Genomic DNA, 56223 nt, shown 5'->3' on the forward strand with positions numbered 1-56223 from the left:
CCAAAAAACGCTGGCTCCTATCATCCGGCCCCTACGCTTCGCTCCGGGGTCCCCTCACTCCGGCGCCCTCCGGGCCCGCGCGGCCTACGACTTGCTACGCAAGTCTACATCTCGCGCCTTCGGCTACGCCGAAGGGGTGCTGCGCACCCTGGCCCTCCAGACGCCTGCGTTCGGCCTCCTGAAGTCGCATTCGGCGTTTGCTGAACTACCGCGCGCTTAGAAGCAAAAGCAAGAGCAAGAGCAAAAGCAAGAGCAAAAGCAAGAGCAAAAGCAAGAGCAAAAGCAAGAGCAAGAGCAGAACGATGGGCTTCGTCGACGGGATGGCAACAGTTGACCACCCGCCACCCCCCGCGTAGCCTTGCGACTTCGAGGTTCTTCGGCACTGCCGAAGCTAAGACGGGAACGCGGTACAAGCCGCGGCTGCCCCCGCAACTGTAGGCACCGACAATGGGTCGACACAGCCACTGCGCCAATGCGCGGGAAGGCGTCACCCCGCCAGCTGCTTGATGCACTGGAACGGTGCAAGCCAGGAGACCTGCCTCGAGACGATTTCGACTTTCAACCGGGCGGGGTGATCCGGTGGCGAACGAGCCCGGCCGGCCTGGCCTGCGGCTTTCGTCCCGTGTGCCCGCACCAACCTGCCAAGGGCAACGCGACATGAAAACACTGGCCAAGCTCCCCGTCACCATCGTTACCGGCTTTCTCGGCTCGGGCAAGACCACCTTGCTCCGCCACATGCTCGACAACGCCCAAGGCCGCCGCATCGCGGTCATCGTCAACGAATTCGGCGAGCTTGGCATCGACGGCGAAATCCTCAAGCAATGCAGCATCGGCTGCACCGAGGAAGAAGCCAGCGGCCGCGTCTATGAACTCGCCAACGGCTGCCTGTGCTGCACCGTGCAGGAAGAATTCTTCCCGGTGATGCGCGAACTGGTCGCACGCCGTGGCGACCTCGATCACATCCTCATCGAAACCAGCGGCCTGGCACTGCCCAAGCCCCTGGTGCAAGCCTTCCAGTGGCCGGAAATCCGCAACGCCTGCACCGTCGATGCTGTCATTACCGTGGTCGACAGCCCGGCCGTGGCCGCCGGCACCTTCGCCGCCTACCCGGAGCAGGTCGACGCGCAACGCAAGCTTGATCCCAACCTTGATCACGAATCGCCACTGCACGAACTGTTCGCCGACCAGCTGGCCAGTGCCGACCTGGTGGTGTTGAACAAGGCTGACCTGATCGACGCCGAAGGCCTGGCCAAGGTGCGTGCCGAAGTGGCCGAGGAGCTGCCGCCAGCCGTCAAGGTAATCGAAGCCAGCAGCGGCCGACTGCCGCTGGAAGTGCTGTTGGGCGTGGGCGCGGAGTCCGAGGCGCACATCGATGGCCGTCGCACCCACCACGATGCCCACCATGACGGCGACGATCATGACGATCACGACCACGATGCCTTCGACTCGATCTCCATCGACCTGCCCGAAGCTGACGAAAGCCTGCTGCTCGATGCCCTGACCCAGCTGGTGGTGGAATTCGGCATCCTGCGCGCCAAAGGCTTCGCGGCCATCCCCGGCAAGCCGATGCGCCTGTTGGTACAGGGCGTGGGCACCCGTTTCGACAAGCACTTCGACCGCGCCTGGCGCGCCGACGAGCCCCGCATCACCCGCCTGGTGCTGATTGGCCAGGACCTCGATGCCCCACAGCTGGAAGCGCGCCTGCGCCAGGCCCTGGGCGCCTGACCCATGCACCTGCTGCGGACCCAGCCCGGCGGCTTCGTGCCAGACGACAGCATCGCCGACCTCGGCCAGACGCCCGCCGACCTGGTGATCCTCTGCAGCGGCGACTCGCACCTGGCACTGCTTGCCGAAACCGCCGAGCAGCTGCCAGACGATTTCCCCAGCCTGCGCCTGGCCAACCCGATGCAGGTGCAGAACCATGCCTCGGTCGACTTGTATGTCGACGAGGTCCTGCGCCATGCCAAGGTAATCCTGGTGTCGCTGCACGGTGGCGTCGGCTATTGGCGCTACGGCGTCGAGCAGCTGGTCGAACTGGCAACGCGGGGCGTGCAGCTGATCCTGGTCCCCGGCGATGATCGCCCGGACCCGGAGCTGACCGGCCTCGGCACGGTCATCGGCGAGCCGGCCGAGCGGCTCTGGCACTACTTGCGCCAGGGCGGCAAGCGCAATGCCATCAACCTGTTCAACTGCCTGGCCAATCAGTGGCTGGGGCGTGACTACCCTTGGGACGAACCGCAGCCTTTGCCGCGCACTTCGGTGTATCACCCGCGCATACCTGGCGCACAGCTCGAAGACTGGTACAGCCACTGGAACAGTGAGTATCCGGTGGCACCGTTGCTGTTCTATCGTTCTCACCTGCAGGCTGCCAACACCACATTCATTGACGTGTTCTGCGAGCGCTTGCAGGCCGCCGGCCTCAACCCGCTGCCCATCGCGGTGGCCAGCCTCAAGGAAAGTGCCTGCCTGGAGCAGGTCGAAGCCTGGCTGGACGAAGTAGAGGCCGAGGTGTTGATCAACACCACCGGTTTTGCCCTCTCCAGCCCGGAACGGCCCAACCTGCGCCCGTTCCGTCGTGATATCCCGGTGTTGCAGGCCATCTGTGCGCAGGACAACCAGCCCGGCTGGGAGGCCAGCGAGCAGGGCCTGGGTGCCCGCGACCTGGCCATGCACATCGCCTTGCCCGAACTGGACGGGCGCATCATCACCCGACCGGTCAGTTTCAAGGACATGGCCTGGCGCAGCGAGCGCAGCCAGTCCGATGTGGTCTGTTACCGTGCTCACCCCGAGCGCATGGACTTTGTCGCCGAGCTGGCACGGCGTTGGGTCGAACTGGCGCGCCTGCCCAATGGGCAAAAGCGCGTGGCCCTGGTGCTGGCCAACTACCCGACCCGCGATGGCCGTATCGGCAATGGCGTCGGCCTGGATACCCCGGCTGCCGCCCTCAACATCCTCAAGGCACTGCAGGCCGAGGGCTATCCGCTCGCGCAGCTGCCAGGCAGCGGCACGCAACTGATTCACCAGCTGCTGGGCGGGGTGACCAACGACCTCGAACAGCTCGACCAACGCCCGTGCGCCCAGAGCCTGAGCCTGGCGGACTACCACGCGGCCTTCGCACGCCTGCCAGAGGCCAATCGGCAGGCCGTGCTGGAGCGCTGGGGGCCGCCCGAGCAAGACCCGATGTACCGCGCTGGCCGCCTGATGGTCGCCGGCCTGCGCTTTGGCCTGACCTTCGTCGGTATCCAGCCAGCGCGCGGTTACCAGGTCGACCCCAGCGCGGTGTACCACGACCCGGACCTGGTGCCACCGCATGGTTACCTGGCGTTTCACTTCTGGTTGCGTCATGCCTTTGCTGCCGATGCCGTGATCCACGTCGGCAAGCACGGCAACCTGGAGTGGCTGCCCGGCAAGGGCGTCGGCCTGTCCGCACATTGCTGGCCGGACGCGCTGCTCGGCCCGCTGCCCAATATCTACCCGTTCATCGTCAACGACCCGGGCGAAGGCGCCCAGGCCAAGCGCCGGACCCAGGCGGTGATCATCGATCACCTGATGCCGCCGCTGACCCGCGCCGAAACCTACGGCCCGCTGCGTCATCTGGAGCAACTGGCGGACGAATTCTACGAAGCCCAACTGCTCGACCCACGGCGTGCACGAGAGCTGCAACGTGACATTCTCGAGCTGGTCAAGGCCAACCATATCGACCGTGAGTTGCAGCTGGAGGGCCAGCTGGACGATGCCGCAGTGTGGTTGCCGCGCCTGGATACCTACCTGTGCGACCTCAAGGAATCGCAGATCCGCGATGGCCTGCATGTATTCGGGCAGTCGCCGCAGGCGCGCCTGCGCCTCGATACCTTGCTGGCCTTGCTGCGCGTGGAGCGGGGCGATGGTCGCGGTGGCAATGCCAGCCTGCTGCGGACCCTGGCCAAGGCACTGACGCCGGGCTTCGATCCTCTCGACTGCGACCTTGGCGAGGCCTGGTCAGGGCCACGCCCGGCGATGCTGCAGGCCGTGCAAGCGGGCGCTTGGCGCACTGCTGGCGATACCCGCGAGCGCCTTGAGTTGCTTGCGCTGCGCATCATCGAGCAGGCGCTGGAAGGGCCGGCGCAGCTGCCCGAGCAACCGCAGTGGCAGCCGGTGCACGAGGTGCTGGACTCTCTGCGCGAGCAGGTCGCTCCTGACCTGGATGCGTGCGGCGCTGCGGAGATCAATGGGCTGCTGGCCGCGCTGTGCGGGCGGTTCGTACCGGCCGGTCCCAGCGGTGCACCCAGCCGCGGCCGCCTGGATGTACTGCCCACCGGGCGTAACTTCTACACCGTCGATGTGCGCAACCTGCCCACCACCACCGCCTGGCGCCTGGGGTTCGCCTCGGCCAACCTGATCCTCGAACGGCACCTGCAAGACCATGGCGACCATCTGCGCCAGCTGGGTTTGTCGGTGTGGGGCACGGCGACCATGCGCACCGGTGGCGACGACATTGCCCAGGCCATGGCGTTGATGGGGGTGCGCCCGGTGTGGGCTACCGGCAGCCAGCGCGTCGACGACTTCGAGATCCTGCCACTGAGCCTGCTCGACCGCCCACGGGTGGACGTGACGCTGCGCGTCTCGGGCTTCTTCCGCGATGCCTTCGGCAACCTGATCCGCCTGTTCGATGCGGCGGTGCAGGCAGTGGCGGCACTGGACGAGCCGGACGACCTCAACCCGCTGGCCGCGCGGGTGCGCAACGAACGCGCCAGCCTGCAGGCGCAGGGCGTGGAGGCCGAACAGGCGGCGCGCCAGGCGGGATGGCGGGTGTTCGGGGCCAAACCAGGCGCCTACGGTGCCGGCGTGCAGAACGCCATCGACGGCCGCCTGTGGCACAGCCGTGAAGACCTCGCCGAGGTTTACCTCAATCATGGTGGCTATGCCTACGGTGGCCGCGATGAAGGCACCCCGGCGCGCGCCCAGTTCGCCCGGCGCCTGAGCCAGGTGCAGGCGGTGTTGCAGAACCAGGACAACCACGAGCACGACTTGCTGGATTCCAACGATTACTATCAGTTCCAGGGCGGCATGCTGGCCGCGTCGGAGACCTTGTCCGGTGGGGCAGTGGCCAGTTATCACGGCGATCACAGCCAGGTCGACCGGCCGCGGATCCGTACCTTGAAGGAAGAGCTGAACCGCGTGATCCGTGCCCGTGCCTTGAACCCGAAGTGGATCGACGGGGCGAAACGCCATGGCTACAAGGGTGCGTTCGAGCTGGCCGCGACCGTCGACAACCTGTTCGCCTTCGACGCCACCACGCACCTGATCGATGACCATCATTACCAGTCGCTGGCCGATGCCTACGTGCTCGACCCGGCGACCCGCGACTTCATGCGAGAGCATAACCCCGAGGCGCTGCGCGACCTCACCGAGCGCTTGCTGGAAGCCCAGCAACGCGGGCTTTGGGAAGCCCCCGGTGACTATCGCGAGGCCCTTGAGGAACAGTTGCTCGACGGCGAGGAACAGCCTTGAAATGAGTGAACCCGTGCAATTCCCACTGGCGGCCGTGGTCGGCGCCGAGGACCTCAAACTGGCCCTGTGCCTCACCGCCATCGACCCGAAGATCGGCGGCGTGCTCATCGAAGGCCCGCGCGGCATGGCCAAGAGTACCTTGGCTCGGGGCCTGGCCGATCTGCTGGGCGAGGGCCCGTTCGTGACCTTGCCGTTGGGCGCAAGTGAAGAGCGTTTGATCGGGACGCTGGACCTGGATGCTGCGCTTGGCCAGGGCAAGGCGCAGTTTAGCCCCGGTGTGCTGGCCCAGGCCGATGGTGGCGTGTTGTATGTCGATGAAGTCAACCTGCTGCCGGATACCCTGGTCGACCTGCTGCTGGATGTGGCTGCCAGTGGTACCAACCGCATCGAACGCGATGGTATTTCACATCGGCACAGTGCCCGTTTCGTGCTGATCGGCACCATGAACCCCGAGGAAGGCGAGTTGCGCCCGCAATTGCTCGACCGCTTCGGCCTCAATGTGGCGCTCGATGGCCTGCCGGCTCCCGAGGCACGCCAACAGATCATCCGTCGGCGGCTGGCCTTCGACAGCGACCCGCAAGCATTCTGCGAGCAGTGGGCCAGTGCCCAGGCGCAACTGCGCGAGCGCTGCCAGGCGGCGCGCCAGGGGCTGGCGGCGATTGCCCTGGACGATCAGGCGCTGGCCTGGATCACCGAGCGTTGTTTCGCCGCTGGTGTTGATGGCCTGCGTGCCGATCTGGTGTGGCTGCGCGCTGCCCGTGCGCATTGTGCCTGGCGCGGTGGGCAGGCGATCGAGGAAGGGGATGTCGACGCCGTGGCCGAATTCGCCTTGCGCCATCGCCGGCGCACGCCGGCCGAGGTGCCAGCCTCTGCGCCGCCCGGTGCAGCGGATGGCCGCGACAGGCAGGGTGAGGGTGGCCAGGGCGATTGGGGCGCACTGCCGGCGCAACCGGTGAGCAGCGGCGCACGGCGAGAGGTGCCGAACTGGGCAAAAAAGCCCTGAGCATCCGCCAACCAGGTTTGAAGGGGGCGGATGCCATGCCCCGTGCCGGAAAACTGCCAGGTGCCAGCCGAGGCCGCAGCCGTGCAGCCTCCGCTGGCCGGGTGGCCTGGCTGCCGACCTTGCTCAAGGGCCGCCCGAGGTTGCGCCAGGACCTTTGCTGGCAGCAGCGCCAGGCGCAGGCCAATGAACTGTGGCTGGTGATCGTCGATGCATCGGCTTCCACCCGGCGCCACCAGGCGCTGGCGCAGTGCAAAGGCCTGCTCGCCGAGCTGTTCGACCAGGCCTATCGGCAACGCGCCCGCCTTGCGCTGCTCACGGCCAGCGGTGGCGCGCCGCAGTGGCAGCGTCATGGCCTGAAGGCCTCGGCAAGCCTGCAGCCTTGGCTGCAGGCCCTCGGGGCTGGCGGCGGCACGCCTTTGATTGCAGCGCTCGACCAGGCCAGGCGCTGGTTGCAGGCCCGGCACAAAGCCCATCCCCACGAGTTGCAGCGCTGCCTGGTATTCACCGATGGGCGCCTGCAGCGCTGCAATGGCGTGCAGCCCATGCCTTGCGCAACGGTGCTGGTTGACATGGAATTGGCGCCAGTTCGCCTTGGCCGGGCGCACCAGTTGGCCACGCAATTACATGCCGTCTATCAGCATCTTGAGCAATTCAAGGAAAAGCAGTGAATAAGGCGGGACGGGATGGGCGCGACACTATGTCGCAATATGAAAGTTGCCTGGCAAGCCATCGCTAAGTTGCTCAAGTGCGTGCCGTGCACGCACTTGCAGAGTGCGCAACGCGATTATTTCGGCATTGACCAAGGTTGCAGGTCGTAACCTTTCTGCGACAGTTCGGCGCGGACTTCCTCGATCAGGCTGGCCCACTGTGCAGGGTCCGAATAGATACGCGACGATACTTGTTTGCTGCCGATACGGGTGCTGGTCCGGTCGATCACCGCAAGGCTCAGTTCGCCTGTACCGTTGGGCGCATCCCAGGCAACGCACTGGAAGGGTTCGAATGCGTGGTCGGCAATCAGCAGTGCCTCGTTGACACGGAGCGGTGCATTCATGGTTCGGTCTCTCTATGGTCCCAAACAGCGAAATGAGGTCCGCGTAACTGCTACGTCGCTTCAAGTGTTATCGCGATCCGCAGCGCGGGGTTACTCGTACTGATGCTCCAAGTTAGGGGTGGAGTCACACAGCGCATGTAAATTTTTTGCCGGTTACAGATTTTTTGTTTCCCGGCGCCGCTGTGACGCCAATGCATATGAAAAATTCCCGAGCCGGTTTGGTTCGTCAGACTCCGGCAGACAAACGGTCGTGGGCAGCGTCAAGTTCGTTGCTACTGTTAATTCGGCGCCGCAACTTACTGTTTTAGCGAAAAAAACCAACAATTGGCGCCAAGGAACGGTCATGCACGAGACTGCCGCCCTGCGTCGCTTGCTTATCGTCGACCCCTGCGACGATTGTCACCGTCTGCTACCCGGCTTGGAGAGTGCCGGCTGGGAGGTTCACAGTTGTGGCCTGGATCAGGCCCTGGAGCACCGTTGTGATATCGGGGTGTTGCGCCTGCAGGCCTCTCACTTGCGGCATCCGGACGCGGTCAAGGACATGATCAAGCGCAGCAACACCGAGTGGATAGCCGTGCTCAACGCCGAGCAGTTGCGCATGCAGAACGTCGGTGACTTTGTCTGCGAATGGTTCTTCGATTTTCACACCTTGCCGTTCGATTACTCCCGCGTGCTGGTGACATTGGGGCGAGCATTCGGCATGGCCCGCCTGCGCGGCAAGGGCACGGTGAGGGTGGATGGGCTGGAGCATGAACTGCTCGGCGACAGCCGGCCGATCCTGGAGTTGCGCAAATTGCTCGGCAAGTTGGCGCCTACCGAATCGCCTGTGTTGATCCGCGGCGAGAGCGGCACCGGCAAGGAGCTGGTGGCGCGCACACTGCATCGGCAATCCCAGCGCAGCGAAATGCCGTTCATCGCCATCAACTGCGGGGCGATCCCTGAAAACCTGATCCAGTCCGAGTTGTTCGGGCACGAGAAAGGGGCCTTTACCGGTGCCCATCAACGCAAGGTGGGGCGGATCGAGGCGGCCCATGGTGGCACCTTGTTCCTCGATGAAATCGGCGACCTGCCCCTGGAACTGCAGGCCAACTTGCTGCGTTTTCTGCAGGAAAAACACATCGAGCGGGTAGGTGGAAGCCAGCCGATACCGGTCGACGTGCGGGTATTGGCGGCAACCCACGTTGACCTGGAAAAGGCCATCGAACAAGGGCGCTTTCGGGAAGACCTCTACTACCGGCTCAACGTGTTGCAAGTGGTGACAGCGCCGCTGCGTGACCGGCATGGCGACCTGTCGATGCTGGCCAATCATTTTTCGCACTTCTACAGCCTGGAAACAGGCCGCAGGCCCCGCTCATTCAGCGACCATGCGCTGGCAGCGATGGGGCGCCACAACTGGCCGGGCAATGTCCGTGAACTGGCCAACCGGGTCAGGCGCGGGCTGGTGCTCGCCGAAGGGCGCCAGATCGAGGCCCAGGACCTTGGCCTGCAGGGCCTGGAGCAGGAGGAGCAGCCGCTGGGCACGCTGGAAGACTACAAGCACCGGGCCGAGCGCCAGGCGCTGTGCGATGTGCTGGACCGGCACAGCAATAACATGAGCATTGCCGCGAAGGTGCTTGGTGTATCACGGCCGACGTTCTACCGGCTGCTGCACAAGCACCAGATTCGTTGATCAGCTGGATTGGGCGATATGCCCGTCAGACAAGTCTTCCAGCGGCTCTTCCTCGCCAGGTAGCGCGGTGATCACGCTGAAATCACTGACCTCGACCTCGCCGCCGCCGTAGCCGAGCAGGTGGAAGGAAAACGCCTTGCGCATCGTCGGGTTATCGAACCCGAACTCGATTTCCAGGGGTTCGTCGGCCGTCACCCGGATCTCTTCGGGCAACCCCAGCGGCACATCCTGTTCCAACTCCTTGGCCTTGAGCTGAATATAGGCCGCGTGCTGCCGGTCCAGCGAACGCACCTTGACCCGCACCCGGGTGTGCGAGCCTTCGGGCATTTCCAGGTACTGCGCGCCGATCAGGTTGTCAGCCCAGTCGTCGCGTATGCGCGCCTGCAACTGAATGGCGGACGGGCCGCCGAACTGATAACGCAGGTTGAGCGGCGTCTGCAAAAGCGACTGGTCGAGCACGCCGGCCAGCGCGCCAATCTGCATACCCAGGGTGCTGTCGCCAGGGCCGAGGTAGCGGGCCTTGTCCGCGATGAAGCCTGGGCTGTCGTAGCGGCGGCAACGCTGCTGGAAATCGCACTCGGTGAAAACGCCCTTGCCGTCGTGGTAGCGCAGCATGCCGTTGGTGTAGGAAATCATCTCCCGGCCGCTGTCGTAATCGCGGAACAGCGAGCGCCCGCCAAGGGCGACCGGGATCGGCAGGGCAAAGTAGTCGAGCAGGGACGTGGCCAGGTCAACGTGGCCGTAGGTCCCGCGCTTGATGCGCGGCAATTGTGCTTGCTCGGGTGCCAGGGTCAGATTGAAGCCCCAGGACGAGGCCAGGCGTACGCCATCGATACCGTGGGACTCGTCCGAGGTGATCACCACCAGGGTGTCGTCGAGCACGCCCTGGCGTTCGAGGTTGTCGAGGAAGGCGCCGATCGCGTCATCGAGGTAGGCGACCGCCGCTTGCTTGGCGGTGTCGAAGCGCTGCAGGTAGTCATCGGGGGCGGAGTAGGGCTGGTGGGTCCCTACGGTCAGCAGGGTGAGCATCCATGGGCGGTCTTGCTGTCGCAGCTGGCCAACATAGTCCAGGGCGCCTTCAAAGAAGGCATGATCATCCTTGCCCCAAGGGAATTCCAGGTAATTGTCGTTGCTGAACCACTCCAGGCCGTGCACCGAGTCGAAGCCGACATGCGGCATGATCCGGTCCTTGGCCATGAAGCGCAGGCCCGCGCCTTGCAGGTAGTGGGTGGTGAAGCCGGCCTGGCGCAGCTGTGCTGGCAGGCAGGCCTGGTTGCGCTGCTGCTGGGTGAGCAGTTCGACCCCCTTTGGTGTGCCGTTGGCCAGCTTGTCATAGTCGCCACACAGCATCGCGTACAAGCCGCGGATGGTCTGGTGCGTGTGCAACACGTAGTCCGGGGTGTTCATGCCTCGTTCCGCCCAGTGGCTGAGCTTGGGCATCAGGTCTTCATCGAAGCGGCTGTGCAGGGCCTGGCGGTTGGGGCGCACATAAGCGCCAGGGATGCCTTCGAGGGTGATCACCAAGAGGTTGCGGGCACGACCCGGGGCGGCCAGCAGCTTTTGCCCGCTCAGGTCATGCTGGGTCAGGCCGGCACTTGGCAACGGCGTGACGGCGGGCGCCCGACCGGCCCAGTGCAGGGCGTGGCGCTCCAGGTCGCCGACGGCCGCAGACAGCAGTTGATGAGCAAGCGTGTACTGGCGCCACTGGTCAGCGTCGCTGGGCGCCAGGTGCTGGCTGCCCCAGTGTGCAGCAAACAACAGCGCCGGAATGGCCCAGGCCTTGCGCGGGAACTTCGCACCCGGCTGCCTGCGGCTGCGCCAGGCGCTCCCCAGCCAGACCAGCAGGCCGCCCGCGAGCAACAGGGGCAGCCAGGCATGGGCCAGACCGCCGCCGGTGGAGTTTTCCATGAATTGCGGGTCGAACAGATAGCTCAGGTCGGCACTGGTCGGCAGCCTGCCCACGGCGCTGACCAGCTCGGCCGAAGCCACCCACAGCGCGGCCCAGGCCAGCAGAACCGGCAACGCCAGCCACCATGCGCGGCGCTGTAACAGCAGCACCAGCAGACTCCCAAGCGCCAAATCCGACAGATAGCCATACGGGCTGGACCAGCCCAGCAGGGCGCGCACGACCAGGGGGATCACCAGCACCAGAGTTGCCAGGGCGAGCAGCCGGGTGCGTGGTGGGCCTTGCAGGTTTTTCACGAAACTTTCCTTTTTGCCATGAAATCGTCACACATTTGTGCGCGATGATAACAGGCCGATTCCCGGAAAGCCGTTGGCTACAAGGTTGGTAACCAATTGGGGCGCGATGCGCCCCGCATGTCAGAAGTAATACGGGAACTTCAGACTAAAGGAAAAATCCGGTGCATCGTCTGTCAGACCAATCGACAAGTTCGGCACGATCGTCAGGTTGTTGGAGGCAGCAAAGGTCAGGCCGACGTTGAAGTTGGCGGCGTTATAGTCGCTGTTGGTGATCGATTGCCAATCACCGCCATCGGGCTTGATCTTGCTCTTGCGGGCGAACTGATCGGTGACCGAGAACGACATACTCATCTTCTCGTTGAGGGCAAAGGCAATACCCCCACCGATCTGCCAGGAATCGCCGAGTTTCACATCGCCCGGCACCTTGGTGTTTACCTGCGGACTGATGTCGCTGAACGAGTCCTGCATGTTGTAGGTGTACGACAGGCTGCCGAACAGCACGGCAGGGTCGAAGGTCTTCACCAGCGACACGCCCGGGGTAATGGCCCACACCCCGTTGCCGGTCGGCAGGTCCTCTGGCACCGCCAGGTTATCGTTGCCCGCCACCTGTTGCAGCTTGATGCCGTACGGGTCTTTGCCGGTTGGCGCCTTCACGCGCAAGGTGGCAACGGCATCCGGCCAGGTATCCGACTCGTCGAGGAATTTGTAGGCGATACCGAAGTTGACGTCGCCGAGGGTCGGGTCACGGGTGACCGATGCGTCGGAGGTGGTGCCGGCGGCGCCGCCTGCCCCCCCGGAGGAATAGGTGGAGTCGCGGTAGACGATGGGCACGTTGATGTCGAACTGCCAACGCTGGTCGACGTTGTAGCGCGCGGTCAGGTCCAGGGTCCAGTTGTCCGCCTTGATGCGGTCGATGTTGATGTTGCCGAGGAAGATCGAGTCCAGTGCCAGAAACCCGTTGAGCACCAGGGCGCGGGTATCGTAGTGGGTGTAGGTGAGCCCGGTTTCGACGCTGAACTTGCCGCCACCGAAGAAGCCGCTGGCCTCGTCATACAGGTTGGACACGCTTTGCGCCGGTTCCGAATTGTCCTGCAGCGACTGCCCATACGAGGCGCCACTGCTGCCTGGCGTACCCGTGGCCACGGTCTGGCCGCCTTTCACGCCCTCTGCGGGGGACCTGGTCAGGCGCTTTGGTTGCGGCTGGGCGGGAGCTTCCTCGACCTGCTTGAGCCGCTGTTCCAGCACCATCAATGCGTTCTGTTGGGCTTCGTAGCGCTGTTTCAGCGCTATCAGTTCCTGTTTGAGTGCTTCGACCTGAGGGTCGGTTGCCGCCTGTAGCAGAGTGGCCGGGGCCATTGTGGTAAAGCAAACGAGAGCTCTGAACGTCGACAAACGATGCATGGATTAGCCGTCCCTTCTGACTGCATACGATGAGACTTGAGCGTAGATCAGTATCCGAGATTGCGAATGCCTTTAAGCTGCTCAAGATTGGCGCCCACGGAACCGGCCATCGGTGCACTGTCGCGGAGCACGACATTGAGTGAAGTCAGGTTGCTGACCCGGTTGCTGGCCCCGAGCAGGGTGGTGTTCTGCATCAGCCCACCTTGGCCCAGGCTTTGTACCGAGTTGCCCTGGTTGCCGTTGGCGACGATATTCATCTGCACGCCAGCTCCCGTGGACGACACGCTCAAGGTGCCAGCGCCATTGCTGCCGACCAGCGTGGCGCCTGCAGCCAGGGCCTGGCCTTGCGGTTGACTGGCCGGCGCTTGGTTGCCTTTGGTGACATTGATGTCGACATTGTTGTTGGCTGCGTTGAAGTCACCGGCAGCACGTACCACCTGGGTCACCCCTTGGGTCGTGTTGAGGCCGCTGCCACCGCTGACGGTACCGGTGCCGGTGCTGGTGTGCGCGCTGCCAGTGCCTTTTTCATCGATCATCGAGACGTAGAACTGTGGCTTGAGGGTCGACTGCTGCACCTGCATCGCCGAGGTTGCGCCAATCACTTCGCCATTGGCGTTCTGCCAGGTGCTGGTCATGACGATGCCAAAGCTCACGATCCGCCCTGGCATCACATAGCGGCCACGCAGGTTGGCCAGCTCCTGGTCCTTCAATTCGATCGGTTTGAACGTTTCTGCATGGGTTGGCAGGCTGGCAGCCAGGCAAACCACTGCCAGCCAGAGGGAAGTCTTCATGGGTTCTCCCTGAGCGTCTTGCCCTGCGTCATTGAAAAGGTCGTTAGAAGAAGTCGCTTTGAATGAAACCAAAGTCCATCAACTCTGCATCCGGCACCGGGGTGAAATTGCTGATGCGGTTCTTGGCGCTCAGCGGCAGCGGTGGGTCGAGCAGGATGTTGTTCTTGTCATAGCCCTTGCCGATCACGGCGAAGATGATGCCGTTCCAGCCTTTGACGAAGTCGTCGAGCTTGAAGCGCTTGTGCCCCAGCACCGGGTCACCGATATACACCCAGCCTCTGTCGACCTTCTGCATCACCACGAAGTGCTTGTAACCGCGGATATCCATCAGCACCACCACCGGGATGCGGATGCTGTTCAGGGTGTCGGGGGCTACCTTGTAGCCGCGTGCCCGCATGCCCAGGCTTTCCACGTAGTGCTTCATGTCGAGCATCGAGAAGCCTTGGGTTCGGACCAGGTCTTCATTGGCATGGGCCAACATACCCTCGATCACCTGGTTTTCATCCACGTCCAGCCAGTAGGCCTGGCGCAGGATGGTCGCCAGCGAGGCCGCGCCACAGCTGAAGTCGGTTTTTTGCTGGACCAGGTCGGCGAACTTGCGCTCGCGGATGCTCTGGACCGGCTTGTAGATCACCGCACCACCCGGCAGCACGGACAACGGCATCTGGGAGGCTTCGCCGACGCTGGCGATGCACAGCACAAATGCCAAGGCGAAAATGCGCATGTTCGACGCCCCCTGCCTTTTTCTTGTTGGAAAGAGGCTCCCCGAAGGGAGCCTCCAGACCGCAGTGGTTACATCGAGGTGTTGGAGATGGCCAGCGAGTTGCTCTGCTGGTTGCCTACACCCGCTGCCACGTTCACGCCCAGGTTGCCGCTGCCACCGTTCACCGAACCACTCAGGGTGGCGGTGTTGGTCACAGGGTTGGCCCAGCCGGTCGGGGTCAGCACCTGGAACGACACGGTGTTGCTCAGGGCATACTCGCTAGACTCGCTGAAGCTCTTCGAGATGCTGTCCGACGATTGCGACGCTTTCTCGCCAGCTTTCTCGTAGGCCGAGGCACTGGCTTTTTCCCATGCCGATGCGTTGGCCTTCTCGTAGGAGGTATCGCGAGACTTGTCGTAGGACGAGTCATGGCTGCGGTCATACGAAGAGTCGTAGGCTCTGTCGAAAGAGGAGCTCAGCGACTTGTCGAACGACGAGTTGCTGGACGACTCATGCGACTTGTCGACCGATGCATCGAGTGATGCACTGAGCGATGTGTCGAAGTCAGAGCTGCGCGAGCGCGTGAAGTTGCCGAAGGTTTGCGACGACGAAGCGCTGCCATTGGCGCTGGCATCGAGCGATGCGCTGACCGTGGTGTTGGAAGAAGAGCTGTGGTCGCGGCTGGAAGAGCCGTTTGCAGCCCAGTTGTTGGAGCCGCTGGCGGTCGAACTGTTGCTGCCGCTGGCGCTGCTGCTGTTGGAGCCGCTGGCGGTCATGCTGGTCGAACCGCTGGAGCTGCTGCTCTTCGAACCGCTGGCGCTGGCGCTCTGGCTACCCGACGCGCTGTAGCTGGAGCTGGAGCTCTTGTCGACGCTGGCATCGAAGGAGCCGCTACGCGAGGCCGAACCACTCGAAGACGTGGTGAACGACAGCGTATCAATGGTGTAGGTCCGGTCGGCACGGTTGTTCACGGTCAAGCCAGGGCCGTTCTGATCGGCCGAAGCAGTCGCGCTGGAGTTACCGATAGGCGCTGCGTTGTTGGCGATGGCCATGGTATTTTTCTGCTGGTTCAGGTCGCCGCCAGCAATGTTGATACCAATGTTGCCGCTGCTGCCGTCGGCCGAGCCACTCATGACGGCGGAGCTTCGGGTCGACCAGTTATTGACGGTGTTGTTGTTGCTGCGCTGCGTCACTTCAGCGTTCGCAGTAGCGGTGCCGAAGACAAAGCTGTTGTCGATGTCGGCATTGTCGGAGGAAGTATTGGCGATGGCTGCGGCATTGTCTTGCTGGTTGCCGTTACCTGCCGCCACGTTGACACCCACGTTGCCGCTGGCGCCAGCACCTGAACTGCTCATCTCGGCTTCGTTGATGGTGCCTTCGTTGTGGATGGTGTTGCCAGTGCTTCGCTGGGAATCAGTGGCTTCAGCAGAAGCACTGGTGAACACAGCCCTGTCCATTTGCCGGTGGTGGTTATTGTGATTGTCGTGTCCGCGACGATTGTTCTGATCCGCTTGTGCAGCAACAGCCATGACCGCAGCAATTGCGAAAACCAGAGGCTTGATTGCCATCGAGGGTTTCATGGTGTTTCTCCGTCTTTAGGTTAAGTGTTGTTCTTACCTGTACCTTCCGGGTCAGTTCGCGACCCTTACGCTCAGGGTGTTTGCCGTCTGGTTGCCCACCCCGGCGCTCTGATTCAGCTGGATGACCCCGCGGCTACCGGTGAATGCCTGGTCACCGGTGGTGACATGGCGATAGCCGGGTGAGGTATCAGCTGGATCGGAGCTGTTGATCAGCGCCACGTTCTGTTGCAGCAGGACGCTGTCATCGATGCTTTGCGGTTGTGTACTGATGCTGATGCGCAGGGCATTGGCCTGCTGGGTCGCAGCCCCCGCGCTCTGGTTGACGCCCAGTGCGCCGCTGCCATGACTGAAGGCATTGCCCTGAATGCTGGCACTGGCGCCCATGTTAGGGTCGACGATGGACGACTGGCGCTGGCGGATCTGGGTGCTCGCATTGGCCTCGTGGCCGGTGGCTATTGCCCGTGCGTTGGCTTGTTGCTGGCCATCGCCGGCGGCCTGGTTGACGCTGAAGTTGCCTTGGTACTGTGCGCCGGAATTGTCGATGTTGGCGTCGTTGAGCACCGGAACCGGCGAAGGCATGGGGGCTTGCGCCAGCGCCGAGGTACTGCTCAACAGGGCCAGGAGAAACAGCGTCTGCCTCATCTCATTTACCTCCCGTGAGGATCTGCAGTGGGGCAAGACCGCGCTGTACGCTTGAGTTGACCATGTTGGATATGCCGTTGCCCGAACCCGTCCCGCGGCCAGCAGCCTGGTTCGTCAACTGCGTCTGGTTGCCGATGTGGCCGCCAAGGTTGCCGGTCGGTTGGGTGATCAAGGAGGAAATGCCCGTGCCGCTGGTGATGCTGGCGAAGTCACCATCGCTCAGTTCGTTGGTCTGCTTGAGCACTTGCGCGGAGGGGTTGGCGTTGGCGGTGGTGGGGTAGGGGTCGGGGGCCAAAGGGGCGCGAATGGCCATGCGCGGCTGCACATCGCGGGTGATCACGATGATGCCGTTATCAGCGCGCACGCAGAGCGCCGAACCCAGTGCACAGCCGACCAGCAACAGGCGAAAAATGCCTTTATCCAGTTTCCCCATGACGGCGACTCCTTCTTCGAGCGCTGGTCTTGTTCAGCGGTGCGAAGGAGGAGAGCGAAAGCCGTGCCGGTTTTGGATTTCCGATAAGAATCAGTGTGTTGAGCGCATTGCCTGAACAAACTGTGAATTTGCTGTATCAACGCTGAGACAGATTTTCAGTGAAAGCGCGTTTGGCCCAGCATTTGCGTTACCCGAGGGGCCTTTTTCACGAATGTTTCACAGCCTTGACACTGCCCCCATAAATGGCGTTGAGCCCGCAGAAACAGGGGCTTGGCCTCAGCCGGGTGTGTCATGGGATTAACACTCGGTGGGGCAGAGCGGGGTTTTCCCCTGCAGCAGGCGCTGAACCGCCAGCAGGGCCGCGGCGCTGCGTTGCTGCCAGTCGCCTTCAATGATCTGCAGCGGTTGCCCGTGGCGCTCCAGCCAGCGACGGCTGTCGTCGAAAAACGCCTGGCGGTCGGCAAGGGCTGGCTGGCTGCGCTGGCCATCGTCGACCCAGCCTACGCCTTGCGGGCTGAGCAGCAGATGCAGGTCGTAGCGGCGGGCAAGCAACGCCTGCTCCAGCCAGGGCGGGCACGCGGCGAACAGGGCCTGGCTCCACAGCATGTTGCTGAGCAGGTGGGTATCGAGGATCAGCAGTTCAGGCGCCTGCTGGCGGGCCTGGTCTTCCCAGGCCAGCTGGCCGCGGGCGATGGTGGGGATATCGGCATAGCAGGTGTCGCGGCATTCCTGGTCGATGAAGTGGCGAACGTATTCGGCCACCACGATGCCGCCGAAATGCGCCTGGATTTCACCGCTGAGCCAGCTTTTGCCGCTGGATTCGGGGCCGCACAGCACCAAGACCTTCATGCGTGCCCCACGGCCGGGTCACGGCGCCATTCCAGCCAGCCGCGTACCGCGATCAGGGTCAGTACGGCAAACAAACCCGCCGTGAAGTACAGCTGCTGGTGCAGGTACTGGCCGACATAGACCACGTCCACCACGATCCACAGCGGCCAGCACTGCAGGCGCTTCTGTGCCATCCACAGTTGCGCAACCAGGCTGAAGCCGGTCAGCGTGGCATCCAGCCAGGGCAGGGCGGCATCGGTCCAGCTGGCCATCGCCGCACCGAGGGCCACGCTCAGCAGCAGCCCTGCCAGCAACCCGCCGAACAACGCCCGGGTTGGCAGGCGCGAGACCTGGCGAGCGTCCTCGACCCGGTCCGGGCGCTTCCATTGCCACCAGCCATACAGCTGCAGCACGGCGTAGGCCAGCTGCAGCAGCATGCCCGAGTACAGCTTCACTTCGTAGAACAACCCGCCATAGATCAGCACCATGACCAGGCCGATCGGCCAGCACCAGGCATTCTGTTTGACGGTGAGCCACACGGCGGTGACGCCGAGCACGGCGGCGAGGAGTTCGAGGCCGGACATCGGCGATCCCAGGTTGGCAAAGGGCGCCGATTGTAGCGTGTGCAGGGCAGGAGGTGTAGCGCACAACCCGCGGCGGCCCGCCTGGCGGGCCGGTGATCACGCCCGGTTCAGACGCGGAATTGGCGCAATAGTTGTTCAAGCTCCTCGCTCAGCTGCCCAAGAGCCATGCCGGCGTCGCTGGACTGGCGCGCGGCATCGGCGGTCTGCTGGGACAAGCTGGCGGTGTCCAGCACATTGCGGTTGATCTCCTCGACCACCTGCGACTGCTGCAAGGTGGCACTGGCGATCGACGCATTGAGTGCCGTGAGGTTATGCAGCGCCTGGCTGATGGCAACGAGGCTGGTGCCGGCCTCGCGGGCCTGGTGCACGGTCTGGCGCGAGGCCTCGCTGCTGGTATCGATGGCTTTGACCGCGGCATCGGATTGGCCTTGCAAGTGCTCGATCATGGTGTGGATTTCGGCCGTCGATTGCGCGGTACGTTGCGCCAGCAGGCGGACCTCGTCGGCAACCACGGCAAAGCCACGGCCCTGCTCGCCAGCGCGAGCGGCTTCGATGGCAGCATTGAGGGCCAGCAGGTTGGTCTGTTCGGCGATAGCGCGGATCACTTCCAGCACCCCGCCGATCTTCGTGCTGTGCCCGGCCAGCTCCCGGATCACCTGCACGGCCTGTTCGATGGTCACCGAGAGGCGGTCGATCTGCTGCAGGCTGCCGTGAATGGCCTGCTGGCCGTGTTCCACCTGCTGCTGCGCGGCGCGCATCTCAGCGGCGGCCTGTTCGGCGGTCTTGGCCACGTCCTGCACGGCATAGGTGACTTCGTTGACCGCCGTCGCCACCTGGTCCATCTGCAGGGACTGCTGGGCGCTGTGCTGCTGAGCAGCGCCAGCGTTGTCGCCCACATGCCCGGCCGACTGCGCCAGGGCATGGGCGGCACCCTGAAGCTGGCCGACGACCCCTTGCAGTTTGCCGTTGAACTGGTTGAAGTGCTGGCCCAGGTGGGTGATCTCGTCGTGGCCGTGGGTGTCCAGGCGGCGGGTCAGGTCGCTTTCGCCGCTGGCGATGTTGCCCATCGCCTGCACCGCTTCCTGGAGGGGGCGGGCAATGCTGCGGGCAATCAGCATGACCACCAGGGCCATCAGCACGGCGATGGCCAGGCCGACCAATGAGGCATCACGCAACTGGCGGGCGAATTCGGCTTGCACATCGTCGACGTAGACGCCGGAACCGATGATCCAGCCCCAAGGCTCGAACAGCTGGATATAGGAGGTCTTGGCCACCGGCTCGCTGGCGCCCGGCTTGGGCCAGCGATAGTCGACCGGGCCGGCGCCCTGGCTGCGGGCGAGGGCCACCATCTCGTTGAACACGGCGAAGCCGTCCGGGTCGCGAATGGCGGAGAGGTCCTGGCCATCGAGCTTGGGGTTGGCAGGATGCATGATCATCTTCGGCCCCAGGTCGTTGATCCAGAAATAGTCGTTCTGGTCGTAGCGCAGCGCCCGCACCACTTGCAGGGCTTGCTGCTGCGCCGCCTCGCGGCTGAGCGTCCCGGCGGCTTCCAGGCCCTGGTAATAGGCCAGTACGCCAGCGGCGGTCTGCACCACGTGGCGGGTTTTTTCCGCCTTGGCCTGGTACAGATCGCCATGGATCTGGCGCAGCATCAGCAGGCCGAGCATCACCAGCATGCCCACCGCAACCACCAGAATCAGCCATAACCGACGGCTGATCGACATCGACCGCAATGCCTTCATCGAATCCTCTCCTGCATTGTTCTTTTTATTCAGGTGCATCCAAGCATGCTTTGCAGATGGCAGGCACTCGACTAATGGCTAAGTGCTACTTATTGGCTACTCTGCCACAGGCCGAGCGCGCGTTTGCCTTGCCGCTTTGATAGGATCTCGGCCGGGCAAGATGAAACCTTTAGCCAAGGTGAACTTTTCCACTGGCGTAGGTCCCAGAAGGCGCTGTAAAAAGGCCGCGCCGCGTGCGGCAATCACAAGCAAATCAAAAATAAGGGGCCTGCAAGCAGCAGTGCTTCATCGGGGGAATGATGGATTTTTGGACTGCCTTCCAGGCAATCATCTTAGGCGTGGTCGAGGGGCTCACGGAGTTTCTGCCGATTTCCAGCACCGGTCACCAGATCATCGTCGCCGACCTGATCGGGTTTGGTGGCGAACGGGCCATGGCGTTCAACATCATTATTCAGTTGGCAGCGATCCTGGCGGTCGTGTGGGAGTTCCGCAGCAAGATTCTCGAAGTGGTGTTCGGCCTGGCCAACCAGCCGAAGGCTCGGCGCTTCACCGGTAACCTGCTGCTGGCGTTCATGCCGGCGGTGGTGTTGGGCGTACTGTTCGCCGACCTGATTCATGAATACCTGTTCAACCCGATCACCGTGGCGACGGCGCTGGTGATCGGTGGCGTGATCATGCTCTGGGCCGAGCGTCGCCAGCACACCGTAGCGGTCGACCATGTTGACGACATGCGCTGGACCCACGCCTTGAAGATTGGCTTCGTGCAGTGCCTGGCGATGATCCCGGGTACCTCGCGCTCGGGTTCCACCATCATCGGCGGCCTGTTGTTTGGCCTGTCGCGCAAGGCAGCCACCGAATTCTCGTTCTTCCTGGCAATGCCGACCATGGTCGGCGCAGCGGTGTATTCGGGCTACAAGTACCGCCACCTGTTCGAACCCAGCGACCTGCCGGTTTTCGCCATCGGTTTCGTGACCTCGTTCATCTTCGCCATGATTGCTGTGCGGGCGCTGCTGAAGTTCATCGCCAACCACAGCTACGCGGCCTTTGCCTGGTACCGCATCGTCTTTGGCCTGCTGATCCTGGCGACCTGGCAGTTCGGCTGGGTCGACTGGGCGACGGCGCACAGCTGACATGGCGCGGGCACCGCACACGGCGCCACGCGGCGCTGGACACACGCAGAGCGTGCGCAATGCGCGCATCAAGGGGTTGCTGCTGGCCGTGCTGTGCCTGCTGCCAGGGCTTGGCGCGGCGAAGATGGGCTGGAACGGGCAGAACTGGGTACCCCTGGCGATGTACCCGCTGGTCAGCCTGATCAGCCTGCTGTTGTACTGGCAGGACAAGCGCCAGGCCCAGGGCGATGCCTGGCGCACACCAGAAAAGGTCCTGCATGCCAGCGAATTGCTGGGGGGCTGGCCCGGCGCACTGGTCGCTCAGCAACTGTTCCGACACAAGACGCGCAAATGGTCCTACCAGCTGGTGTGCTGGGGCATCGTGCTGCTGCACCAGGTGTTCTGGCTCGACTACCTGTTCCTCGGCAGCCGTTTCCTGCCTTTCAACTGATCAGCCCAGCAGGCCTGCCTGCAAACGTCTTGGCAGCCGACGCACCACCAGTTGGTGCGAGCGCTGGAGCAAGTCGCACAGTTCTTCACGGCCCATCGGGTAGGGTGGTGCCATGCTGATCCATTTCGCCCGTGCCAGATAGGGTGCGGGCCGCACACCCGGCCGGTCGCAATAGCCCAGGAACAACTCATCGGCCACCTTGAACGACAACCCGGCGCCAGCCAGGTCGAGCACCGCGAACATCTTGTTGCCGGCTACGGAAAACACCCGGACGCCGCCCCATTTGTAGTCTTCCCGCGCACCCGGCAGGCTCAGGCAGAACGCCGCCACCTGGTCTTCGCTGATCGTCTGCCTAGACATAACGCTCCCCACACGCCTCGAACGACGCCGCCAGGTGGTCTATCCATGCCCGCACGGCCGGTAACAAGCCACGCCGATGAGGGTAGACCGCCTGCAGGTAGCCGCCAGGCAAAGACCAGTCCGGCAGCAGCTTCACCAACTCGCCACGTTCCAGCTCCTCTTCGCAGAACATGCTGGGCAGAGCGGTAAAGCCCAGCCCGGCGCGCACGGCAGCGTTACGCACGACAAAATCGTCAATCGCCAGGCGTGGCTCCAGGGCGATTTCCTGTTGCCGGCCATTGGGCCCGAACAAGCGAAAGTGCACCAGCCGATCGGCTTCGGCGGCTCCCAGCACGGGCAAGGTGGCCAACTCGGCGGGCTCGCGCAGGTGCTCGGCAAAGCCCGGCGCTGCCACCAGTTGCATTTGCGCCTGGCGCAGCCGGCGAGTGACCAGGGCCGGGTCCTCGTCGCCCAGGTCGCGCACGCGCAGGGCCACGTCGATGCCTTCGGAAATCAGGTCGACCCGGCGGTTGAGCAAGACCATGTCCAGTTGCACCTGTGGATACTGCTCGAGAAAGCGGCTGATGATGTCCGGCAGAAAGGCATGGGCCAAGGCCACCGGGCACGACACACGCAGCCGCCCGCGCGGCTCGCTGCTCATGCTCGCCACCACCTCTTCGGCAGCCTCGGCCTCCAGCAGCATGGCCTGGCAGTGGTGCAAGTAGCGTTCACCCACGGCAGTGAGTTTGAGCTGGCGCGTGGTGCGCTGCAGCAAGCGGGTGCCGAGGCGTTCCTCCAGTTCGGCGATGCGCCGCGACAGGCGCGACTTGGGGATGCCCAGCTGGCGACCGGCGGCAGCAAAACCACCGGCTTCGACCACCTGGGCAAAATAGAAGAGGTCATTGAGGTCTTGCATGGTACCGGCTCACTGTTCTACCTGTGGGACAAACTAACGCATTTTTAGCGACTTTTCAGCTATTCGTCGTCCCGGTAGGATTCTTTCCATCGTGATCGCCCACCGCTGCGGTCTTCACTCACAGGAGAGTCCCATGAAACTGTTGCATATCGATTCGAGCATCCTGGGCGACAATTCCGCCTCTCGCCAACTGAGCCGCGAAGTTGTCGAAGCCTGGAAAGCTGCAGACCCAAGCATCGAAGTGGTCTACCGTGACCTGGCCGCCGACGCCATCGCCCATTTCTCGTCCGCCACCCTGATGGCGGCCGGTACCCCGGAAGAAGCCCGTGACGCCGCGCAGGCCTTCGAGGCCAAGCTGAGCGCCGAAACCCTGGAAGAATTCCTTGCGGCCGACGCCGTGGTAATTGGCGCGCCGATGTACAACTTCAGTGTGCCGACCCAGCTCAAGGCCTGGATCGACCGTGTGGCCGTAGCGGGCAAGACCTTCCGTTACACCGAAGCCGGCCCGGAAGGCCTGTGCGGCAACAAGAAAGTGGTGCTGGTCTCCACCGCGGGTGGCCTGCACGCTGGCCAGCCGACCGGCGTCGGCCATGAAGATTTCCTGAAGGTGTTCCTCGGCTTCATCGGCATCACCGACCTCGAAGTCGTCCGCGCCCACGGCCTGGCCTATGGCCCGGAGCACCGTACCCAGGCCATCGACGCCGCCCAGGCGCAGATTGCCAACGAGCTGTTCGCCGCAGCCTGATCCTCTGGCGACAGACAAGCCGGCTGGCGCTCCATGCGCCAGTCGGCTTTTTTTCATCCAGTTTTCATGTGCCGCTGGCCGTGCCGGTTCTATGCTGACGCTATCCTGGTGCCTGCTGCGCGATAGCCGACCGATGAACACTCCCCGCTGTTTGCTGGCATTGCTGCTCGGTGGCCTGTTGAGCCAAGCCGAGGCCTCCCCTTGGGTTGCCGGTTTGCACCACATGACCCTGGATGACCCGGTCGATGCCCGGCCGATGCAGGCCTTGGCGTTCTATCCATCCCAGGGAACGCCGCGTAACATCCGCATCGACGGTTACCCCATCGACGTCGCTGAAGAGGCCCCGGTCGCCCTTGGGCAGTTTCCGTTGCTGGTGCTGTCCCACGGCAACACTGGCAGCCCGCTGGCACTGCATTACCTGGCCACGTCCCTGGCCCGGCAGGGCTTCGTTGTGGTGGCGGTCGTACACCCGGGCGACAACGCCCGCGACCACAGCCGCCTCGGCACGCTGAGCAATCTTTATGGTCGGCCCCTGCAGATCAGCGAGGCCATCACCTCGGCCCGTGAAGACGCGTTGCTCGGCCCTTACCTCAATGATGGCAAGGTCGGCGTTATCGGCTACTCGGCTGGCGGTGAAACCGCGTTGATCCTGTCTGGCGCCCAGCCCGACCTGGATCGCCTGCGCCGCTATTGCCTGGAGCGCCCCGGTGATGCCGATGCCTGCAAGACCCATGGCGTGCTGATTGCCGACCGCAGCGAGCTGGCGCCCAAGGCCGACCCCCGGGTAGGTGCGGTGATGCTGATGGCACCGCTGAGCCTGCTGTTCGGCCGCCATGCCCTGGCTGCTGTGAAGGTGCCTGCGCTGATCTACAGCGGCGACAGCGACCAGTTGGTGGCGGTGGACCGCAATGCCGAAGAACTGGCGCGCAAACTACCGATCACCCCTGATTACCGTTTGCTGGAGGGGGCCGGGCACTTCGTGTTCATGGCCCGCTGCGACGAGGAGCAGCATGCGCGCATGCCGGTGCTGTGCAAGGACGCCGAGGGTGTCGACCGGCGCCACATCCACCATTCACTGCAGCGCGACACGGCCGCGTTCTTCACCCAGGCCCTGGGTGCACCGGAGCCGGCCGAGCGTTCAGCCGCGGCGGCTGCGCCGCGCCAGTAGCAGTGTCAGGCCGACGCCGGCCAAGGCCAGCAGGGCTGCGACGCAGAAGATCCAGGCATACCCCAGGTGCACGGCCACCGCGCCCATCAACGGGCCGGCGATGGCCAGTGCCATGTCGAAGAACACAGCATAGGCCCCCAGCCCGGCGCCCCGGCTGCTGCTTGGCACGTGCTTGATGGCTTCGACGCCCAGTGCCGGATACACCAGCGACAGACCGAAGCCGGTCAGGCCGGCACCGACCATTGCCCAGGGCGGCGAGGGGGCCAGCCACAGCAGGCTCAGGCCGATCACTTCGGTGGCCATGCAGGCCATGGCCACGTTGTAGCCGCCGAAGCGGTTGACTGCATTGACGAACAACAGCCGAGAAATGATGAAGCACACGCCGAAGGCGCTCAGGCACCAGGCGGCGCCAACCCAGCCGCGTTCCAGGTAATAAAGGGTGACGAAGGTGGTCAGTGTGCCATAGCCGATCGACGCCAGGGTCAGCCCCAGGCCGCAGGGCGCGACACGGCCAAAGGCCGACCAGAAGGGCAACCGTTCACCGCGCGTCACCACCACGTCGGGGCGTTTGCGCAGCACCAGCAACGCCAGCAGCGCCAGTACCAGCAGGGCAGGCCCAAGCAGGCTGAAACCCAGGCCAGCGACTGCCAGCACACCGACCGGCGCGCCGATGGCGATAGCCCCGTACGAGGCGATGCCATTCCACGAGATCACTCGCGCCGTGTGTTCCGGGCCGACGTGGCTGATGCCCCAACTCAAGGTCGCGACGCCGATCAGCCCCTGGGCCAGCCCTAGCAGCACCCGGCCACCGAGCAGCAGGGCCAGGCTCAGTAGCGGCGCCTTCAACGACCAGGCCGAAAGCAGCGTCAGCACCCCGCAACCAGCGATGCCCAGCAAGCCATAGCCAATGGCCTTCTTACCCCCCAGGGTATCGGCCACGCGACCGGCAAAAGGGCGGCTGAGCAGGGTCGAGAGGTACTGCAGGCCGATGGTCACCCCGGCAACCACCGCGCCGAAGCCCAGCTGGTCGTGCACATAGCCGGGCAGCACCGCAATTGGCAGGCCGATGCAGAGGAAGGCAATGAAGGTATAGAAGACGATCGACAGGATCTGCAGGGTAATGCTGAAGGTACTGCTGGCGGGGGCGGGTTGTTGCGCGGTCATGGGCACGTTCGCGGGCGGGCGGTTGGGCGTGCCCTAATCATGGCCGCTGCGCGAAGTAAATGAAAGCATGCTAACGAAATATTCGTCGGGGAGTGTCATCCAGTGACGTGGACAGCGGCCTCTTCGCGGGTAACCCCGCGAAGAGGCCGGCCCAGCCACTACAAGGTGATCAGGCCAGCCCAGCTACCTCAGACCACAACACCCTGGCTACGCAGGTAGTCGTCATAAGTCCCGCTGAAGTCCACTACACCATCCGGGCTCAGCTCGATGATACGCGTCGCCAGGGACGACACGAATTCGCGGTCATGGCTGACGAACAGCAGGGTGCCCGGGTAGTTTTCCAGCGCCAGGTTCAGCGCTTCGATCGATTCCATGTCCAGGTGGTTGGTCGGTTCGTCCATCACCAGCACGTTCGGCTTCTGCAGGATCAGCTTGCCGAACAGCATGCGGCCTTGTTCACCACCTGAAATCACTTTCACCGACTTGAGGATTTCGTCGTTGGAGAACAGCATGCGCCCCAGGGTGCCGCGGATCACCTGCTCGCCGCTGGTCCACTGGCCCATCCAGTCGAACAGGGTCATGTCCTCTTCGAAATCGTGGGCATGGTCTTGGGCGTAATAGCCCACCTCGGCGCTGTCGGTCCACTTGACCGAACCTGCATCCGGGGTCATCTCGCCGACCAGGGTGCGCAGCAGGGTGGTCTTGCCGATACCGTTGGGGCCAATGATCGCCACGCGCTCGCCCGCTTCGACGGTGATGTCGAAGTTCTTGAACAGCACCTTGTCATCGAAGGCTTTGGCCATCTTCTCGACGACTACCGCCTGGCGGTGCAGTTTCTTGTTCTGTTCGAAACGAATGAACGGGCTGACACGGCTCGAAGGCTTGACCTCGGCCAGCTGGATCTTGTCGATCTGCTTGGCACGCGAAGTCGCCTGCTTGGCTTTGGAGGCGTTGGCCGAGAAGCGACTGACGAAGGTCTGCAGTTCGGCGATCTGGGCTTTCTTCTTGGCGTTGTCCGCAAGCAACTGTTCGCGCGACTGGGTGGCGGCGGTCATGTACTCGTCGTAGTTGCCCGGGAACAGGCGCAGCTCACCGTAGTCCAGGTCGGCCATGTGCGTGCACACGCTGTTGAGGAAGTGCCGGTCGTGGGAAATGATGATCATGGTGCTGTTACGCGCCGTGAGAATGTTTTCCAGCCAGCGGATGGTGTTGATATCCAGGTGGTTGGTCGGTTCGTCCAGCAGCAGCACGTCCGGGTCCGAGAACAGTGCCTGGGCCAGCAGTACCCGCAGCTTCCAGCCCGGTGCCACTTCGCTCATCGGGCCAAAGTGCTGTTCCAGGGGAATACCCAGGCCGAGCAGCAGTTCACCGGCGCGGGATTCGGCGGTGTAGCCGTCCATTTCGGCGAATTCGGTTTCCAGCTCGGCGACGGCCATGCCGTCTTCCTCGGTCATTTCCGGCAGCGAGTAGATACGGTCGCGCTCGGCCTTGACCTTCCACAGCTGGCCGTGGCCCATGATCACGGTGTCGATCACGGTGAATTCTTCGTAGGCGAACTGGTCCTGGCGCAGTTTGCCCAGGCGGGTGTTCGGCTCGAGCATGACCTGGCCGCCGGACGGCTCCAGGTCGCCGCCGAGGATCTTCATGAAGGTGGACTTGCCGCAACCGTTGGCACCAATCAGGCCATAGCGGTTGCCGTTGTTGAATTTGACCGAAACGTTTTCGAACAGCGGCTTGGAGCCGAACTGCATGGTGATATTAGCGGTGGAGATCAAGGAGCTTACCTATCAATAACTTACGTGGCTTCGTCGCAGCTACGGACCCATTCCGGACCACTCTGGAGCTTTGCAAGCTCCTGCCAGTCGTTGGACGAGTTGATCCAGCGCGCATGAGTCGACAAGAGCATCTGCACGCCATGCCCGAGCTGTTGGGCGATAAATGCGGGGTTGGGACCAGACATTGAGCGCATTGTCGCATAGGTGCGGCGGCAGTTATACGGGGGGGCGCTATCCGACGCCCCAAACCGTTGAGAATCGGGTGCCGCGGCGTGAGCAGGTCCTATGGCTGCTCGACGTGCATTCCATCCTGCCCCGGCAGGAAGCCGAACGGCGACTCGCTGAATTGCCCTTTGCTCCTGAACGAGCGCTGCATGGAAATGCTTGAGTCATGGCTTCGCCTCGCCGCCATTCGGCGGAACGGTTAGCATTGATGGAAAGAAGGCAGGCCATGAAGGTCTACCAGGCAGAAGCCTCGGACAGGCTCAAACCTTGCTGTGCATTGTGGGGGGCAGGACCATGCCGGAACGTGAAAGAAGGTACCGCGCATACACGTTGCTTCGCGAACTCGATTCGCTTGTTTCATCAACGATGAACCAGGTGGCCTATGGCCGTCTTGGTGGGCCGGACTGGCAAGCCATGTGCGAGGCGCACCGGGCTGCATTTAAACAGTGGATTGAATTTGCCGAGTCGCTACCGAGCGGAAGCGAAGCTGGCGAGGGTCGCGAAGTTTCACAAATGCCCACAATAACTTATACAAAATTATAGCTTTGTATCAGTTTCGGAGCCGCCTGTCGTTCAAATGTTATTTCCGGTAAAGGGCACTTGAAAGTTACTTGATGCGCCTTACTTTGATCTCCCTATGGATCTTAAATACAAGATTAAAGGAGGGTCACATGCGAGTTCGTGGAAATGTGTTCTGGGGTTGGGCAGACCCGACGCTGCACCACCGGACCCATGACGAAACGCTCGACGACGGCACGCACATTGATGTTCAGGTAAGGCTTTCAAGGACCGGTCAAACGCAGATGTTCATAGGCGTTTATGCACCTCAAGGCATGGCGGTTCACGAGGAGTCGTTCGCTGCCCGTCCAGGCGAATCGATGACCCGTGCGATGGCATGGGGTGTAGCAAGGGCACGAAAAATCGCAGTCGAGGGCGTGCATGCAGTGAGACCGACGGTGGCTGCGGGCTAAATGGCGTTAAGGGTTGGTCCGGACCTCGGATCAACCCACCTCGTCCTCCAGCGCTTTCAATATCCGTACCGCCGCTGCGCTTCCTTCGGGTAGCTCCTCCCTGTGGGCGGGAAACGGAACGCTTCTGCAAAGGCACCTGTCGTATCTCCATCAGAGGCGCATTCGAGGCGCCCAGTTGGAGAACGTGATGAGCCTTCAGTCCACCAGTCATGACCTTTACGTCCATTCCTACCTGGGTTACCAGGCATCCATATACGTGCTGTGGGAGTCGAGTATCGAGTTCCCCACCGGAATGTTGGTCGAAGTAGGGAAACCAGGTGCAACGGCACGAACGCTACGGGTGAGTCGGCCTTTTTCCTCTTCGACTGAAGCCATTCTGGAGGGGAAGGTCATGGCTGAACAGTACGTTCAAAGCCAAAGCGGCTGAACCCCTCTGGCGCGCCCTCTTGGCAGAAAGAGGTCACAAGCATTACAGCCCAGGGCGTGCCGACGGTGATATCTGCTGTAGCCGCCGATGAGATCAGGGGTTTATATTTCGAGTCTCGCCGCGCCAAGGCTGGCAAATGAGTGAGTGCTCAATGACTAATAATTCAACAAACATGAGACCCTCCCACCCACCTGTAGAGGACATCCTCGGCGCCCCCGGAAAATGGGTGGAACCCCCCAATATCCGCAGAGGCGGGGAGAGTGGTGTACTTCGCGTCGAGCTGGAGGGCCTGACTTTCTACAAGAAACAGCAAGTCGGGCATGTCTATCGAAGCTTGTTGCACCCGTTGGGCTACCCGACAGTTGCGCGTGAAGCGAAGGCCCTGCGTGCGGCTGCATCATTAGGTGTATCAACGCCATCGCTTGTCCACGCCCATGTCCGTAAACAGGGCGGAGAGTGGCATGCCGTGATGGTGACGGCAGCGCTGGACGGTTACCTGTCGCTGGAGGACTTCTACGCCAACCACCTCGACCAATCACTCGGGTCCAGGCGCCACCACGAAATCCTGGAGGCGTATGGCCGAGTACTCGCCAGGTTGAACGTTGGCCGTTGGCAGCACGGTTGCCTGTATCTGAAGCATGTCTTTGTCGATTTCAGCGAGCCGAGCATCAAGGTGGCCTTGCTGGATCTTGAGAAGGCCAGGCAACGTCTTACCGCGAAGCGGGCCGCCCGGCACGACTTGAGGCAGGTCAAACGCAGGTCCGGCTGGTCGGGCGATGAATGGGATGCGTTCTGTAGAGGCTATCGGTATTCGTTCGGCCATAACGTTGAGCGGCTTCTTTGACGGTTGAACGTCAGCCGTCTTCCGTCCGAGCGTTTGCCGTGGGCATGATGTAATGGTCACCCTTCAGGTGGGGTTATACCGCAGACGAATTCATCCGAACCGAGTCGGTGCGAGCCAAATTCGACGACATAGCCATCGCCACGGCGCTGCGCCTCGGCCCTGGCGGTTTTCTGGTCGGCATAGACGTCGACAAAGTGCCAAGGGTGCAAGGCTCGCAGCACGCCCCAGCCAAGCACCCAGCCTTCTTTATCTGGGTCTGCAGGAAGATGTCTGGCAAGGCTGCGAATGCTCATGTTTATCTCCTCGACACGGGGCAGCAGGATACCGTCACTACTGATACAAGGTAGCCTGCCTGCCAGTCACGCTTCATCCAGCAACCGCCCCGGGTCGAAGAAGAACGACGCAATGATGACGGCACTGATCACACCCATCGCGTCAGCCACCAGCAACAGGAAATCGCTGCCATTCCCCAGCAGCGTTTGCTGGTTGACGGCAAAGCTCGCACCATGCGGAAAGGCCGCAATGCCCAGCAGTGCCACCGCCAGTACGGCAGACATCAGTTTGCTGTAAGTCCGGCCAAACAGCAGCGTACAGGCCCAGAAAACGAAAATGCTGAACACGGCAAGGCCTGCGGAAGCCATGAACTGAGCGAGTATCTCCAGCCACCACAGCATGGGTTTCTCCTGAACGATGCGCCGGGTCGATACGCATGAGAATCAGGGCTGCTTGAATCGTTCCGTTGGCCTAAAGAAATAACTCGAAAGTCCTAAGGGTAATTGGCCATTACCTCTATAGCCAACAAGCATATCGTGCTGTCCGTATTGCGCAGTACCATTGGGCAATGAAAACCAAAAAAGGGCGGTGTGCTTGGCCACTTTTCAAGTTCTAGAAGGGGCAGCAGGAGCGTGTCGCGTGAAGAGCTCAAGATCGGTTGCAGGCGCAGTACTGTTATCCACATCCGCTACGCTGTTCATGGCCGGGTGCGCACAGAACCCGGACGTGCGAAGTGGCCATGATTATACGTCTGGCACCACCGAGAGAAGCACACCAGCCTATCTGGGGTGCGTCAAAGGCGAACTTCCGGTCAATGTCAAAACTTATGAAGTCGACACTGACAACTCGGTCAAGCTGTACGTTGAAAGTACCGACCCCAACAAGGCCGATGGCCTGGTGGAGCTGCACGGTACGGGAACCGACCGCCAGTTCACTGCTTACCAGCGCGACGCCTGGTACGACCATGGCAGGCTGCTCGATGCGGCGTTGATGTGCAAAAAAGCTTGAAGTGATGATTTGCAGTAGAACAAAGCCCGCACACAAGCGGGCTTTTTGCATTGGCTCGATACCGGATAGAATGGCACACGTTTCCGCCTGGTTAATTGCAAATGCCAACCTTTCGTATTTTGTTCAGTTTCGCAGTCATTGTCAGCCTTGCCGCTTGCGCAAACCCAGGCAAGCCTACCGCCAGTAAGCTGACCTCGAAATCCCCGGAAGATTATGCCGCCTGCGTCCTGCCAAAGTGGCAGGCGCTGTCCCCTCATACCACGCAAAAATCGATCAATCACGGTTATCGGCTGACCGCGCCCAGCGCCGTGACGTCAGACGAAGTGCTGGAAGTCGTTGAGTACCGGGAAGGTAGCCGCGCAACGTTCTACAAAGGCAGTTTCCTGTCGAGTGACAAGTTGCGCCTGGCCGCAAGAGAATGCCTGGATTGACCGGCTGCCATAGGCGTCGATAGCCTGAATGGCCCAGCCGGCCATCATCGAACAGCATCAATCCAGCCGGTTAGCCATCATGCGCTTGTATTGCTTTACCCGGCGCAGGGTGCACCACTGTTCCAGCAGCAGGGCTCCCAGGGGAGAGGCCTTGGCCTTGGGTTTGCTGCCCTTGGCCAGCCGGCGCATCTGCAGCTTGACCAGCGCCATGTAGGCCAGGGCGGCGAATGCCTTGCGCTTCCAGCGGATCGGCGGCAGTTCGGCCAGGGCCTTGGTCTCGCCGGCTTGCCAGCGTCGAGGCAGGTTGGGGTCGACCGCCAGTGCGGTGGCGATACCGGCCATGGCCACGCCACTGGCAAGCACGTGTTCGACCACCGGCAGGCGGCGGATGCCACCGGTGACCATCACCGGCATCCGGGCGATCGCGGCGATTTCGCGGGCGAACTCGAGGAAGTAGGCCTCCCGTGCCAGGGTGCGCCCGTCGCGGGCGTCGCCTTGCATGGCCGGTGCTTCGTAGCTGCCGCCGGACAGTTCCACCAGGTCCACCTGCAGTTCGTTCAGCCACAGCACGACCTGGCGCGCGTCGGCAGGCTCGAAGCCGCCGCGCTGGAAGTCGGCCGAGTTGAGTTTGACCGCCACGCTGAAGCCGGGAGATACCACCTCGCGCACTGCCTTGACCACCTCCAGCAGCAGCCGCGCGCGGTTTTCCAGGCTGCCACCCCAGCGGTCCTGGCGCCGGTTGGTCAGTGGCGAGAGAAACTGGCTGAGCAGGTAGCCATGGGCGGCGTGGATCTGCACCCCGCTGAAGCCGGCTTGTTCGGCCAGTGCCGCAGTGCGGGCGAAGCGCTGAATCAGCGCGGCAATTTCGCCTTCGTCCAGGGCCTTGGGCTGCGGGAACAGCTTCGACAAGCCGCCCATGTCCAGCGCCACCGCCGAGGGTGCCACGGTGGGCTGGCCGAGGTTGGCCTGCATCTGCCGCCCGGGGTGGTTGATCTGCATCCAGAACTGCGCGCCCTTGGCGCGACCGGCCTCGGCCCATTGGCGGAAACGTTGCAACGATTGGCTGTCATCGAGCATCACGCCGCCCGGGCCGGTCATGGCGGCGGGGTCAACCATGACGTTACCGGTCAGCAGCAAGCCGGCGCCGCCTTCAGCCCAGGCCTGATACAGGCGCAGCAAGCGATCGGAAGGGGTCTGGTCCTGATTGGCGAGGTTTTCTTCCATGGCCGCCTTGGCCAAGCGGTTGGGGATGACACTGCCATTGGGCAGTTGCAGGGGCTGGAAGGGGGACATGCGGTGTTCTCCAAGGTAGCGCCGGGCGTCGGGCGGGTTGGGTTTTGGAGAAGGCTAAGGTTAAAGTAAACCTTAAGGTCAACAGAGAATTTCAGCCCCCCATGAAAATTGGCGAACTGGCCCGACGCACGGGCCTCAGCGCATCACGCATCCGTTTCTATGAAGCCAGCGGCCTGATCGAGGCTCGACGCCTGGGCAACGGTTATCGGGACTACCCGGAGCAGGCGGTGAGGTCGCTGGAGATCATCACCTGCGGGCAGCAGGCAGGCTTCAGCCTGGAGGAAATGCGCAAGCTGACCAGCGCAGCGGGTGACGGCACAGCACGGCATGATCTGCTGCTGGCAAGCCTCAAGCGCAAGGTGGCTGAAATCGAAGCCATGCAGTTACGCCTGGCGCAGAACCGCGCACAATTGCTGGCGGTGATCGCCGGCATGCAGAGCAAGCCACAGGGCATGGATTGCGATGCCAATGCCCAGCGCCTGATTGCCGGGTGGCAGGACGGCGAGGCTGGCAAGGCTGATGACGATGCAGTTCGCTGAGAGCCGGCTTGCCGGCCCTCACGCATGACGGTCAGGGTAACTGACTACCTGGTTTGCTTGGCCATGTTCATGTTTCGGCACTGTACCTCGGCATCCGTCCTGCTCGGGTAACTGGGTTTGAGCCGCTCCTTTTCCTGATTGTCATAGATATCGAAACCGCCGCATTCGGTCGCCGCGTAGTAACGCGTGCCGATGCGGAACGACTGCTTTTCGATGGGCACCGCCGGAACGATAACGAATCTTGGTTGCATGTTTCGTGCCTCCCCAGGCAGAGATTTAAGTATTAGTCGGGCCTTTGCTAGCCATCAAGGTGGCTCATGAAGAAAAGATTGCAGCCCCAGCCCCGGCGCTCTGTCATCAAATGAAAACCCGCTGTCGCCCGATGCGAAGCACCCCATACCCCAAGCGCTTACATTCCAGTTACCCAGAACTGACGCCCCGCGTTCAGATCGATGATTGGAGAGACAAGCATGTCCAAAGTCGTACGTTTCCATCAGACCGGTGGCCCCGAAGTGCTGCGTTACGAGGACGCCGAGGTCGGTGAACCCGGCCCGGGCCAGGTGCGCCTGCGTCAGGTGGCGGTGGGCCTGAACTATGCCGACACCTATTTTCGCAACGGCACCTACCCGATCCCGCTGCCCAATGGCATTGGCGTGGAAGCCTCCGGCGTGGTGCAGGCGGTAGGCGAGGGCGTGACCCAGGTGGCGGTGGGTGACCGGGTGACCTACACCGGCTTCCTCAACACCCTCGGCGCCTATTGCAGCGAGCGCCTGATCCCCGCCGCAGCGCTGATCAAGCTGCCGGAAACCATTGCCTTCGAGACCGCCGCCGCCATGACCATGCGCGGCCTGACGGCGGCCTACCTGATGCGCCGGCTGTACGCCTTCAAGCCCGGCGACACCGTGCTGCTGCACGCGGCGGCGGGTGGAGTCGGCCTGATTGTCGCGCAGTGGGCGCGCCTGCTGGGGCTGAATGTGATTGGCACGGTGTCTACCGAGGCCAAGGCCGAGATCGCCCGCGCCCATGGTTGCGACCAGATCATCAACTACAGCGTCGAGGACGTGGCCAGCCGAGTGCGAGCACTCACCGATGGCGTCGGCGTCAACGTGGTGTTCGATAGCGTCGGCAGGAACACGTTCATGGGCTCGCTCGATTCGCTCAAGCGCCGTGGCCTGATGGTCTGCGTCGGTACCGCCTCCGGCACCATCCCGCCGTTCGAGCCACAGCTGCTGGCGATCAAGGGCTCGCTGCAGCTGACCCGCCCGGCACTGGCCGACTTCATTGCCGACCCTGGCGAAAAGGCCGACCTGGCCGGCGAGCTGTTCGACCACGTCAGCAGCGGCCGCATCCGCATCGAAATCAACCAGCACTACGCCCTGCAGGACGCCGTCCAGGCCCATCGTGACCTGGAAGCGCGCAGGACCACCGGCTCGTCGATCTTCGTCATCTGAAGAGGGCAACAGCATGCACATCGAACAACTGACCTGTGCGATCGGCGCCGAAATAACCGGGGTCAACCTGGCTGACGCGATCCATGACGACGACCTGTTCGAGCTACTGCGCGGGCAGTTGCTCAAGCACCGTGTGCTGTTTCTGCGTGACCAGCATTTCAGCCGTGCCGAGCATGTGGCCTTCGCCCGGCGCTTTGGCGAGCTGGAAGACCACCCGGTAGCCGGCAGCGACCCGGAGCACCCAGGCCTGGTGCAGATCTACAAGCGCCCTGACCAGCCCAATGACCGCTATGAAAACGCCTGGCACACCGACGCCACCTGGCGCGAGGCACCGCCCATGGGCTGCGTGCTGCGCTGCGTCGAGTGCCCACCGGTGGGCGGCGACACGATGTGGGCGAACATGGTGCTGGCCTATGAAAACCTGCCAAGTGACGTGAAGGCGAAGATCGAAGGCCTGCGCGCACGCCACAGCATCGAAGCCAGCTTCGGCGCCGCCATGCCGATCGAAAAACGCCTGGCACTCAAGGCGCAGTTCCCGGATGCCGAACACCCGGTAGTTCGCACGCACCCGGACACCGGCGAGCAGGTGCTGTTCGTCAATGCCTTCACCACCCATTTCAGCAATTACCACACGCCCCAGCGCGTGCGCTTCGGCCAGGACGCCAACCCCGGCGCCGCCGACCTGCTGCGCTACCTGGTCAGCCAGGCCTACCTGCCCGAATACCAGGTGCGCTGGCGCTGGAAGCCCAACAGCGTGGCCATCTGGGACAACCGCAGCACCCAGCATTATGCGGTCATGGACTACCCAGCGTGCCATCGCAAGATGGAGCGTGCGGGGATCAAGGGCAGCCGCACCTACTGAGTCAACCGCCGCGCACGCTCGCGGCGCACAGCACAATAACAATAGCGAGGACTACTGCATGCAATTCTTCGACGATTCGTTGCACCCGGAAAACATGGAAAAGGTGGTCATCACCGTCGCCCCGTATGGCCCGGAGTGGATGCCCGAGGACTTCCCCGAAGATATCCCGCTGACCATGGACGAGCAGGTGCAGAAGGCAGTCGATTGCTATGAAGCCGGCGCCACCGTGCTGCACCTGCATGTGCGCGAACTGGACGGCAAGGGCTCCAAGCGCCTGTCCAAGTTCAACGAGCTGATCGCCGGGGTGCGCGAAGCGGTGCCCGACATGATCATCCAGGTCGGAGGTTCGATTTCCTTCGCCCCCGAGGGCGAAGGCGAGGCCGCCAAGTGGCTGTCCGACGACACCCGGCACATGCTCGCCGAGCTGACCCCGCGCCCTGACCAGGTGACCGTGGCGATCAACACCACGCAAATGAACATCATGGAGCTGCTGTATCCGGAGTATCTGCAAGGCACCTCCCTGGCCCACCCGGCCATTCACGCTGCCTACAGCGAGATGACCGTGCCTGCCGGGCCGGCCTGGGTCCGCGAACACCTGCGCCGCTTGCAGGCCAGTGGTATCCAGCCGCACTTCCAGCTGACCGGCATGCATGCCCTGGAAACCCTCGAGCGCATCGTTCGCCGGGGTGATTACATGGGCCCGCTGAACCTGACCTGGATCGGGATCGGTGGCGGTTTCGACGGCCCCAACCCGTTCAACTTCTTCAACTTCATCCACCGCGCACCGGATGGCTGCACGCTGACTGCTGAATCGTTACTGAAGAACGTGCTGCCGTTCAACACCATGGCCCTGGCCATGGGCCTGCATCCCCGTTGCGGCAACGAAGACACCATCATCGACCAGCATGGCAAGCGCTTCGGCTCGGTGCAGCAGATCCAGCAGACCGTGCGCGTGGCCCATGAACTGGGCCGCGAAGTGGCCAACGGCAAAGAGGCCCGGGCCATTTACCGCATTGGCGAGCAGTACGCCAGCATCGAGCAGACCCTCAAGGCCAACGGCATGGCACCGAATCGCCAGCCGGGGCAGAAGGGGGTGCCGCAGCGGGCCTGACAGGCAGGACCGGCCTCTTCGCGGCCACGTCGGGGCCCCGTAGAGGCCAGCCCAAGCGGTAAAGATTTTGGCTGTAACCCATAACAACAAGAACACCACCCACGCCAGATACCCCGAGGAGGCAGCATGGCCACCTATCTCGCCAGTGCCGAGGCACCCGGCAGCGACACTGCGCACAGCGTACCCAGGCGCTATGCCTGGGTCGTCTTCGCCCTGACCTTCGGCCTGTTGATCTCCGACTACATGTCGCGCCAGGTGCTCAACGCGGTATTCCCGCTGCTCAAGGGCGAGTGGGCCCTGACCGACAGCCAGCTCGGCCTGCTCAGCGGCATCGTCGCACTGATGGTCGGCCTGCTGACCTTCCCGTTGTCATTGCTGGCCGACCGCTTTGGCCGGGTCCGTAGCCTGGTCTTGATGGCCGTGCTGTGGAGCCTGGCGACCTTGGGCTGCGCCGTGGCAGAAAACTACCCGCAGATGTTCATCGCCCGCTTCCTGGTGGGTGTCGGCGAGGCCGCCTATGGCAGCGTCGGCATTGCCGTGGTGGTGGCGGTGTTCCCCCGCGACATGCGCTCGACCCTGGCCGGCGCCTTCATGGCCGGTGGCATGTTCGGCTCGGTACTGGGCATGGCCCTGGGCGGCGTGCTGGCCCAGCACCTGGGGTGGCGTTGGGCATTCGCCGGCATGGCCCTGTTCGGCCTGGTGCTGGCACTGCTGTACCCACTGATCGTCAAGGAGGCCTGCATCACCGCCAGAGGCGCCGAACCGGCCGAGGTCAAGGCGAGCCACCCGCTGCGCAGCCTGTACGGCTCGCGCTCGGTGATCGCTGCGTACATCGGCAGCGGCTTGCAACTGTTTGTCGGCGGCACGGTGATCGTGTGGATGCCCAGCTACCTGAACCGTTACTACGCCATGGGCACCGACCGCGCTGGAGCGATCGCCGCGGTGATCGTGCTGTGCAGCGGCATCGGTACCATCCTCTGCGCGATGCTCTGTGACCGCCTGGGCCGTCAGCGGCCTGACCGCAAGATCAGCTTGGCCATCGGCTACTGCCTGGGCGGCTGCCTGCTGCTGTCGGTGGCCTTTGCGCTACCGGCAGGCACCGCGCAGCTGGTACTGATCGGCCTGGGCATGATGATCGCCGTCGGCACCAACGGCCCGTCCAGTGCCATGGTCGCCAACCTGACCCACGCCGCCGTGCACGGCACTGCATTCGCCACCCTGACCCTGGCCAACAACCTGCTGGGCCTGGCGACCGGGCCACTGATTGCCGGCCGTGTTTCCGACCTGATCGGTCTGCACGCTGCGTTCCAGCTGGTGCCGTTGATGAGCATCGCCGCCGCCGCCGTATTCTTCATCGCCAAACGCCATTACCACTGCGACATGGAGCGTCTGCAAGCATCGGTCAGCCGTACCGGGGAGTTGAGTTCGTGAAACAGACGTTGTCCGTCGAAGTGTTCTTCGATTTCATTTGCCCGTGGTGCCTGATCGGCCAACGGCAACTGCAGGCCGCCCTGTTGATGCTGCAGCGCGAGCAGCCACAGGTGCAGGTGGCCTTGCAGTGGCGCGGCGTCCAGCTGCTGCCTGGGTTGCCTGCCAATGGCCTGCCATTCCACGCCTTCTATGTAGAACGACTGGGCAGCGAGCAGGCCGTTCGCGAGCGCCAGGCCCAGGTGCGAGCAGCGGCCAGCGTAGTGGGTGAAGACATTGACTTCGCGCGTATCCGCCGCATGCCCAACACTGCCAATGCCCACCGCTTGCTGCAGCGTGCGTCCGGCCTGCTCAGCGCCAGGCGGCTTGAAACCCTGCTGACTCAGCTGTTCATTGCCTACTTCCATCAGGGCCGCGACCTGGGCGACAGCCGGGTATTGCTCGCCGTTGCCCGGTCTTGTGGGCTGGAGGCGGCGCAAGTGGTCGATTGCCTGCGTGAAGATGGCAGCCCGTTCCTCGACGGTGCCGGGCGCGCCGGCAGTGCGGTGCCCTGTTTCCGCTTCAATGAGGGCCGCCTGATTCCTGGGGCACAACCTGCTGATGTGCTGTTCGCGGCCATGCTTGAAGCCCTGCAAGTACAGGTGCCGGCATGAGTCGGCGTATCGCCCTGGCGGCGAACCAGGTGCCTGAGCGCAACGAGCGTGTGCTGGTGGAGAGCCACGGCAAGAGCCTGGCCGTGTTCAATGTGGCCGATACCCTCTACGTGATCGACGACCGTTGCCCGCACCAAGGTGCCTCGCTGTGCGGCGGGCGCCTGGAGGGCCGGGTCATCCAGTGCTGCGCCCATGGCCTGCGCTTCGACCTGGCCAGCGGCTACCTGCTCAACTCCACGGCGCTGAAGGTCAACAGCTACCCGGTCGAATGCCAGGGCCAGCAGGTGTACATCGTGCTGAGCGACGAGGAGAGCGGGCGATGAGGGCAGTATCGATGCCTTGTCACGTAGCGGCCTGACGCTGACCCAGGTGCACTCGGGTGTTCAGGCCCCCTGCACGGCATGCTGTGCCCGCCAGGTGGCGGGTGGCATGCCGAACTGGGCAATGAACCAGCGGGTGAACGAACTGGGCATCGAATAACCGAGCATGTCGGCGATGCGCCCCAGCGAATAGGTGGGGTTTTCCAGATAACGCATCACCAGGTCGCGGCGCACGTTGTTGATCATGTCCTTGAACGTCAGCCCGTCTTCCTCCAGGCGCCGTTGCAGGGTGCGCACATTCATGCCCTGGGTCTGCGCCACCTGCTCGATGGTGGCGCGGCCCATGGGCAGCAGCAGGTAGATGGTCTTGCGCAGCTCCAGCTCCAGTGACGGCGTGCCGCCGGCAGGCAGGGTGTCCAGATAGCGCCGTGCCAGGCGTGCCATGGCCTCGTTGGCCTGGGGGCTGGCGCAGTCGAGGTCGGCGGCGGGGCAGACGATGCCGTTGAACTCGCTGCCGAACACCAGCGTGCAGCCGAAGATACGCCGATGGATGGCCAGGTCGGCCGGCGCGGCATGGGTGAAGTTGGCGCTGATCGGGTGCCACTGGCTACCCAGCAGCGCCGCACACAGGCGCAGCATCACGCCGATGGCAAGCTCGGTGGCCTGGCGGCTGCACGGCGCCCGCTCGTTGATCACTTCTTCGCGAATGATGACCGTCTTGCCGGCTTCCTCGACATGGATGGCCAGGGCATCGTTGAGCAGGTGACGATACTGGACGATCACTTCCAGGGCATCGCGCAGGTTGCGCTGATGGCTGAGCAGCAGGCTGATCTCGCCGAAATCCGAGAGTTGACGCGATTCGGCCATGCGCAGGCCGAAGGTTTCACAACCACTGACACGGGCCGACTCTTCCAGCAGGGCAATCACGTTGGCCGCCGGAATACGCCGGTTGGGGTCCTCCAGCAGGGCAGCGCTGAGGCCCACCTGGGCGAGCAAGGGGGTGGGGTTCAGGCCCACATGGCGGGACACTTCGAGGTAGTTGGTCAGGCTGGCGGCACGGACGAGGGCGGGCATTTTTATTGTTTTCCGTCAAACGGTCTGTGATTTATAGCCTGCGTGTCATCCAATGAGAAGCACAAGCCAGTAAACGCCGCTTGTCACCAAATGAAAAGTCACTGACGCGCAATGTGAAGCACCCGCCGAGCCCCCTCTTTACTGTGAACCTCGTACCCGATCCAAGCCCCGATGCAAGACGAGGTTCTGACGTGGAAAAACTGCAAACCACCGCCACCGTGCTGATCATCCCTGGCCTGCGCGAGCATGTCAGCGAGCATTGGCAGACCTTGCTCCAGGCGCGCCTGGCCAAGGCCCGCAGCGTACCGCCGCTGCGGGTCGACAGGCTCAGCTGCGATGCCCGGGTCGAAGCCATCCAGCGCGAGCTTGAGCAGATCGACGGTGAGGTGGTGCTGGTGGCGCACAGCGCTGGCGTGCTCATGGTGGCCCACTGGGCCGCTCGCTATCAGCGGCCGATCAAAGGCGCCTTGCTGGCAGCACCGCCCGATCTGCACGCCCAGTGGCCGGCCCACTACCCCAGCCCGCAAAGCCTGGCCGAGCAGGGCTGGTCGCCGTTGCCGAGGGCGCCGCTGCGGTTCCCCAGCATCGTCGCCGCCAGCAGCAATGACCCGCTGGCCAGTTTCGACGCCGCTGGCGTCATGGCCCAGGCCTGGGGCAGCGAACTGGTTGCCCTTGGGCCGGTCGGCCACCTCAACCCGGCAGCCGGCTTTGGCCCCTGGCCGCTGGCCGAGAACCTGATTCGTCGCCTGGACCACTGACCTGCCAACCCCGCACGGATGCCCAAGCCAAGCCCGCAGATGACGGGCGGCCATGAACAACAAGAACAATAAGTGGAGTCATCGCCATGCCACAACACCGCATCCACCGTGCTGTGAAACCACAGCGCTGCCTGCTCGCCTGCGCCATCGGCCTGCTCAGCCTGCCCGGCGCGCAAGCCTTCGAAGTGACTACCGGCAGCGAAGACTGGGCCGTACGCTTCGACAATACCGTCAAGTACAACTATGGCGTGCGCACTGAAAGCGCCGATAAACGTATGCTGGGCACGCCCAACAGCAATGACGGTGACTACAACTTCCGCAAGGCCGGCACCAACATCACCAACCGCGTCGACCTGCTGACCGAACTGGACGTGGTCTACCAGGGCAACACCGGCTTTCGCGTCAGTACCGCCAGCTGGTACGACAAGGCTTATGACAATACCGGCTCCAACAGCAACCGGCTGGTCAACGGCAACGGTGACCAGTCTGGCATCAATCCCAGCCTCAATGGCCTGCCGGGCACCGGTGTGCCGCTGGGTAGCCCGCACCTGAGCCACTATGCACAGCGCTACTACAGCGGCCCTTCGGGCGAGGTGCTGGATGCCTTCGTGTTCTTCAGCCGCGAGGTGGGCGAGCAATCGCAAATCAGCGCCAAAGTCGGCCAGCACAACCTGTTCTGGGGGGAAACCCTGCTCAACCCGGTGCACTCGCTGAGCTACGGCCAGTCCGGGCTGGACCTGGCCAAGCTGGCTGCCTCGCCGGGTACCGAAGCCAAGGAGCTGTTCGTCCCCCGCAACCAGTTGTCCACCTCGTTCATGGTCAACCCTGAGCTGACCTTGGGCGCCCAGTATTTCTTCGATTGGGATGCTGCGCGCCTGCCGGAAGCCGGTACCTACTACGGTGGCTCCGACGTGGTGGGCGAGGGCGCCCAGAGCTTCCTGCTCGGCCACACTGGCACCCCGGGGCTGATCCCGGTGCGCGGTGCGCTCACCAGCATCCGCCGTGGCGATGACCTGACCCCGCGCAACAGCGGCGACTGGGGTGTCATGGCCAAGTGGTCGCCCGAGTGGCTCGGCGGCACGTTGGGCTTCTACTACCGCAAGACCTCCGAGATCCTGCCGCAGGCCTGGCTCGACGCACGCGGCATGACCGTGGCCCGCGGCCCGTTCGGCGCGCCCCCGGCCAGCCGCCAGGGTGCGGTCGGCAACCTGTACAACTCGTTGCAGAGCACCACCTACCAGTTCGCCTATTCCGACGACATCGACATCTATGGCCTGAGCCTGTCCAAGGACATCGGCGGCATCAGCGTCGGCAGCGACCTGAACATTCGCCACCACATGCCCCTGGCGAGCATCCCGGCGATCGTCAGTGCCCCCGGCACGGCTGGCCTGGGCGGCGGCTTCGGTCTGCTGCCGCCACGCCTGGCCAGCAGCGGGGTGGTCTACGACGTGCCCAAGGACGGCGACAGCCTGAGTGCCACCGGTGAGACCCTGCACTGGACCCTCAACGGCCTGATGACCCTCGGCAACACGCCGCTGTTCGATTCGGCGACGCTGCTGGGCGAGCTGTTCTACAGCAACCTGCTCAAGCTCGATGGCCACAACGAGGCCTTGTACAAGGGCAAGAGTAGATACCGCGGCATCGACCAGCCGACCCGTGACAACTGGGGAATTGCCGTCAACTTCACGCCCACCTGGTTCCAGGTGATGCCAGGTATCGACCTGAGCATGCCGCTTTCGGTCAACGTCGGCATCGACGGTGTGTCGCCAGTGCAGGGTGGCGGTGCCAAGGACACCGGCAACTATGCGGTGGGCGTCAGCGCCGCCATCTACAACCAGTACTTCGTCGACCTCAAATACGTCGACAGCTTCGGCAAGACCCAGTCCTGCAAGGATGGCCAGACCGACGGCAGCACACCGAACGCCCTCGATGGCGAGCAGGACTACACCTGCTACGGCGGCGGCTACGCCTCCTTCTCCGGCGGTGGTGCCACCACCGAAGACCGTGGCGCCCTGTACCTGACCCTCAAGACCACGTTCTGAGACCTGTCCTCCACAGACTTCACAGGAAAACAACAATCATGAACCACGTGAAAACCCTGTTGGCCACCTGCCTGTCCCTGGCCGCCCTCAACGCGGCCCACGCTGCGGTATCGCCTGACCAGGCGGCCAAGCTGGGCAAGAGCCTGACCACCCTGGGCGCGGAACAGGCCGCCAGTGCCGATGGCTCGATCCCGGCTTACCAGGGCGGCTTGCTGACGCCACCGGCCAGCTACCAGAGCGGCGCCAGCATGCGCCCCGACCCGTATGCCAACGAAAAGCCGCTGCTGGTCATCGATGGCAAGAACGCCGAACAGTACAAAGCCCAGCTGACGGCCACCACCCTGGAACTGCTCAAGCGCTTCCCGACCATGCGCGTCGATGTCTACCCGACCCATCGCAGCGTGGCGCTGCCCCAGGCGGTGCTGGACAACACCCTGAAGAACGCCACCGGCGCCAAGAGCCAGGAGGGCGGCACTGCAGTGGACAACGTGCTACCGGGCATTCCGTTCCCGATCCCGCAGAACGGTGCCGAGGCGATGTGGAACTTCCTGCTGCGCTATCAGGGCGTGAGCATGACCGCCAAGTACGATTCGTGGAACGTCGACGCCGCCGGCAAGCCGTCGCTGTCGACCACCGGCCAGGCCAACATCAGCTACCCGATCTACGAAGACATGAACAAGCCGATCGGTGCCAAGGACACCTACTACCAGATGAAACTAGTGTATACCGGCCCCGCCCGTCGTGCCGGTGAAGCGATGATGCTGCGCGATGCCGCCAACCCGCTGGTGCAGCCGCGCAGCGCCTGGCAGTACCTGCCGGGGCAGCGTCGGGTCAAGCTGGCGCCGAACCTGGCCTACGACACACCCAACCCGGGGACTTCAGGGTCTGGCACCTACGACGACGTGTTCGTCTTCAACGGCGCCCTTGACCGCTACGACTGGACCCTGGTCGGCAAGCAGGAAATGTACGTGCCGTACAACACCTACCAGCTGACCTACAACACCGACGTCAAGCAGTTGATCACCCCCAACCATCTTGCCCCGCAGTTCGTGCGCTGGGAAAAACACCGCGTGTGGGTGGTCGAAGGCAAGCTCAAGGACGGTGCACGGCACATCTACCACAAGCGCCGCTTCTACTTGGACGAGGACAGCTGGGTGGCCTTGGCCTCGGACCAGTATGACGCCCGCGGCCAGCTGTACCGTGGCTCATTCGCCTTCCTCACCCAGAGCTACGACAAACAGACCCCGGATGCCACGCCGTTCATGATCTACGACCTGGTCGGCGGCACCTACAACCTCAACGGCGTGGTCGGTGCCTACGGCGGTATCCGCTACATCGACCCGTTGTCCAAGGCGCAGTGGTCGCCTGAATCGCTGGCCGGCAACGGCATTCGCTGAGCGCATGGCGCAGAGGTGGGCAATGGCTGTCTTCAAACGATGCAGCGTGGCGATGCTGCTCTGGGGCGCGCTACAAGGCGCGCTCCAGGCAGCCCCTTTTACCGACGTGCTGGACCTGCCGGCCATGCCCAGTGCATTGGCCGCAGGCAGTGCGCTGCGTGATGTGACCCGGGCCGGTGGGCGCCTGGTGGCGGTGGGCCCGCGCGGGCACATCCTGTATTCCGACGACCAGGGTGCGCACTGGCAGCAGGCCCAGGTGCCGGTCAGCGCCGATCTCAATGCCGTCAGCTTCCCCACTGCCGAGCAAGGTTGGGCGGTGGGCAACGACGGCGTGGTGCTGCACAGCCGCGACCGCGGCCAGCACTGGGAAAAGCAGCTCGATGGCCGTGAATTGGCCGAGGGTACCGACAGCACCTTGCTCGATGTCTGGTTCAGCGATGACCAGCACGGCTATGCCGTGGGCCTGTTCAACCTGTTGCTGCGCACCGAGGACGGCGGCCAGCACTGGTTGCCCTGGCAGGACCACAGCGACAACCCGCAGGGCCTGCACCTGACCAGCCTGGCGCCGGTCGGTGACGCGCTGTACATCACCGGCGAGCAGGGCCTGTTGCTCAAGCTGGATGCCGCAGGTGAACGCTTCGACCAGGTGCCGACGCCGTATGCCGGCACCTTGTTCGGCGCCGTGGGCAAACCCGGGCTGCTGCTGATCTACGGCCTGCGCGGCAATGCCTACCGCAGCACCGATGGCGGCCAGCAATGGCAACCGGTCAGCAGCGGGGTGAAGACCAGCCTCACGGCGGCCAGCCTTGGCACAGGCGGCGATGTCTGGCTGGCCAGCCAGGCCGGCGACCTGCTGCTCAGCCGCGACGGTGGCGCCAGCTTCAGACTGCAGCCACAAGCCACACGTGGCCCGGTGACCGCGCTCACCGACGACGCCGGTACCGGCCTGGTACTGGTGGGCGAGCGGGGCGCGCGTACCTTCGACGAGAGAAGACCCTGATGGCCGATATCCGCCAAGACCCACTGCCGGTGATCCACGACCTTGCCGACTTCGACCCCCGTTCGGGCAATCGCCTGGAGCGCCTGGTATTCAACCACCGCCTGGCCTTCGTGCTGGGCATGCTGTTGACCACCCTGGTGCTCGGCTACCTGGCACTGACCCGCCTGGAACTGCGCCCCAGCTTCGAAAAAATGCTGCCGCAGAGCCACCCCTACATCCAGAACTACCTGGCAAACCGCCAATCGCTGCGCGGCCTGGGCAACTCGGTGCGGGTGGTGGTGGAGAATACCCGCGGCGACATCTTCGACCCCGACTACCTGCAGACCTTGCGCCAGATCAACGACGAGCTGTTTCTCAGCGATGGCGTCGACCGCGCCTGGATGAAATCGTTGTGGAGCCCGGCAGTGCGCTGGACCGAGGTCACCGAGGAGGGCTTCCAGGGTGGCCCGGTGATGCCCGACGGCTACCAGGGTACGGCTGCCGATATCGAACAGCTGCGGCAGAACATCGAACGCGCCAGTATCGTCGGCAGCCTGGTGGCCCGCGACTTCAAGTCGAGCATGCTCATCGTGCCGCTGCTGGACCAGGATTCGGCCACCGGCAAAGGCATTGACTACCGGGGCTTTTCGCAAAAGCTCGAACACCTGCGCAGCCGCTATCAGGCCAGCGGCCAGTACCAGATCCACGTGATCGGCTTTGCCAAACTGATGGGGGACCTGATCGATGGGCTGATCCAGGTCATGGCGTTCTTTGCCCTGGCCGTGGTCACCAGCCTGGTGATCATCTACCTGTACACCCGCTGCGTGCGCAGCACCCTGCTGGTGGTGCTGTGCTCGCTGACCGCAGTGGTCTGGCAGCTGGGCATCGTCGCCTGGCTGGGCTATGCCATCGACCCGTACTCGATTCTGGTGCCATTCCTGATCTTCGCCATCGGTGTGTCCCACGCTGCGCAGAAGATGAACGGCATCCTCCAGGACATCGGCCGCGGCACTCACCGGCAGATCGCCGCACGCTACACCTTCCGCCGCCTGTTCGTGGCCGGGGTCACCGCGCTGCTGGCGGACGCGGTGGGCTTTGCCGTGTTGATGCTGATCGATATCCCGGTGATCCAGGACCTGGCCATCACCGCCAGCATCGGCGTGGCGGTGCTGATCTTCACCTCGCTGCTGCTGATGCCGGTGGCATTGTCGTACGTCGGTGTCGGCCGCAAGGCCGCCGTGCGCGCCTTGTACATCGATGCCCGCGCGGCGCAGCACCGGGGCTTTGGCCGCGTGTGGGACGTGCTTGACCGTTTCACCGAGCGCAAGTGGGCCAGCGGCGCACTGCTGGTAGCCATGGTGCTGGCCGCCATCGGTGCATGGGGCAGCCTGCAGCTGAAGATCGGCGACCTCGACAGCGGTGCCCCGGAGTTGCGCGCCGATTCGCGTTACAACCGCGACAACGCCTTCATCACCCGTCACTACGCGCTCAGCAGTGACACCTTTGCGGTGATGGTCAAGACACCGCCGGAAGGCTGCCTGCGCTACCAGACGCTGGTGCTGGCCGACCGCCTGGCCTGGGAGCTGCAACAGTTGCCCGGGGTGCAGACCACGCTGTCGCTGGCCAACGCGGTGCGCCAGATCACCGCCGGCACCTACGAAGGCAACCCGCGCCTGAACAGCCTGCAGCGCAACCAGGACGTGCTCAACTACGCCGCCCAGCAGGCCTCGGTCAACACCCCGGAGCTGTTCAACAACGACTGCTCGCTGATGCCGGTGATCGCCTACCTCAAGGACCACCGTGCCGACACCCTGGCGCAGGTCGCCGTCGCCGCCGAGCGTTTCGCCCAGGCCAACGGTAGCGAGGATCATCAGTTCCTGTTGGCCGCCGGCAGTGCCGGTATCGAGGCCGCCACCAATAGCGTCGTGCGCGAGGCCAACCATCGCATGCTGCTGCTGGTGTACCTGGCCGTTACCCTGTTCTGCCTGTTCACCTTCCGCAGCTGGCGCGCCACCGTGGTGGCCGTCCTGCCCTTGATGCTCACCTCGCTGCTGTGCGAAGCGCTGATGGTGGCCCTGGGCATCGGCGTCAAGGTTGCCACCTTGCCGGTGATCGCCCTCGGCGTAGGCATTGGCGTCGACTACGCGTTGTACCTGCTCAGCGTGCAGCTGCACCACCAGCGTGCCGGCCTGCCACTGGCCCAGGCCTATAAGAAGGCCGTGGCCTTCACTGGGCGCGTGGTCGGCCTGGTGGGCATCACCCTGGCCGCTGGCGTAGTCGGTTGGGCTTGGTCGCCCATCAAGTTCCAGGCCGACATGGGCCTGCTGCTGACCTTCATGTTCCTCTGGAACATGCTCGGCGCGCTGGTGCTGATCCCGGCGCTGTCGCACTTCCTCCTGCGTGGCCATGGCGCCCCGGCGGCAAGCCGGGCCCGCGCCGCGTCACGTTCGTCAACCCCAGAAACCGAGTGTTCGCCTCATGTCTGATTACCTTCCGCCACTGCGCGACATGGATTTCCTGTTAAACGAAGTGTTCGATATCCCGGCCTGGTGGGCGCAGACCCCGGCGCTGGCCGAGCAGGTCGATGCTGACACTGCCCGGGCTGTGCTCGAACAGGCCGGCAGGCTGATTGCCGACGTGGTGGCGCCGCTCAACCGCACGGGTGACGAACAGGGTTGCCGTTGGGAAAACGGCCGCGTGATCACCCCAGATGGCTTTGCCGACGCCTATCGGGCCTTCGCCGAAGATGGCTGGGTGGGGGTCGCCGGCGCGCCGGAGTATGGCGGCATGGGCATGCCGAAAGTGATCGGCGCCCAGCTCGAAGAGATGCTCAACGCCGCCAACCTGTCGTTCGGCCTTTACCCGATGCTGACCGCAGGTGCTTGCCTGTCACTGCTCAACCACGCCAGCGAGCCGCTCAAGGCCCGTTACCTGCCACCGATGTACGAAGGCCGCTGGACGGGCACGATGTGCCTCACCGAGCCGCACTGCGGCACCGACCTGGGCCTGCTGCGCACCCGTGCCGAACCGTCGGCCGATGGCTGCTACCGGATCAGCGGCAGCAAGATCTTCATTACCGGGGGTGAGCAGGACCTGACCGAGAACATCATTCATCTGGTGCTGGCCCGCCTGCCTGATGCACCTGCAGGTGCAAAGGGTATTTCCCTGTTCCTGGTGCCGAAAGTGCGGGTCGGGGACGATGGCACGCTGGGTGAGGCCAACGCGGTCAGTTGTGCTTCGATCGAGCACAAGATGGGCATCAAAGCCTCGGCCACCTGCGTGATGAACTTCGACGGCGCCATCGGTTACCTGGTCGGCGAGCCGAACAAGGGCCTCAACGCCATGTTCACCATGATGAACTACGAGCGTCTGGGCGTGGGAATTCAGGGCCTGGCCCTGGGCGAGCGCTCCTACCAGAACGCCATCGCCTATGCCCGCGACCGCCAGCAGGGCCGTGCACCGACCGGCGCCGAGGCGCCCGGGCAGGCCGCCGACCCGATCGTCGTGCACCCGGATGTGCGGCGCATGCTGCTGACCATGAAGGCACTGAACGAAGGCGGGCGGGCGTTTTCCACCTACGTGGCGCTGCAGTTGGACCTGGCCAAGTACAGCGAGGATGCCGGCGCGCGTCGCCTGGCCGAGGCCAGGGTGGCCTTGATGACGCCGGTGGCCAAGGCTTTTCTCACCGACATGGGCCTGGAAACCACCGTGCATGGCCAGCAGGTGTTCGGTGGCCACGGTTATATCCGTGAATGGGGCCAGGAACAGCTGATCCGCGATTGCCGCATTAACCAGATCTACGAAGGCGCCAACGGCATCCAGGCCCTCGACCTGGTGGGGCGCAAGCTGCTGGGCGATGGTGGCCAGACCTACCGCTTGCTGTCGGCAGAGATCCGCACCTGCGCCGAGGCGTTTTCAGCCGAGTTCGCGACTCCGCTGCTGGCGGCGCTGGACGAACTGGACGAACTGACGGACTGGGTGCTCGACCGTGGCCAGGGCAACCCCCAGGAGATAGGCGCTGCGTCGGTGGAGTACCTGCATGCGTTCGGCTACACGCTGTATGCCTACCTGTGGGCACGCATGGCTGAAGTCGCCCTGAACACCTTACAGCCCGAGCCGTTCCACCAGAGCAAGCTGGCTACCGCGCGCTTCTTCTTCGCTCGCCTGCTGCCACGCACCCATTCGCTCAGCGCCAGCGTCAGGGCAGGCAGCCACAGCCTGTACCTGCTCGATGCCGACCTGCTGTGAAGGAAGCCGCGATGACTACCACCCGCATCATGCCGGCCGCCGAACAGGCCTATGGCTACCCGTTGCTGATAAAGCGTCTGTTGTTGTCGGGCGTGCGCTACCAGCCGAACCAGGAAATCGTCTACGCCGACAAGCTGCGCTACTGCTACACGACGCTGATCGAACGCATCCAGCGCCTGGCCAACGTGCTCACCGAGGCCGGGGTCAGGCCTGGCGACACCGTCGCCTTGCTCGACTGGGACAGCCACCGCGCCCTGGAATGCTTCTTCGCCGTGCCCATGCTCGGTGCGGTGCTGCACACCGTCAACGTGCGGCTGTCCACCGAGCAGGTCCGCTACACCATGAACCATGCCGAAGACCGGCTGGTGCTGGTGCATGACGACTTCCTGCCGCTGATGGAGCAGCTGCGCGAGGAGCTGCCGACCGTGCAAGGCTTCATCCGCCTCAGCGATGGCGCCTGGGACCAGCCGGCACTGCCCACGCTGGGCGAGTACGAGGCGCTGCTAGGCGCGGCGGGCGACAGCTTCGACTTCCCTGACTTCGACGAAAACTCCCTGGCGACGCTGTTCTACACCACCGGCACCACCGGCCAGCCCAAGGGCGTGTACTTCAGCCATCGCCAACTGGTGCTGCACACCCTGGCCGAACAGGCGACCCTGGCTGCCTGCGGTGCTGAGCCGCTGTTGCGCGAGGGCGACGTGTACATGCCGATCACGCCGATGTTCCATGTGCATGCCTGGGGCGTACCCTATGTGGCCACGGCGCTGGGCATCAAGCAGGTCTACCCGGGGCGCTACGAGCCCAACCGCCTGGTACGGTTGTATCGTCAGGAGGGGGTGACCTTCTCGCACTGCGTGCCGACCGTGCTGCAGATGATGCTCGACTGCGACGAAGGCCGGCGCACCGACCTGGTCGGCTGGAAGATGCTGCTCGGTGGCAGCGCGCTGACTGTAGGGCTGGCGCAGCGCGCCAGCCACCGCGGCATCCGCGTGCACTGCGGCTATGGCATGTCGGAAAGCTGCCCGCTGCTCAGTGTCACCCGCCTCAGTGCGCAGGACCTGGCGCTGCCCGTGGCCGAGCAGGTGCCGTTGCGCATCAGTGCCGGTGTGCCGATCGCGCTGGTGGACCTGCGTATCGTCGACGACGCAGGCCATGATGTGCCGCACGATGGCGAGCGCCTGGGTGAAGTGGTGGTGCGCGCGCCATGGTTGACCCAGGGTTACCTCAACGAACCGGAGCAAGGCGCTGCGCTGTGGCGCGGTGGCTGGCTGCACACCGGGGACCTGGCCTGCGTCGATGCAGGTGGCGTGTTGCGCATCCGTGATCGCATCAAGGATGTGATCAAGACCGGTGGCGAGTGGATCAGCTCGGTCGAACTGGAAAGCCTGATCAGCCAGCACCCGGCCGTCGAGGCGGTGGCGGTGGTCGGCGTGCCGGACCCGCAGTGGGGCGAGCAGCCGCTGGCCTGGCTGGTGTGCACTGAAGGCCGGCAACTGGATGCGGCGGCACTGGCCGAACACCTGCAACCCTTTGTCGCCAGCGGCCAGCTGAACAAGTGGGCGATTCCACGGCAGATACGCTGTGTCGGGCAAATTCCGAAAACCAGCGTAGGCAAGGTCGACAAGAAGCTGATCCGGCGGTCGCTGCTCACCGAATAACCTGCGCAAGAAAGCGAGTGCGGGAGGCGGCGCGTGACGTTAAAGTGCGCTGAAACTGGTTTGCCGGAGGGAACTCAGATGTCCAGCGCCTTTACCTTGATGCCGTCTCCGGTCGGCACCCTGACCCTGGTGGCACGCGGCGAGCGCCTCGCCGCCGTGCTGTGGGAGGAGGAGTGCGAGAACCGCGTGCGGCTTGGCCAGCTGCACCGCGATGACCGCCATCCGACGCTGCGCGAAACGGCCCGCCAGCTGGGCGAGTACTTCGCAGGCACGCGCCAGCGCTTCGAACTGGCGCTGGACTTTGCCGGTACCGAATTCCAGCGCCAGGTGTGGGCGGCCTTGCTGACCATTCCCTTTGGCCAAACCCGCAGCTACCGCGACATCGCCTGCCAGATCGGCAACCCCGGTGCCGTGCGGGCAGTGGGTGCAGCCAACGGGCGCAACCCGATCTCGATCATTGCGCCGTGTCACCGGGTGATCGGTGCATCCGGGAGCCTGACCGGGTTTGCCGGGGGCTTGCCGGCCAAGCAGTATCTGCTGGCGCTGGAGGGGCGGCAGACCCTGGCCCTGGACCTCTGAACAACCGGCACCGGCCGCTTCGCGGGTGTTCAATTCAGGCCGAGAGGTACACCGAGCGCAATGTTGCTGGCGGTATCCAGCAGGATCAGGCCTTCGGCCTTGTCATCCAGCGCCGCCAACAGATTGCCCTGGTTGTCCCAAGCTGCCGAGCCGCCGGCCCCGATGAAGTTGTCAGCCGGCCCGACGCAGTTGGCCAGCAGCACCGGTATGCCCAAGGTGCGCGCCACCTCCGGGTAATGTTCGTGGCCCTCGCGGATACCTCTGGCGGTCTTGGCCACGCTGACCAGATACAACTCGGCACCCAGCCCTTGGGCCTGCGCGGCATGTTCGATGAACATCGATTCGTAGCAGATGGCCGGGGCGATCTGCAGCGCCCCGGAATCGAACACCAGTGGTTGATCGCCAGGCGTGAAGAACGGCCGTTCATCGTCATGCAGGCGCTGCTTGGCATACGTCAGGGGCGGCAGGCCCGGGCGCAGGATGGGCATACCGATGCGAATGCCCTCTGCGGTCGGCAGTGGCATGCCCACGGCAGCGCTGATTGCCAACTGATCGCAAAGCGCCTGCAACGGTTGGAGGCGGGCCGAGGTCACCGGCAGGGCCACCTGGCGCGCCAGGGTTGGTTCGTAACCGGTCAACGACAGTTCCGGGAACACCACCAGTTCCGCGCCCAGTGCCGCGGCTTGCTCGATGCAGCGCAGATGGCGGCCGAGGTTGCCGGCCAGGTCGCCTTTGCGCGACGCCAGTTGTACGGCACAGAGTTTCACGGTGGGTCCCTTCCCTGGTACAGGTCGAAGGCCGAGCATACTCCCGTCACGCTCGCCTGTGCCAGCAAAGGGTGACTTCAGGACGGCGAATGCCGGCCGAACCGCTGGCGGAACCAGTCGTCGAGCATGGCTTTTTCCGCATACAGGCGGTCGCTGCTGTGGGAAGCGCGGCCTGGGCGGCTCAGGTACATCTTGTCGCTGACCCGCTCCTGCGCCTGGTGGTCGGGGTTGCCGGGCTGGTGCAGGGTGTAGCTCAGGTCGATGGTCGGCCAGGTGATGTCGCGCATGAAGCGCACATCGTAGGCCTGGGTGTGCCACGGTTCGTAACGGCCGGCGAGGTCGATGTCGCGAATGTCGATGACCAGCTGCTGGTCGGGCTGCAGGTAGCGCTGGCCGAGTTTCTGCAGGTACTCGGTCAAGGTCTTCATCACGTAGGGGTCGGCGCCGCGTTCATAGCCAGGGCCATCGAGGCTGGCGTCGCGGAATTTTTCCGGGTGGTCGAAACGCACCTCGACCTGCGCAGGCGGGGTGCCTTGTGCCATGCTGTTGAATGACAGCGCCATGAGCACGGCACAGACAAGAGCGTTACGCATGATGCACCTCCAGGGCGGGCTGCGTGTCGCTCCATTTTACGCCGGCCGCAGCGCGCCAGCAGAGGAACATTGTAATGAGCCGGTTTCGGCGGGTAGCCGCCAACAGCAAGGGTCGTGACCTGGCCGTGGGCGATATCCACGGGCATTTCCGGCGGCTTGAGCAATGCCTGGAAGCGGCCGGTTTCGACCCGGCAGTGGACCGGCTGTTCAGCGTCGGCGACCTGGTCGACCGCGGGCCGCACAGTGAAGAGTGCCTGGATTGGTTGGAACAGCCCTGGTTCCATGCCGTGCAGGGTAATCACGAGTCGCTGGCGATCACCTGCCTGCATGGCGGGCGCCTGGACCTGGAGATGTACCGTGCCGCCGGTGGTGGCTGGTTCATCGATATGCCCAGGGACAGGCAGGCGATCTTCGTCGAACGGTTCCTGCAGCTGCCGATTGCCCTGGAAGTCCAGACCGACACCGGCCCGATCGGTTTACTGCATGCCGATAGCCCGTTCAACGACTGGAGCGCATTGCGCGACAGCCTGCTGTTCGATGACGACGCCGGCGTTCGCGAGGTGTGCCAGTGGTCGCGCCAGCGCCTGAAGGAAGGCAACACCGAGCGCGTGGCAGGCTTGCGCGCCTTGCTGGTAGGGCATACGCCGGTATTGCGGGCCAAGCAGCTGGGCAACGTCTGGCACCTGGATACTGGTGGCTGGGCCAGCGGCCATTTCAGCCTGATGGACCTCGCCAGCCTGCGTCTGGTCAGCCCGGCAGCAGATGAATGAGCAACGCCACGGCCAGCCCCATCAGCATGATCCCGGAGGCCCGTTCCAGCCACGGCAGGGCACGAGCGAAGCGCCGCAGCAGGCGTTGATTGCCGATGGCCGCAGCCACCAGCAGGTCCCACAGCAGCACGATGCTGAACATCCAGGCGCTGTAGAGCCATTTCCAGCCCGCGCTGCTGCTGGCCACCATGCCGGCGAGGCTGGCGTAGAACAGCGCGTTCTTCGGATTCAGCGCCCCAGACAGAAAACCCATGCCCAGGCCACGCCACCAACCGGCTACCGCACCCTTTCCGGCAACGGCCGTCAGTTCACTGTTACCGGCATGGCGCAGGAACAGCAGGCCGATGTACAGCAGGTAGCCGGCACCGGCCCATTGCAAGGTAATGAACAATCCGCTGCCTTCGCGCAGGATGGCCAGGCCGGCAAAGGCCATGGCAATGAACAAGCCATTGGCCAAGGCGATGCCCAGGCAGGCGCCGCTGGCCACGCGCCAGCCGGCCGCGACCGAGGTGCGGGCGACCAGGAAAAAGTCCGGGCCGGGTGAAAGCAGGGCGAGGAAGTGGGCGAGGGCGACGATCAGGAACTGCTCCATGGTGGGCTGTCTCGGTAGAAAAGCCGCAGTCTGGCGGCTGCCCTGGCCCGGGTATTGAAGATTATTGCGCGCGCCGATAGTGCCCCGGCGTTACCCCGACATGGGCTTTGAACACCCGCTGGAAATGGCTCTGGTCGGCAAACCCCAGCTGGTAGGCAACTTCGGCCAACGCCAGCCCGTCACGTAGCAGCCGTCGGCCCCGGTTGATCCGTGCGTTGAGCAGGTAGGCATGGGGTGTCAGCCCGGTCGCGGCGCGAAACGCGCGGATCAGCTGATAGCGGCCAAGGCCTGCTTGCCTGGCCAGGCGTTCGAGGCTCAGTTGCGTCAGGTCTTGCGCTTCGATGTGTTCGATCAACCCGCGCAAGGTCGGCATCCCCAGCACAGGGGCCGGGGCCGCGAGCGCTGCCGGTTGCGCCGAAAAGTCGTGATCGCCCAGGAACGTCAGCAGCGCCGCTTCTTTCTCGCCGACGCCCGCCGCCGAAAAGAGCAGGTCATTCAGCGCGCAGAATTCACGGTATAGCGCCGGTTCCCGGCTGATCCGCGCCGGGGCACCGGGCCTGGCGGCGGCAAGCCCAGACTCCAGCCGCCATTGCGCCAGCCAGGCGGCGTCGACATGCAGCATCTGGTAGCTCCAGGCCTGGCCGGGTGCAGGGTTGCAGGCATGCACCCGTTGCGCCGGCACCAGCACCAGGGTGCCCGCTTCCAGGCGCTCCTGGCCGTCGCCAGCGCCCGTGAAGCAGCTGCTGCCGGCATCCACCGCGCCGATGGAGAAGGTCGGGTGACTGTGCGCCTTGTAGCAGGCGCGGCTATGGCAGGCGCGGCGGCTTTCCACCCAGGGCAGTGCCGGGTCGTGCCAAAGCTGGGAGCGGGCAGTGGGCATGACAGGGTCCTCGATCAGCTGGGCAGCTTAGCAGCGGCGGGCGCCCGGCCATACAATTTTTGCCGCTGACTGTACCTTGACCCGGCGGTGCCCGGCATCGACAGTAGCGGCTGATTGCCTGGAGAACAAAATGGACCTGTCGAGCCTGCTGCTATTCATCCCTGCCTGCTTTGCCCTGAACATGGCGCCGGGGCCGAACAACCTGTTGTCGCTGCACAATGCCAGCCGCTACGGCCTGCGTACCGCCTGCGTCGCCGGCGCCGG

The 56223-nt window shown here is 63.8% G+C and carries 56 protein-coding genes, 1 pseudogene and 1 riboswitch (1 of these 58 only partly in view); of the genes and pseudogenes, 32 read left to right on the forward strand and 25 right to left on the reverse strand.

Features of this window, described 5'->3' with window-relative positions:
* The first annotated feature begins 352 nt into the window (after positions 1-352).
* A riboswitch (cobalamin riboswitch) is annotated at positions 353-557 on the forward strand.
* A gap of 100 nt (positions 558-657) precedes the next feature.
* The 4 genes from cobW to HU738_RS10875 are packed head-to-tail and all read left to right on the forward strand — an operon-like array spanning position 658 to position 7161.
* Positions 658-1725 carry a cobalamin biosynthesis protein CobW gene (cobW, locus tag HU738_RS10860; RefSeq protein WP_186602235.1) on the forward strand — a complete coding sequence of 356 codons (1068 nt, stop codon included), beginning with the start codon at positions 658-660 and terminating at the stop codon, positions 1723-1725.
* Between the two features lie 3 nt (positions 1726-1728).
* Positions 1729-5490: a cobaltochelatase subunit CobN gene (cobN, locus tag HU738_RS10865; protein WP_186602237.1), complete on the forward strand. Its 3762-nt coding sequence runs from the start codon at positions 1729-1731 to the stop codon at positions 5488-5490.
* 1 nt (position 5491) lies between these two features.
* Positions 5492-6493, forward strand: coding sequence for a magnesium chelatase ATPase subunit I (locus HU738_RS10870; RefSeq protein WP_176506425.1), 1002 nt, complete (start codon positions 5492-5494; stop codon positions 6491-6493).
* Positions 6494-6528: 35 nt separating this feature from the next.
* Entirely contained in the window at positions 6529-7161 is a 633-nt protein-coding gene (locus tag HU738_RS10875; protein ID WP_186602239.1) for a vWA domain-containing protein, read from the forward strand.
* Between the two features lie 116 nt (positions 7162-7277).
* On the opposite strand, the gene HU738_RS10880 is transcribed toward HU738_RS10875, so the two are convergent.
* Positions 7278-7544, reverse strand: coding sequence for a hypothetical protein (locus HU738_RS10880; RefSeq protein ID WP_054886513.1), 267 nt, complete (start codon positions 7542-7544; stop codon positions 7278-7280).
* A 343-nt stretch (positions 7545-7887) separates the two neighbouring features.
* On the opposite strand from HU738_RS10880, the gene HU738_RS10885 reads away from it, so the two are divergent.
* Complete coding sequence (locus HU738_RS10885) at positions 7888-9213, forward strand: sigma-54 dependent transcriptional regulator (protein ID WP_054886512.1); 1326 nt, start codon at positions 7888-7890, stop codon at positions 9211-9213.
* On the opposite strand, the gene HU738_RS10890 is transcribed toward HU738_RS10885, so the two are convergent.
* The 11 genes and pseudogenes from HU738_RS10890 to HU738_RS26350 form a co-directional block, all read right to left on the reverse strand.
* Positions 9214-11415 carry an LTA synthase family protein gene (locus HU738_RS10890; protein WP_186602241.1) on the reverse strand — a complete coding sequence of 734 codons (2202 nt, stop codon included), beginning with the start codon at positions 11413-11415 and terminating at the stop codon, positions 9214-9216.
* A gap of 120 nt (positions 11416-11535) precedes the next feature.
* Positions 11536-12816, reverse strand: a complete 1281-nt coding sequence (fapF, locus tag HU738_RS10895; protein WP_176506422.1) for a fibril amyloid transporter FapF — start codon at positions 12814-12816, stop codon at positions 11536-11538.
* A 47-nt stretch (positions 12817-12863) separates the two neighbouring features.
* A complete protein-coding gene (fapE, locus tag HU738_RS10900; RefSeq protein ID WP_186602242.1) occupies positions 12864-13607 on the reverse strand; it encodes a fibril amyloid subunit FapE in 744 nt (247 codons plus the stop codon).
* Positions 13608-13650: 43 nt separating this feature from the next.
* The gene (gene fapD, locus HU738_RS10905) at positions 13651-14331 is read right to left on the reverse strand and encodes a fibril amyloid maturation endopeptidase FapD (RefSeq protein WP_186602243.1); all 681 of its coding nucleotides are present in this window, start codon (positions 14329-14331) and stop codon (positions 13651-13653) included.
* 68 nt (positions 14332-14399) lie between these two features.
* Complete coding sequence (fapC, locus tag HU738_RS10910) at positions 14400-15890, reverse strand: amyloid-like fimbrin subunit FapC (protein WP_186602244.1); 1491 nt, start codon at positions 15888-15890, stop codon at positions 14400-14402.
* A 51-nt stretch (positions 15891-15941) separates the two neighbouring features.
* Complete coding sequence (gene fapB, locus HU738_RS10915; protein ID WP_186602245.1) at positions 15942-16532, reverse strand: fibril amyloid subunit FapB; 591 nt, start codon at positions 16530-16532, stop codon at positions 15942-15944.
* A gap of 1 nt (position 16533) precedes the next feature.
* On the reverse strand, positions 16534-16965 hold the full coding sequence (fapA, locus tag HU738_RS10920) for a functional amyloid chaperone FapA (protein WP_186602246.1): 432 nt from the start codon (positions 16963-16965) through the stop codon (positions 16534-16536).
* Between the two features lie 297 nt (positions 16966-17262).
* A complete protein-coding gene (locus tag HU738_RS10925) occupies positions 17263-17814 on the reverse strand; it encodes an AAA family ATPase (RefSeq protein ID WP_186602247.1) in 552 nt (183 codons plus the stop codon).
* On the reverse strand, positions 17811-18377 hold the full coding sequence (gene pnuC, locus HU738_RS10930; RefSeq protein ID WP_186602249.1) for a nicotinamide riboside transporter PnuC: 567 nt from the start codon (positions 18375-18377) through the stop codon (positions 17811-17813). The genes HU738_RS10925 and pnuC overlap by 4 nt, the downstream gene beginning before the upstream one ends.
* Before the next feature lie 107 nt (positions 18378-18484).
* Positions 18485-19219 (reverse strand): methyl-accepting chemotaxis protein, encoded by a 735-nt coding sequence (locus HU738_RS26345; RefSeq protein ID WP_371870289.1) that lies wholly within the window; start codon positions 19217-19219, stop codon positions 18485-18487.
* Positions 19220-19357: 138 nt separating this feature from the next.
* Positions 19358-20158, reverse strand: a pseudogene (locus HU738_RS26350) (cache domain-containing protein); the annotation flags it as partial.
* Between the two features lie 260 nt (positions 20159-20418).
* On the opposite strand from HU738_RS26350, the gene HU738_RS10940 reads away from it, so the two are divergent.
* Positions 20419-21249 (forward strand): undecaprenyl-diphosphate phosphatase, encoded by an 831-nt coding sequence (locus HU738_RS10940; RefSeq protein WP_176506413.1) that lies wholly within the window; start codon positions 20419-20421, stop codon positions 21247-21249.
* Between the two features lies 1 nt (position 21250).
* Positions 21251-21679, forward strand: a complete 429-nt coding sequence (locus HU738_RS10945; RefSeq protein WP_176506412.1) for a DUF1294 domain-containing protein — start codon at positions 21251-21253, stop codon at positions 21677-21679.
* Here HU738_RS10945 and HU738_RS10950 read toward each other — a convergent pair whose 3' ends face one another.
* Together HU738_RS10950 and HU738_RS10955 are read right to left on the reverse strand one after the other, a co-directional pair.
* A complete protein-coding gene (locus HU738_RS10950; protein WP_054886500.1) occupies positions 21680-22039 on the reverse strand; it encodes an MmcQ/YjbR family DNA-binding protein in 360 nt (119 codons plus the stop codon).
* Positions 22032-22934: a LysR substrate-binding domain-containing protein gene (locus HU738_RS10955; protein WP_186602253.1), complete on the reverse strand. Its 903-nt coding sequence runs from the start codon at positions 22932-22934 to the stop codon at positions 22032-22034. The genes HU738_RS10950 and HU738_RS10955 overlap by 8 nt, the downstream gene beginning before the upstream one ends.
* A 133-nt stretch (positions 22935-23067) precedes the next feature.
* On the opposite strand from HU738_RS10955, the gene HU738_RS10960 reads away from it, so the two are divergent.
* Together HU738_RS10960 and HU738_RS10965 are read left to right on the forward strand one after the other, a co-directional pair.
* Positions 23068-23679: an FMN-dependent NADH-azoreductase gene (locus HU738_RS10960; protein WP_176506409.1), complete on the forward strand. Its 612-nt coding sequence runs from the start codon at positions 23068-23070 to the stop codon at positions 23677-23679.
* 133 nt (positions 23680-23812) lie between these two features.
* Positions 23813-24847 (forward strand): alpha/beta hydrolase family protein, encoded by a 1035-nt coding sequence (locus HU738_RS10965; protein ID WP_176506408.1) that lies wholly within the window; start codon positions 23813-23815, stop codon positions 24845-24847.
* On the opposite strand, the gene HU738_RS10970 is transcribed toward HU738_RS10965, so the two are convergent.
* Positions 24818-26011 (reverse strand): MFS transporter, encoded by a 1194-nt coding sequence (locus HU738_RS10970; protein ID WP_186602255.1) that lies wholly within the window; start codon positions 26009-26011, stop codon positions 24818-24820. The genes HU738_RS10965 and HU738_RS10970 overlap by 30 nt on opposite strands.
* Before the next feature lie 188 nt (positions 26012-26199).
* Positions 26200-27786 carry an ABC-F family ATPase gene (locus HU738_RS10975; protein WP_054886495.1) on the reverse strand — a complete coding sequence of 529 codons (1587 nt, stop codon included), beginning with the start codon at positions 27784-27786 and terminating at the stop codon, positions 26200-26202.
* 519 nt (positions 27787-28305) lie between these two features.
* Between HU738_RS10975 and HU738_RS10980 the strand changes: the two genes are divergently transcribed.
* From HU738_RS10980 to HU738_RS10990, 4 genes are all read left to right on the forward strand, one after another.
* Positions 28306-28554, forward strand: a complete 249-nt coding sequence (locus tag HU738_RS10980) for a hypothetical protein (RefSeq protein WP_186602256.1) — start codon at positions 28306-28308, stop codon at positions 28552-28554.
* Positions 28555-28682: 128 nt separating this feature from the next.
* A complete protein-coding gene (locus HU738_RS10985; protein WP_186602257.1) occupies positions 28683-28982 on the forward strand; it encodes a hypothetical protein in 300 nt (99 codons plus the stop codon).
* Between the two features lie 187 nt (positions 28983-29169).
* Entirely contained in the window at positions 29170-29409 is a 240-nt protein-coding gene (locus tag HU738_RS26195) for a hypothetical protein (RefSeq protein ID WP_176506345.1), read from the forward strand.
* 151 nt (positions 29410-29560) lie between these two features.
* On the forward strand, positions 29561-30253 hold the full coding sequence (locus tag HU738_RS10990) for a lipopolysaccharide kinase InaA family protein (protein WP_232244352.1): 693 nt from the start codon (positions 29561-29563) through the stop codon (positions 30251-30253).
* Between the two features lie 56 nt (positions 30254-30309).
* Here the strand turns inward: HU738_RS10990 and HU738_RS10995 are convergent, their stop codons facing one another.
* Both HU738_RS10995 and HU738_RS11000 read right to left on the reverse strand, forming a co-directional pair.
* Positions 30310-30546, reverse strand: coding sequence for a hypothetical protein (locus tag HU738_RS10995; RefSeq protein ID WP_176506343.1), 237 nt, complete (start codon positions 30544-30546; stop codon positions 30310-30312).
* Between the two features lie 66 nt (positions 30547-30612).
* Entirely contained in the window at positions 30613-30927 is a 315-nt protein-coding gene (locus HU738_RS11000) for a hypothetical protein (RefSeq protein WP_186602259.1), read from the reverse strand.
* 238 nt (positions 30928-31165) lie between these two features.
* On the opposite strand from HU738_RS11000, the gene HU738_RS11005 reads away from it, so the two are divergent.
* Together HU738_RS11005 and HU738_RS11010 are read left to right on the forward strand one after the other, a co-directional pair.
* Entirely contained in the window at positions 31166-31534 is a 369-nt protein-coding gene (locus tag HU738_RS11005; RefSeq protein ID WP_054884574.1) for a hypothetical protein, read from the forward strand.
* Positions 31535-31635: 101 nt separating this feature from the next.
* A complete protein-coding gene (locus tag HU738_RS11010) occupies positions 31636-31965 on the forward strand; it encodes a hypothetical protein (protein ID WP_186602260.1) in 330 nt (109 codons plus the stop codon).
* Positions 31966-32022: 57 nt separating this feature from the next.
* On the opposite strand, the gene HU738_RS11015 is transcribed toward HU738_RS11010, so the two are convergent.
* Complete coding sequence (locus tag HU738_RS11015; protein ID WP_186602261.1) at positions 32023-33258, reverse strand: NADH:flavin oxidoreductase/NADH oxidase family protein; 1236 nt, start codon at positions 33256-33258, stop codon at positions 32023-32025.
* A 101-nt stretch (positions 33259-33359) separates the two neighbouring features.
* On the opposite strand from HU738_RS11015, the gene HU738_RS11020 reads away from it, so the two are divergent.
* On the forward strand, positions 33360-33797 hold the full coding sequence (locus HU738_RS11020) for a MerR family transcriptional regulator (protein ID WP_186602262.1): 438 nt from the start codon (positions 33360-33362) through the stop codon (positions 33795-33797).
* Between the two features lie 44 nt (positions 33798-33841).
* Here the strand turns inward: HU738_RS11020 and HU738_RS11025 are convergent, their stop codons facing one another.
* Entirely contained in the window at positions 33842-34048 is a 207-nt protein-coding gene (locus tag HU738_RS11025; protein ID WP_054884570.1) for a hypothetical protein, read from the reverse strand.
* Positions 34049-34267: 219 nt separating this feature from the next.
* Here HU738_RS11025 and HU738_RS11030 point away from each other — a divergent pair, with 219 nt between their 5' ends.
* The 6 genes from HU738_RS11030 to HU738_RS11055 all read left to right on the forward strand — a co-directional run bounded on the left by HU738_RS11030 (position 34268) and on the right by HU738_RS11055 (position 39625).
* Positions 34268-35248, forward strand: a complete 981-nt coding sequence (locus tag HU738_RS11030; protein ID WP_186602263.1) for a quinone oxidoreductase family protein — start codon at positions 34268-34270, stop codon at positions 35246-35248.
* 13 nt (positions 35249-35261) lie between these two features.
* Positions 35262-36110 (forward strand): TauD/TfdA dioxygenase family protein, encoded by an 849-nt coding sequence (locus HU738_RS11035; protein ID WP_186602268.1) that lies wholly within the window; start codon positions 35262-35264, stop codon positions 36108-36110.
* 58 nt (positions 36111-36168) lie between these two features.
* Complete coding sequence (locus HU738_RS11040; RefSeq protein ID WP_186602270.1) at positions 36169-37221, forward strand: beta-keto acid cleavage family enzyme; 1053 nt, start codon at positions 36169-36171, stop codon at positions 37219-37221.
* A 126-nt stretch (positions 37222-37347) separates the two neighbouring features.
* The gene (locus tag HU738_RS11045) at positions 37348-38652 is read left to right on the forward strand and encodes an MFS transporter (RefSeq protein WP_186602272.1); all 1305 of its coding nucleotides are present in this window, start codon (positions 37348-37350) and stop codon (positions 38650-38652) included.
* Positions 38649-39302 (forward strand): DsbA family oxidoreductase, encoded by a 654-nt coding sequence (locus HU738_RS11050; protein WP_186602274.1) that lies wholly within the window; start codon positions 38649-38651, stop codon positions 39300-39302. Before HU738_RS11045 ends, HU738_RS11050 begins: the two co-directional genes overlap by 4 nt.
* Complete coding sequence (locus HU738_RS11055; RefSeq protein WP_186602276.1) at positions 39299-39625, forward strand: Rieske (2Fe-2S) protein; 327 nt, start codon at positions 39299-39301, stop codon at positions 39623-39625. Before HU738_RS11050 ends, HU738_RS11055 begins: the two co-directional genes overlap by 4 nt.
* Positions 39626-39685: 60 nt before the next feature.
* Here the strand turns inward: HU738_RS11055 and HU738_RS11060 are convergent, their stop codons facing one another.
* Positions 39686-40696 carry an AraC family transcriptional regulator gene (locus tag HU738_RS11060; RefSeq protein ID WP_186602277.1) on the reverse strand — a complete coding sequence of 337 codons (1011 nt, stop codon included), beginning with the start codon at positions 40694-40696 and terminating at the stop codon, positions 39686-39688.
* Positions 40697-40887: 191 nt separating this feature from the next.
* Here HU738_RS11060 and HU738_RS11065 point away from each other — a divergent pair, with 191 nt between their 5' ends.
* The 8 genes from HU738_RS11065 to HU738_RS11100 all read left to right on the forward strand — a co-directional run bounded on the left by HU738_RS11065 (position 40888) and on the right by HU738_RS11100 (position 52357).
* Positions 40888-41454: an RBBP9/YdeN family alpha/beta hydrolase gene (locus tag HU738_RS11065; protein ID WP_186602278.1), complete on the forward strand. Its 567-nt coding sequence runs from the start codon at positions 40888-40890 to the stop codon at positions 41452-41454.
* Positions 41455-41540: 86 nt separating this feature from the next.
* Entirely contained in the window at positions 41541-43496 is a 1956-nt protein-coding gene (locus HU738_RS11070; RefSeq protein ID WP_186602279.1) for a DUF1302 domain-containing protein, read from the forward strand.
* Positions 43497-43534: 38 nt separating this feature from the next.
* Positions 43535-44893, forward strand: a complete 1359-nt coding sequence (locus HU738_RS11075; RefSeq protein ID WP_186602280.1) for a DUF1329 domain-containing protein — start codon at positions 43535-43537, stop codon at positions 44891-44893.
* Between the two features lie 22 nt (positions 44894-44915).
* Positions 44916-45893: a WD40/YVTN/BNR-like repeat-containing protein gene (locus HU738_RS11080; RefSeq protein WP_186602281.1), complete on the forward strand. Its 978-nt coding sequence runs from the start codon at positions 44916-44918 to the stop codon at positions 45891-45893.
* A complete protein-coding gene (locus HU738_RS11085) occupies positions 45893-48358 on the forward strand; it encodes an efflux RND transporter permease subunit (RefSeq protein ID WP_186602282.1) in 2466 nt (821 codons plus the stop codon). The genes HU738_RS11080 and HU738_RS11085 overlap by 1 nt, the downstream gene beginning before the upstream one ends.
* A complete protein-coding gene (locus HU738_RS11090; RefSeq protein WP_186602283.1) occupies positions 48351-50120 on the forward strand; it encodes an acyl-CoA dehydrogenase C-terminal domain-containing protein in 1770 nt (589 codons plus the stop codon). Before HU738_RS11085 ends, HU738_RS11090 begins: the two co-directional genes overlap by 8 nt.
* An 11-nt stretch (positions 50121-50131) precedes the next feature.
* The gene (locus HU738_RS11095) at positions 50132-51778 is read left to right on the forward strand and encodes a fatty acid--CoA ligase (protein WP_186602285.1); all 1647 of its coding nucleotides are present in this window, start codon (positions 50132-50134) and stop codon (positions 51776-51778) included.
* Positions 51779-51856: 78 nt separating this feature from the next.
* The gene (locus HU738_RS11100) at positions 51857-52357 is read left to right on the forward strand and encodes a methylated-DNA--[protein]-cysteine S-methyltransferase (RefSeq protein ID WP_186602287.1); all 501 of its coding nucleotides are present in this window, start codon (positions 51857-51859) and stop codon (positions 52355-52357) included.
* A gap of 29 nt (positions 52358-52386) precedes the next feature.
* On the opposite strand, the gene HU738_RS11105 is transcribed toward HU738_RS11100, so the two are convergent.
* A complete protein-coding gene (locus HU738_RS11105; RefSeq protein ID WP_186602289.1) occupies positions 52387-53124 on the reverse strand; it encodes a carbon-nitrogen hydrolase family protein in 738 nt (245 codons plus the stop codon).
* A 77-nt stretch (positions 53125-53201) separates the two neighbouring features.
* Complete coding sequence (locus tag HU738_RS11110) at positions 53202-53717, reverse strand: DUF3016 domain-containing protein (protein ID WP_186602291.1); 516 nt, start codon at positions 53715-53717, stop codon at positions 53202-53204.
* A 74-nt stretch (positions 53718-53791) separates the two neighbouring features.
* Here HU738_RS11110 and HU738_RS11115 point away from each other — a divergent pair, with 74 nt between their 5' ends.
* Complete coding sequence (locus tag HU738_RS11115; protein WP_186602293.1) at positions 53792-54487, forward strand: metallophosphoesterase; 696 nt, start codon at positions 53792-53794, stop codon at positions 54485-54487.
* Here HU738_RS11115 and HU738_RS11120 read toward each other — a convergent pair.
* Together HU738_RS11120 and HU738_RS11125 are read right to left on the reverse strand one after the other, a co-directional pair.
* Positions 54465-55079, reverse strand: a complete 615-nt coding sequence (locus tag HU738_RS11120; RefSeq protein WP_186602295.1) for a LysE family translocator — start codon at positions 55077-55079, stop codon at positions 54465-54467. The genes HU738_RS11115 and HU738_RS11120 overlap by 23 nt on opposite strands.
* Positions 55080-55140: 61 nt before the next feature.
* Positions 55141-55959 (reverse strand): AraC family transcriptional regulator, encoded by an 819-nt coding sequence (locus HU738_RS11125; RefSeq protein ID WP_186602297.1) that lies wholly within the window; start codon positions 55957-55959, stop codon positions 55141-55143.
* A 130-nt stretch (positions 55960-56089) separates the two neighbouring features.
* Between HU738_RS11125 and HU738_RS11130 the strand changes: the two genes are divergently transcribed.
* Positions 56090-56223: the 5' portion of a LysE family translocator gene (locus tag HU738_RS11130; protein WP_176506318.1), read on the forward strand. The gene runs 490 nt beyond the window's last position; only the first 134 of its 624 coding nucleotides appear in the window; its start codon is at positions 56090-56092; its stop codon lies off the right edge, out of view.

The sequence above is a fragment of the Pseudomonas vlassakiae genome (assembly GCF_014269035.2).
Taxonomy (GTDB): domain Bacteria; phylum Pseudomonadota; class Gammaproteobacteria; order Pseudomonadales; family Pseudomonadaceae; genus Aquipseudomonas; species Aquipseudomonas vlassakiae.

Coding starts and splice junctions, on each gene's coding strand:
- HU738_RS10955 (WP_186602253.1), bottom strand. CDS start 22,934: ATGCAAGACCTCAATGACCTCTTCTATTTTGCCCAGGTGGTCGAAGCC.
- cobW (WP_186602235.1), top strand. CDS start 658: ATGAAAACACTGGCCAAGCTCCCCGTCACCATCGTTACCGGCTTTCTC.
- fapC (WP_186602244.1), bottom strand. CDS start 15,890: ATGAAACCCTCGATGGCAATCAAGCCTCTGGTTTTCGCAATTGCTGCG.
- HU738_RS11020 (WP_186602262.1), top strand. CDS start 33,360: ATGAAAATTGGCGAACTGGCCCGACGCACGGGCCTCAGCGCATCACGC.
- HU738_RS11060 (WP_186602277.1), bottom strand. CDS start 40,696: ATGCCCGCCCTCGTCCGTGCCGCCAGCCTGACCAACTACCTCGAAGTG.
- HU738_RS11075 (WP_186602280.1), top strand. CDS start 43,535: ATGAACCACGTGAAAACCCTGTTGGCCACCTGCCTGTCCCTGGCCGCC.
- HU738_RS10950 (WP_054886500.1), bottom strand. CDS start 22,039: ATGTCTAGGCAGACGATCAGCGAAGACCAGGTGGCGGCGTTCTGCCTG.
- fapB (WP_186602245.1), bottom strand. CDS start 16,532: ATGAGGCAGACGCTGTTTCTCCTGGCCCTGTTGAGCAGTACCTCGGCG.
- HU738_RS11025 (WP_054884570.1), bottom strand. CDS start 34,048: ATGCAACCAAGATTCGTTATCGTTCCGGCGGTGCCCATCGAAAAGCAG.
- HU738_RS11010 (WP_186602260.1), top strand. CDS start 31,636: ATGCCAACCTTTCGTATTTTGTTCAGTTTCGCAGTCATTGTCAGCCTT.
- pnuC (WP_186602249.1), bottom strand. CDS start 18,377: ATGTCCGGCCTCGAACTCCTCGCCGCCGTGCTCGGCGTCACCGCCGTG.
- HU738_RS11085 (WP_186602282.1), top strand. CDS start 45,893: ATGGCCGATATCCGCCAAGACCCACTGCCGGTGATCCACGACCTTGCC.
- HU738_RS11040 (WP_186602270.1), top strand. CDS start 36,169: ATGCAATTCTTCGACGATTCGTTGCACCCGGAAAACATGGAAAAGGTG.
- HU738_RS11035 (WP_186602268.1), top strand. CDS start 35,262: ATGCACATCGAACAACTGACCTGTGCGATCGGCGCCGAAATAACCGGG.
- HU738_RS11055 (WP_186602276.1), top strand. CDS start 39,299: ATGAGTCGGCGTATCGCCCTGGCGGCGAACCAGGTGCCTGAGCGCAAC.
- HU738_RS10960 (WP_176506409.1), top strand. CDS start 23,068: ATGAAACTGTTGCATATCGATTCGAGCATCCTGGGCGACAATTCCGCC.
- HU738_RS10965 (WP_176506408.1), top strand. CDS start 23,813: ATGAACACTCCCCGCTGTTTGCTGGCATTGCTGCTCGGTGGCCTGTTG.
- HU738_RS10985 (WP_186602257.1), top strand. CDS start 28,683: ATGCGAGTTCGTGGAAATGTGTTCTGGGGTTGGGCAGACCCGACGCTG.
- fapE (WP_186602242.1), bottom strand. CDS start 13,607: ATGAAGACTTCCCTCTGGCTGGCAGTGGTTTGCCTGGCTGCCAGCCTG.
- HU738_RS10885 (WP_054886512.1), top strand. CDS start 7,888: ATGCACGAGACTGCCGCCCTGCGTCGCTTGCTTATCGTCGACCCCTGC.
- fapA (WP_186602246.1), bottom strand. CDS start 16,965: ATGGGGAAACTGGATAAAGGCATTTTTCGCCTGTTGCTGGTCGGCTGT.
- cobN (WP_186602237.1), top strand. CDS start 1,729: ATGCACCTGCTGCGGACCCAGCCCGGCGGCTTCGTGCCAGACGACAGC.
- HU738_RS10995 (WP_176506343.1), bottom strand. CDS start 30,546: ATGAGCATTCGCAGCCTTGCCAGACATCTTCCTGCAGACCCAGATAAA.
- HU738_RS11100 (WP_186602287.1), top strand. CDS start 51,857: ATGTCCAGCGCCTTTACCTTGATGCCGTCTCCGGTCGGCACCCTGACC.
- HU738_RS10980 (WP_186602256.1), top strand. CDS start 28,306: ATGCCGGAACGTGAAAGAAGGTACCGCGCATACACGTTGCTTCGCGAA.
- HU738_RS11125 (WP_186602297.1), bottom strand. CDS start 55,959: ATGCCCACTGCCCGCTCCCAGCTTTGGCACGACCCGGCACTGCCCTGG.
- HU738_RS11045 (WP_186602272.1), top strand. CDS start 37,348: ATGGCCACCTATCTCGCCAGTGCCGAGGCACCCGGCAGCGACACTGCG.
- HU738_RS26195 (WP_176506345.1), top strand. CDS start 29,170: ATGAGCCTTCAGTCCACCAGTCATGACCTTTACGTCCATTCCTACCTG.
- HU738_RS11080 (WP_186602281.1), top strand. CDS start 44,916: ATGGCTGTCTTCAAACGATGCAGCGTGGCGATGCTGCTCTGGGGCGCG.
- HU738_RS10880 (WP_054886513.1), bottom strand. CDS start 7,544: ATGAATGCACCGCTCCGTGTCAACGAGGCACTGCTGATTGCCGACCAC.
- HU738_RS11090 (WP_186602283.1), top strand. CDS start 48,351: ATGTCTGATTACCTTCCGCCACTGCGCGACATGGATTTCCTGTTAAAC.
- HU738_RS11070 (WP_186602279.1), top strand. CDS start 41,541: ATGCCACAACACCGCATCCACCGTGCTGTGAAACCACAGCGCTGCCTG.
- HU738_RS10940 (WP_176506413.1), top strand. CDS start 20,419: ATGGATTTTTGGACTGCCTTCCAGGCAATCATCTTAGGCGTGGTCGAG.
- fapF (WP_176506422.1), bottom strand. CDS start 12,816: ATGCATCGTTTGTCGACGTTCAGAGCTCTCGTTTGCTTTACCACAATG.
- HU738_RS26345 (WP_371870289.1), bottom strand. CDS start 19,219: ATGGACCAGGTGGCGACGGCGGTCAACGAAGTCACCTATGCCGTGCAG.
- HU738_RS10870 (WP_176506425.1), top strand. CDS start 5,492: ATGAGTGAACCCGTGCAATTCCCACTGGCGGCCGTGGTCGGCGCCGAG.
- HU738_RS10925 (WP_186602247.1), bottom strand. CDS start 17,814: ATGAAGGTCTTGGTGCTGTGCGGCCCCGAATCCAGCGGCAAAAGCTGG.
- HU738_RS11120 (WP_186602295.1), bottom strand. CDS start 55,079: ATGGAGCAGTTCCTGATCGTCGCCCTCGCCCACTTCCTCGCCCTGCTT.
- HU738_RS10945 (WP_176506412.1), top strand. CDS start 21,251: ATGGCGCGGGCACCGCACACGGCGCCACGCGGCGCTGGACACACGCAG.
- HU738_RS11000 (WP_186602259.1), bottom strand. CDS start 30,927: ATGCTGTGGTGGCTGGAGATACTCGCTCAGTTCATGGCTTCCGCAGGC.
- HU738_RS11095 (WP_186602285.1), top strand. CDS start 50,132: ATGACTACCACCCGCATCATGCCGGCCGCCGAACAGGCCTATGGCTAC.
- HU738_RS10970 (WP_186602255.1), bottom strand. CDS start 26,011: ATGACCGCGCAACAACCCGCCCCCGCCAGCAGTACCTTCAGCATTACC.
- HU738_RS11015 (WP_186602261.1), bottom strand. CDS start 33,258: ATGTCCCCCTTCCAGCCCCTGCAACTGCCCAATGGCAGTGTCATCCCC.
- HU738_RS11030 (WP_186602263.1), top strand. CDS start 34,268: ATGTCCAAAGTCGTACGTTTCCATCAGACCGGTGGCCCCGAAGTGCTG.
- HU738_RS11115 (WP_186602293.1), top strand. CDS start 53,792: ATGAGCCGGTTTCGGCGGGTAGCCGCCAACAGCAAGGGTCGTGACCTG.
- HU738_RS11110 (WP_186602291.1), bottom strand. CDS start 53,717: ATGCGTAACGCTCTTGTCTGTGCCGTGCTCATGGCGCTGTCATTCAAC.
- HU738_RS10875 (WP_186602239.1), top strand. CDS start 6,529: ATGCCCCGTGCCGGAAAACTGCCAGGTGCCAGCCGAGGCCGCAGCCGT.
- fapD (WP_186602243.1), bottom strand. CDS start 14,331: ATGCGCATTTTCGCCTTGGCATTTGTGCTGTGCATCGCCAGCGTCGGC.
- HU738_RS10990 (WP_232244352.1), top strand. CDS start 29,561: ATGACTAATAATTCAACAAACATGAGACCCTCCCACCCACCTGTAGAG.